At 65.2% G+C, this 54,550-nt stretch carries 63 protein-coding genes (1 of these 63 running past the window's edge); 47 read left to right on the top strand and 16 right to left on the bottom strand.

The features are described 5' to 3' along the window. Positions 1–594: the 3' portion of a mycofactocin-coupled SDR family oxidoreductase gene (locus GGC64_RS09345; RefSeq protein WP_192722092.1), read on the top strand. It extends 261 nt beyond the left edge of the window; 594 of the gene's 855 nt are visible here — the last part of the coding sequence; its start codon lies off the left edge, out of view; its stop codon occupies positions 592–594. Here the strand turns inward: GGC64_RS09345 and GGC64_RS09340 are convergent. The 4 genes from GGC64_RS09340 to ddaH are packed head-to-tail and all read right to left on the bottom strand — an operon-like array spanning position 591 to position 5,093. Continuing rightward, on the bottom strand, positions 591–1,472 hold the full coding sequence (locus GGC64_RS09340; protein ID WP_192722091.1) for a universal stress protein: 882 nt from the start codon (positions 1,470–1,472) through the stop codon (positions 591–593). The two genes, GGC64_RS09345 and GGC64_RS09340, sit on opposite strands and share 4 nt — an antisense overlap. Then, positions 1,469–3,004 carry an amino acid permease gene (locus tag GGC64_RS09335; RefSeq protein WP_192722090.1) on the bottom strand — a complete coding sequence of 512 codons (1,536 nt, stop codon included), beginning with the start codon at positions 3,002–3,004 and terminating at the stop codon, positions 1,469–1,471. The genes GGC64_RS09340 and GGC64_RS09335 overlap by 4 nt, the downstream gene beginning before the upstream one ends. 17 nt (positions 3,005–3,021) lie before the next feature. Beyond that, positions 3,022–4,266 carry an ornithine--oxo-acid transaminase gene (gene rocD / locus GGC64_RS09330; RefSeq protein WP_192722089.1) on the bottom strand — a complete coding sequence of 415 codons (1,245 nt, stop codon included), beginning with the start codon at positions 4,264–4,266 and terminating at the stop codon, positions 3,022–3,024. Between the two features lie 14 nt (positions 4,267–4,280). Continuing rightward, complete coding sequence (gene ddaH / locus GGC64_RS09325; RefSeq protein WP_192722088.1) at positions 4,281–5,093, bottom strand: dimethylargininase; 813 nt, start codon at positions 5,091–5,093, stop codon at positions 4,281–4,283. 113 nt (positions 5,094–5,206) lie between these two features. Here ddaH and GGC64_RS09320 point away from each other — a divergent pair, with 113 nt between their 5' ends. Both GGC64_RS09320 and GGC64_RS09315 read left to right on the top strand, forming a co-directional pair. Next, positions 5,207–5,653: an Lrp/AsnC family transcriptional regulator gene (locus tag GGC64_RS09320; RefSeq protein WP_192722087.1), complete on the top strand. Its 447-nt coding sequence runs from the start codon at positions 5,207–5,209 to the stop codon at positions 5,651–5,653. A 56-nt stretch (positions 5,654–5,709) separates the two neighbouring features. Further along, entirely contained in the window at positions 5,710–6,885 is a 1,176-nt protein-coding gene (locus GGC64_RS09315) for an NAD(P)/FAD-dependent oxidoreductase (protein ID WP_192722086.1), read from the top strand. 7 nt (positions 6,886–6,892) lie between these two features. Here GGC64_RS09315 and GGC64_RS09310 read toward each other — a convergent pair whose 3' ends face one another. From GGC64_RS09310 to mftR, 3 genes are read right to left on the bottom strand one after another with little or no spacing between them, the layout of a single operon-like run. Further along, positions 6,893–8,182, bottom strand: coding sequence for a VOC family protein (locus GGC64_RS09310; RefSeq protein WP_192722085.1), 1,290 nt, complete (start codon positions 8,180–8,182; stop codon positions 6,893–6,895). Beyond that, positions 8,179–8,703 (bottom strand): sigma-70 family RNA polymerase sigma factor, encoded by a 525-nt coding sequence (locus GGC64_RS09305; protein ID WP_192722084.1) that lies wholly within the window; start codon positions 8,701–8,703, stop codon positions 8,179–8,181. The genes GGC64_RS09310 and GGC64_RS09305 overlap by 4 nt, the downstream gene beginning before the upstream one ends. A gap of 42 nt (positions 8,704–8,745) precedes the next feature. Continuing rightward, positions 8,746–9,369: a mycofactocin system transcriptional regulator gene (mftR, locus tag GGC64_RS09300; protein WP_192722476.1), complete on the bottom strand. Its 624-nt coding sequence runs from the start codon at positions 9,367–9,369 to the stop codon at positions 8,746–8,748. A gap of 88 nt (positions 9,370–9,457) precedes the next feature. Between mftR and mftA the strand changes: the two genes are divergently transcribed. From mftA to mftG, 7 genes are all read left to right on the top strand, one after another. Then, on the top strand, positions 9,458–9,550 hold the full coding sequence (mftA, locus tag GGC64_RS09295; protein WP_192722083.1) for a mycofactocin precursor MftA: 93 nt from the start codon (positions 9,458–9,460) through the stop codon (positions 9,548–9,550). Continuing rightward, complete coding sequence (gene mftB / locus GGC64_RS09290) at positions 9,535–9,840, top strand: mycofactocin biosynthesis chaperone MftB (protein ID WP_370582034.1); 306 nt, start codon at positions 9,535–9,537, stop codon at positions 9,838–9,840. The genes mftA and mftB overlap by 16 nt, the downstream gene beginning before the upstream one ends. Then, complete coding sequence (gene mftC, locus GGC64_RS09285) at positions 9,837–11,006, top strand: mycofactocin radical SAM maturase (RefSeq protein ID WP_192722081.1); 1,170 nt, start codon at positions 9,837–9,839, stop codon at positions 11,004–11,006. The genes mftB and mftC overlap by 4 nt, the downstream gene beginning before the upstream one ends. Positions 11,007–11,009: 3 nt before the next feature. Continuing rightward, complete coding sequence (gene mftD, locus GGC64_RS09280) at positions 11,010–12,203, top strand: pre-mycofactocin synthase MftD (RefSeq protein WP_192722080.1); 1,194 nt, start codon at positions 11,010–11,012, stop codon at positions 12,201–12,203. Positions 12,204–12,336: 133 nt separating this feature from the next. Continuing rightward, on the top strand, positions 12,337–13,080 hold the full coding sequence (mftE, locus tag GGC64_RS09275) for a mycofactocin biosynthesis peptidyl-dipeptidase MftE (RefSeq protein ID WP_192722079.1): 744 nt from the start codon (positions 12,337–12,339) through the stop codon (positions 13,078–13,080). Beyond that, complete coding sequence (gene mftF, locus GGC64_RS09270; RefSeq protein WP_192722078.1) at positions 13,077–14,489, top strand: mycofactocin biosynthesis glycosyltransferase MftF; 1,413 nt, start codon at positions 13,077–13,079, stop codon at positions 14,487–14,489. The genes mftE and mftF overlap by 4 nt, the downstream gene beginning before the upstream one ends. Positions 14,490–14,496: 7 nt before the next feature. Beyond that, positions 14,497–15,924: a mycofactocin system GMC family oxidoreductase MftG gene (mftG, locus tag GGC64_RS09265; RefSeq protein WP_192722077.1), complete on the top strand. Its 1,428-nt coding sequence runs from the start codon at positions 14,497–14,499 to the stop codon at positions 15,922–15,924. Here mftG and GGC64_RS09260 read toward each other — a convergent pair. Then, positions 15,817–17,475, bottom strand: coding sequence for an MFS transporter (locus GGC64_RS09260; RefSeq protein ID WP_192722076.1), 1,659 nt, complete (start codon positions 17,473–17,475; stop codon positions 15,817–15,819). The genes mftG and GGC64_RS09260 overlap by 108 nt on opposite strands. Positions 17,476–17,568: 93 nt before the next feature. On the opposite strand from GGC64_RS09260, the gene GGC64_RS09255 reads away from it, so the two are divergent. Then, on the top strand, positions 17,569–18,195 hold the full coding sequence (locus tag GGC64_RS09255) for a TetR/AcrR family transcriptional regulator (protein ID WP_192722075.1): 627 nt from the start codon (positions 17,569–17,571) through the stop codon (positions 18,193–18,195). On the opposite strand, the gene GGC64_RS09250 is transcribed toward GGC64_RS09255, so the two are convergent. Beyond that, positions 18,188–19,423, bottom strand: a complete 1,236-nt coding sequence (locus tag GGC64_RS09250; RefSeq protein WP_192722475.1) for a cytochrome P450 — start codon at positions 19,421–19,423, stop codon at positions 18,188–18,190. The two genes, GGC64_RS09255 and GGC64_RS09250, sit on opposite strands and share 8 nt — an antisense overlap. Before the next feature lie 145 nt (positions 19,424–19,568). On the opposite strand from GGC64_RS09250, the gene GGC64_RS09245 reads away from it, so the two are divergent. The 15 genes from GGC64_RS09245 (at position 19,569) to rpsQ (ending at position 29,783) form a co-directional block, all read left to right on the top strand. Next, the gene (locus GGC64_RS09245) at positions 19,569–21,146 is read left to right on the top strand and encodes a carboxylesterase/lipase family protein (RefSeq protein WP_192722474.1); all 1,578 of its coding nucleotides are present in this window, start codon (positions 19,569–19,571) and stop codon (positions 21,144–21,146) included. A gap of 5 nt (positions 21,147–21,151) precedes the next feature. After that, positions 21,152–21,511: a nuclear transport factor 2 family protein gene (locus GGC64_RS09240; protein ID WP_192722074.1), complete on the top strand. Its 360-nt coding sequence runs from the start codon at positions 21,152–21,154 to the stop codon at positions 21,509–21,511. A 27-nt stretch (positions 21,512–21,538) separates the two neighbouring features. Then, the gene (locus GGC64_RS09235) at positions 21,539–23,452 is read left to right on the top strand and encodes a M48 family metalloprotease (protein WP_192722073.1); all 1,914 of its coding nucleotides are present in this window, start codon (positions 21,539–21,541) and stop codon (positions 23,450–23,452) included. A gap of 57 nt (positions 23,453–23,509) precedes the next feature. Continuing rightward, entirely contained in the window at positions 23,510–23,863 is a 354-nt protein-coding gene (locus GGC64_RS09230; RefSeq protein WP_192722072.1) for a limonene-1,2-epoxide hydrolase family protein, read from the top strand. A gap of 388 nt (positions 23,864–24,251) precedes the next feature. Then, entirely contained in the window at positions 24,252–24,557 is a 306-nt protein-coding gene (gene rpsJ, locus GGC64_RS09225; RefSeq protein ID WP_003883485.1) for a 30S ribosomal protein S10, read from the top strand. A 28-nt stretch (positions 24,558–24,585) separates the two neighbouring features. After that, positions 24,586–25,239 carry a 50S ribosomal protein L3 gene (gene rplC / locus GGC64_RS09220; RefSeq protein ID WP_192722071.1) on the top strand — a complete coding sequence of 218 codons (654 nt, stop codon included), beginning with the start codon at positions 24,586–24,588 and terminating at the stop codon, positions 25,237–25,239. Continuing rightward, positions 25,239–25,925, top strand: a complete 687-nt coding sequence (gene rplD, locus GGC64_RS09215; RefSeq protein WP_192722070.1) for a 50S ribosomal protein L4 — start codon at positions 25,239–25,241, stop codon at positions 25,923–25,925. The genes rplC and rplD overlap by 1 nt, the downstream gene beginning before the upstream one ends. Then, a complete protein-coding gene (gene rplW / locus GGC64_RS09210; protein ID WP_192722069.1) occupies positions 25,926–26,228 on the top strand; it encodes a 50S ribosomal protein L23 in 303 nt (100 codons plus the stop codon). Between the two features lie 32 nt (positions 26,229–26,260). Then, positions 26,261–27,103, top strand: a complete 843-nt coding sequence (gene rplB, locus GGC64_RS09205; protein WP_192722068.1) for a 50S ribosomal protein L2 — start codon at positions 26,261–26,263, stop codon at positions 27,101–27,103. Positions 27,104–27,124: 21 nt separating this feature from the next. Next, entirely contained in the window at positions 27,125–27,406 is a 282-nt protein-coding gene (gene rpsS / locus GGC64_RS09200; RefSeq protein ID WP_010908582.1) for a 30S ribosomal protein S19, read from the top strand. Beyond that, positions 27,403–27,975 carry a 50S ribosomal protein L22 gene (gene rplV, locus GGC64_RS09195; protein WP_192722067.1) on the top strand — a complete coding sequence of 191 codons (573 nt, stop codon included), beginning with the start codon at positions 27,403–27,405 and terminating at the stop codon, positions 27,973–27,975. The genes rpsS and rplV overlap by 4 nt, the downstream gene beginning before the upstream one ends. Continuing rightward, the gene (gene rpsC / locus GGC64_RS09190) at positions 27,975–28,832 is read left to right on the top strand and encodes a 30S ribosomal protein S3 (protein WP_192722066.1); all 858 of its coding nucleotides are present in this window, start codon (positions 27,975–27,977) and stop codon (positions 28,830–28,832) included. The genes rplV and rpsC overlap by 1 nt, the downstream gene beginning before the upstream one ends. Before the next feature lie 2 nt (positions 28,833–28,834). After that, the gene (rplP, locus tag GGC64_RS09185) at positions 28,835–29,251 is read left to right on the top strand and encodes a 50S ribosomal protein L16 (protein ID WP_067804081.1); all 417 of its coding nucleotides are present in this window, start codon (positions 28,835–28,837) and stop codon (positions 29,249–29,251) included. Then, on the top strand, positions 29,251–29,484 hold the full coding sequence (gene rpmC / locus GGC64_RS09180; protein WP_192722065.1) for a 50S ribosomal protein L29: 234 nt from the start codon (positions 29,251–29,253) through the stop codon (positions 29,482–29,484). Before rplP ends, rpmC begins: the two co-directional genes overlap by 1 nt. 2 nt (positions 29,485–29,486) lie before the next feature. Then, positions 29,487–29,783 carry a 30S ribosomal protein S17 gene (gene rpsQ / locus GGC64_RS09175; RefSeq protein WP_192722064.1) on the top strand — a complete coding sequence of 99 codons (297 nt, stop codon included), beginning with the start codon at positions 29,487–29,489 and terminating at the stop codon, positions 29,781–29,783. Between the two features lie 48 nt (positions 29,784–29,831). Here the strand turns inward: rpsQ and GGC64_RS09170 are convergent, their stop codons facing one another. Continuing rightward, entirely contained in the window at positions 29,832–29,978 is a 147-nt protein-coding gene (locus tag GGC64_RS09170; protein WP_192722063.1) for a hypothetical protein, read from the bottom strand. 243 nt (positions 29,979–30,221) lie between these two features. Here GGC64_RS09170 and GGC64_RS09165 point away from each other — a divergent pair, with 243 nt between their 5' ends. The 4 genes from GGC64_RS09165 to GGC64_RS09150 all read left to right on the top strand — a co-directional run bounded on the left by GGC64_RS09165 (position 30,222) and on the right by GGC64_RS09150 (position 36,785). Further along, entirely contained in the window at positions 30,222–32,114 is a 1,893-nt protein-coding gene (locus tag GGC64_RS09165) for a cellulose biosynthesis cyclic di-GMP-binding regulatory protein BcsB (protein WP_225951222.1), read from the top strand. Continuing rightward, positions 32,111–33,634, top strand: a complete 1,524-nt coding sequence (locus tag GGC64_RS09160; protein ID WP_225951221.1) for a hypothetical protein — start codon at positions 32,111–32,113, stop codon at positions 33,632–33,634. The genes GGC64_RS09165 and GGC64_RS09160 overlap by 4 nt, the downstream gene beginning before the upstream one ends. Then, positions 33,631–35,106, top strand: a complete 1,476-nt coding sequence (locus GGC64_RS09155) for a glycosyltransferase (RefSeq protein WP_192722062.1) — start codon at positions 33,631–33,633, stop codon at positions 35,104–35,106. Before GGC64_RS09160 ends, GGC64_RS09155 begins: the two co-directional genes overlap by 4 nt. Positions 35,107–35,174: 68 nt before the next feature. Beyond that, a complete protein-coding gene (locus GGC64_RS09150) occupies positions 35,175–36,785 on the top strand; it encodes an ABC transporter (protein ID WP_225951635.1) in 1,611 nt (536 codons plus the stop codon). Here the strand turns inward: GGC64_RS09150 and zwf are convergent. Next, positions 36,782–38,293, bottom strand: coding sequence for a glucose-6-phosphate dehydrogenase (zwf, locus tag GGC64_RS09145; RefSeq protein WP_192722060.1), 1,512 nt, complete (start codon positions 38,291–38,293; stop codon positions 36,782–36,784). The genes GGC64_RS09150 and zwf overlap by 4 nt on opposite strands. Positions 38,294–38,498: 205 nt before the next feature. On the opposite strand from zwf, the gene GGC64_RS09140 reads away from it, so the two are divergent. Continuing rightward, positions 38,499–39,245 carry a bifunctional 2-polyprenyl-6-hydroxyphenol methylase/3-demethylubiquinol 3-O-methyltransferase UbiG gene (locus GGC64_RS09140; RefSeq protein WP_192722059.1) on the top strand — a complete coding sequence of 249 codons (747 nt, stop codon included), beginning with the start codon at positions 38,499–38,501 and terminating at the stop codon, positions 39,243–39,245. 96 nt (positions 39,246–39,341) lie between these two features. Here the strand turns inward: GGC64_RS09140 and GGC64_RS09135 are convergent, their stop codons facing one another. After that, a complete protein-coding gene (locus tag GGC64_RS09135; protein ID WP_192722058.1) occupies positions 39,342–40,043 on the bottom strand; it encodes a TetR/AcrR family transcriptional regulator in 702 nt (233 codons plus the stop codon). A 50-nt stretch (positions 40,044–40,093) separates the two neighbouring features. On the opposite strand from GGC64_RS09135, the gene GGC64_RS09130 reads away from it, so the two are divergent. The 4 genes from GGC64_RS09130 to GGC64_RS09115 are packed head-to-tail and all read left to right on the top strand — an operon-like array spanning position 40,094 to position 44,758. Continuing rightward, entirely contained in the window at positions 40,094–40,786 is a 693-nt protein-coding gene (locus GGC64_RS09130; protein WP_370582033.1) for a DUF2306 domain-containing protein, read from the top strand. Positions 40,787–40,839: 53 nt separating this feature from the next. Next, positions 40,840–43,185 (top strand): arylsulfatase, encoded by a 2,346-nt coding sequence (locus GGC64_RS09125; RefSeq protein WP_192722056.1) that lies wholly within the window; start codon positions 40,840–40,842, stop codon positions 43,183–43,185. Beyond that, on the top strand, positions 43,185–43,874 hold the full coding sequence (locus GGC64_RS09120; RefSeq protein ID WP_192722055.1) for a hypothetical protein: 690 nt from the start codon (positions 43,185–43,187) through the stop codon (positions 43,872–43,874). Before GGC64_RS09125 ends, GGC64_RS09120 begins: the two co-directional genes overlap by 1 nt. 5 nt (positions 43,875–43,879) lie before the next feature. Beyond that, on the top strand, positions 43,880–44,758 hold the full coding sequence (locus GGC64_RS09115; RefSeq protein ID WP_192722054.1) for a formylglycine-generating enzyme family protein: 879 nt from the start codon (positions 43,880–43,882) through the stop codon (positions 44,756–44,758). Here GGC64_RS09115 and GGC64_RS09110 read toward each other — a convergent pair. After that, entirely contained in the window at positions 44,755–45,525 is a 771-nt protein-coding gene (locus GGC64_RS09110; protein ID WP_225951219.1) for an SDR family oxidoreductase, read from the bottom strand. The two genes, GGC64_RS09115 and GGC64_RS09110, sit on opposite strands and share 4 nt — an antisense overlap. Before the next feature lies 1 nt (position 45,526). After that, positions 45,527–46,435, bottom strand: a complete 909-nt coding sequence (locus GGC64_RS09105) for a DMT family transporter (protein WP_192722052.1) — start codon at positions 46,433–46,435, stop codon at positions 45,527–45,529. A 337-nt stretch (positions 46,436–46,772) separates the two neighbouring features. Here GGC64_RS09105 and rplN point away from each other — a divergent pair, with 337 nt between their 5' ends. The 10 genes from rplN (at position 46,773) to rplO (ending at position 50,972) form a co-directional block, all read left to right on the top strand. Continuing rightward, the gene (rplN, locus tag GGC64_RS09100) at positions 46,773–47,141 is read left to right on the top strand and encodes a 50S ribosomal protein L14 (protein ID WP_015305035.1); all 369 of its coding nucleotides are present in this window, start codon (positions 46,773–46,775) and stop codon (positions 47,139–47,141) included. After that, positions 47,142–47,459: a 50S ribosomal protein L24 gene (rplX, locus tag GGC64_RS09095; RefSeq protein WP_192722051.1), complete on the top strand. Its 318-nt coding sequence runs from the start codon at positions 47,142–47,144 to the stop codon at positions 47,457–47,459. 1 nt (position 47,460) lies between these two features. Next, on the top strand, positions 47,461–48,024 hold the full coding sequence (rplE, locus tag GGC64_RS09090; protein WP_192722050.1) for a 50S ribosomal protein L5: 564 nt from the start codon (positions 47,461–47,463) through the stop codon (positions 48,022–48,024). A 4-nt stretch (positions 48,025–48,028) separates the two neighbouring features. Then, on the top strand, positions 48,029–48,214 hold the full coding sequence (locus GGC64_RS09085) for a type Z 30S ribosomal protein S14 (RefSeq protein WP_006245130.1): 186 nt from the start codon (positions 48,029–48,031) through the stop codon (positions 48,212–48,214). Positions 48,215–48,296: 82 nt separating this feature from the next. Beyond that, entirely contained in the window at positions 48,297–48,695 is a 399-nt protein-coding gene (rpsH, locus tag GGC64_RS09080; RefSeq protein WP_192722049.1) for a 30S ribosomal protein S8, read from the top strand. A gap of 13 nt (positions 48,696–48,708) precedes the next feature. Beyond that, positions 48,709–49,248, top strand: a complete 540-nt coding sequence (gene rplF, locus GGC64_RS09075) for a 50S ribosomal protein L6 (RefSeq protein WP_192722048.1) — start codon at positions 48,709–48,711, stop codon at positions 49,246–49,248. 39 nt (positions 49,249–49,287) lie between these two features. Then, positions 49,288–49,656: a 50S ribosomal protein L18 gene (rplR, locus tag GGC64_RS09070; RefSeq protein ID WP_192722471.1), complete on the top strand. Its 369-nt coding sequence runs from the start codon at positions 49,288–49,290 to the stop codon at positions 49,654–49,656. A 25-nt stretch (positions 49,657–49,681) separates the two neighbouring features. Further along, entirely contained in the window at positions 49,682–50,347 is a 666-nt protein-coding gene (gene rpsE, locus GGC64_RS09065; protein ID WP_192722047.1) for a 30S ribosomal protein S5, read from the top strand. Positions 50,348–50,349: 2 nt separating this feature from the next. Further along, positions 50,350–50,529 (top strand): 50S ribosomal protein L30, encoded by a 180-nt coding sequence (rpmD, locus tag GGC64_RS09060; protein WP_192722046.1) that lies wholly within the window; start codon positions 50,350–50,352, stop codon positions 50,527–50,529. 2 nt (positions 50,530–50,531) lie between these two features. Beyond that, positions 50,532–50,972, top strand: a complete 441-nt coding sequence (gene rplO / locus GGC64_RS09055; protein WP_192722045.1) for a 50S ribosomal protein L15 — start codon at positions 50,532–50,534, stop codon at positions 50,970–50,972. A 48-nt stretch (positions 50,973–51,020) separates the two neighbouring features. Here rplO and GGC64_RS09050 read toward each other — a convergent pair whose 3' ends face one another. Further along, complete coding sequence (locus tag GGC64_RS09050; RefSeq protein ID WP_192722044.1) at positions 51,021–51,362, bottom strand: PE-PGRS family protein; 342 nt, start codon at positions 51,360–51,362, stop codon at positions 51,021–51,023. Between the two features lie 63 nt (positions 51,363–51,425). Continuing rightward, positions 51,426–52,358 carry an LLM class flavin-dependent oxidoreductase gene (locus tag GGC64_RS09045; protein ID WP_192722043.1) on the bottom strand — a complete coding sequence of 311 codons (933 nt, stop codon included), beginning with the start codon at positions 52,356–52,358 and terminating at the stop codon, positions 51,426–51,428. A gap of 17 nt (positions 52,359–52,375) precedes the next feature. On the opposite strand from GGC64_RS09045, the gene GGC64_RS09040 reads away from it, so the two are divergent. Next, positions 52,376–52,726, top strand: a complete 351-nt coding sequence (locus tag GGC64_RS09040) for a nuclear transport factor 2 family protein (RefSeq protein WP_192722042.1) — start codon at positions 52,376–52,378, stop codon at positions 52,724–52,726. 26 nt (positions 52,727–52,752) lie between these two features. After that, on the top strand, positions 52,753–54,549 hold the full coding sequence (gene sppA, locus GGC64_RS09035; protein ID WP_192722041.1) for a signal peptide peptidase SppA: 1,797 nt from the start codon (positions 52,753–52,755) through the stop codon (positions 54,547–54,549). Position 54,550: the final 1 nt, after the last annotated feature.

The following is a 54,550-nucleotide window of genomic DNA, read 5'->3' as shown; positions in this document are numbered from 1 at the left end:
CAGCAGGTGGTGGCCGACGGTGTCGAGCAGTTCGGCCGTCTGGACATCGTCGTGGCCAACGCCGGCGTGCTGAGCTGGGGCCGGATGTTCGAGATGTCCGAGGCTCAGTGGGACACCGTCATCGACGTCAACCTCAACGGCACGTGGCGGACCATCCGCGCCGCGGTGCCCGCGATGATCGAAGCGGGCAACGGCGGGTCCATCATCATCGTCAGCTCGTCGGCCGGTCTGAAGGCCACGCCGGGCAATGGGCATTACTCCGCGTCCAAGCACGGTGTCGTGGCACTGACCAACGCGTTGGCGATCGAGGTGGGGGAGTATGGGATTCGGGTCAACTCGATCCACCCGTATTCGATCGACACGCCGATGGTGGAGAAGGAGGCGATGATGGCCATCTTCTCGAAATACCCGCAGTACCTGCCCAGCTTCTCGCCGATGCCGTATCACCCGGTCAACCACGAGGGCAAGAAGGGCCTGCAGGAATTCATGACGGCCGAAGAGGTTTCGGACGTGGTGGCTTGGCTGGCCGGTGACGGGTCGAGGACGATCTCGGGTAGCCAGATCGCCGTCGACCGCGGCACCATGAAGTACTAGCCCGGCAACACCAACACCGGAACGGGACTGTGCCGCAGGATCTTTGAGCCGCGCGAACCGAGGAACACCCGCGCGATGCCGCCAACCGGCGAGGTGCCGATGGCCAGCAGGTCACCGTCCTGCCAGTCGGCCGCGTCCAATGCCTCGTCCCAGCCGTTGCCGGTGACCACGGCCAACTCCACGTCCTTGCCAACCACGCCGTCGGTCTTCAACTGCGCCAGCGTTTCTCGCGCATGGGCTGCCAACTGGTCAAGGATGGAGTCCTCGGCACTCAGCCCCACCTCCGGCGGATACATGGTGCGGCCACGAACGGCGAACGTGACGACGCGCATCGGCACGCCGAGCCGCTCACCGAGCGCGGCAACCCGCTCAACCACGTGCAGAGTCTCCGGAGTGCCCGGGTATGCAGCGGTAATCCGGGTCAGCCCACCGGATTTCGATCCTCGATAGCCGCGTGGTGCGATCGCCATGGGCACCGGCGACGAGTGCAACAGCCGATCTGCCGTCGATCCGACCACCACCTGGCCGAGGCTGCCGCCGGATGCCGACCCCAGGATGAGCACGTCGGCTTCGAGTTTCGACGCCGCGTCCAACAGCCCGCCGGACGCCGACCGGTGGGCGACTTTGTGGTAATTCACCTCGAGTCCACTGGCGATCGAGTCGATGCACTCTTGTGCTTGCTTGGCCGAGTTCGCAGCCAATTGTTCTGCGTACTGGGCGTATTCGGCGTCGACCCGACCCAGTGACGGCGTCATCCACGGTCGCGGAACCACGGTGACGACCGTCAGCGACGTCTTCAGGGTCTTCGCCGCTTCCGCGGCAAGGTACAGCGGCGACGTGCCGCACTTGCCGGCCAGATAGCCGACTGCGACGGTCACGGCTCGTCCGTGTGCTTGGTGACGAAGTGATGGTCGGCAGGCTCTTCGACGAACATGACGTCGTCATCACCGGGAACCTGGCCCGGAATGTAGCCGTCGCCGCCGTCGTTGAGCGCGCTGTGGCGACGGCTCCACAGGAAGTAGAAGGTCAGTACCGCGGTGACCCAGATGGCGAACCAGAGCCAGGTGATTCGCGGCAGGCCCCACAGCACCCAGCCGCACACGATCACCGACAGTATCGGCGTCACCGGGTAGCCCGGGACCTTGAACGAGCGGGGCAGGTCGGGCTCGCGGACTCGCAGAATGATCACGCCTATCGAAACCGTGATGAAGGCGACCAGCGTCCCGATCGACACCAGGTCCCACAGGTAGTCGAGTGGCACGAAGCCGGCCAAAATCCCGGTGACCGCGGCCACGATGATCGTGTTGTTGACCGGAGTCATGGTGCGCGCATTGACCTTGGCGAACATCGCAGGCAGCAAACCGTCGCGACCCATCGCGAACAGGATGCGGGTCTGGCCGTACATCACAACGAGCGTCACCGAGAAGATCGAAATCACCGCGCCGGCAGACAGCACGGTGGCGGCCCACGTCTGGCCGTGGAGGATGTTCTGCAGGATCACCGCCAGCCCGGCTTCGGATTGCTCATCGGATCCGAATTCGTCAGCTGACTGTGTACCGAGGCCGGCGAAGGCCACCAGGATGTAGATGCTCGTGACGACGACCAGAGCACCAATGATCGCCCGCGGCATCGTCTTCTGTGGATTCTTGACCTCGTCGCCGGCGGTGGACACCGCGTCGAGTCCGATGAACGTGAAGAAAATCGTGCTCGCCCCGGCGGTGATCCCGGCGAAACCCTTGTCCCAGAAGCCAGCGAAGTGATCGGTTGTGAATGCCGTGAACGCGATTGCGACGAACAAGGCAAGCACGCCCAGCTTGATGATCACCATGATGCTGTTGACCATCGCCGACTCGCTGGCACCCCGGATCAGCAGCAACGCGCACATGAGTATGAGAATCATCGCCGGCAGATTCATGATCCCGGGATCTTCTCCCAAAGGTGCTGCGGTCAACGCGTGTGGTATTTGGAACCCAAACAGATTGTTCAGGAGTTCGTTCAGGTAGCCGCTCCAACCGATCGACGTAGCCGACATCGAAACGCCGTACTCGAGCAGCAGGCAGGCGGCCACGCCCATCGCCACGACTTCCCCCATGGTCGAGTAGGCGTACGAGTAGGTCGACCCCGACACCGGTACCGACGACGCCATTTCCGCGTAACAGATCGCGGACAGTCCAGCGGCGATACCTGCGATCACAAATGAGACCAGCACGGCGGGGCCAGCTTTCGGCACGGCTTGCTGGAGCACGATGAAGATGCCCGTGCCGACGGTGGCGCCAACCCCGAACATCGTGAGCTGGAATGTGCCGATACTTCGTTTGAGGTGATCCGAGGCACCGTGCGCGACCGGCGCGCCGATCACGGGCCTGCGACGGAACAATTGCTTGGAGAGGCTTAACGGTGGAGCGGTCATGGCGCCTCCTGTGGTGCCTAGATTGAACTGCGAGTCAAGTGTGAACCTGACTCGGCCAAAACGTCGGCGAACTGATCAATCGCCCAGTCAATTTCCTCAGCCGTAATGACCAGCGGAGGTGCGAAGCGCAGCGTTGAGCCATGCGTGTCCTTAACCAGCACACCGCGTTCGGCCAACCTCAGGCTGATCTGTTTGCCGGTGGCCAACGACGGCTCGATGTCGACACCGGCCCACAGGCCCATGCCGCGCACCGCGACCACACCCTGCCCGATCAGTGCACGCAACCGAGCATGCAGGCGATCGCCCAATTCTGCTGAGCGAGACTGGAATTCGCCGCGCTGCAACATGGCTACCACCGTCGTGCCGATCGCTGCGGCCAACGGATTTCCACCAAACGTCGAGCCGTGCTCACCCGGATGCAGCACCGAAAGGATTTCGCTGTTGGCCACCACTGCCGACACCGGAACCACGCCGCCGCCAAGGGCTTTGCCGAGCAGATAGATGTCGGGCACGACGCCGAAGTGGTCGCAAGCGAAAGTGCGACCGGTGCGGGCGAGGCCCGATTGAATCTCGTCGGCGATCATCAGCACGTTGCGCTCGGTGCACAGTGCGCGCACCCGCTGCAGGTAGTCGGCGGGCGGGACGATGATGCCGGCCTCGCCCTGGATCGGCTCGATCAGCACTGCGACGGTCTCATCGTCGATGGCGGCTGCCATCGCATCGGCTTGCGTATCGTCGGGACCGAAGGGCACGGCCAGGAAGCCGGGGGTGTACGGACCGAAGCCGCGGCGGGCGGTCTCGTCGTCGGAGAAACTGATGATCGTGGTGGTGCGGCCGTGAAAGTTGTTGTGCGCCACCACTATGTTGCCCTTATCGGCTGGGACGCCCTTGATGTCGTGACCCCACTTGCGAGCCACCTTGATGCCGCTTTCGACAGCCTCGGCGCCGCTGTTCATCGGCAGAACCATGTCTTTGCCACACAAGTCGGCCAGCGCCTCGCAGAACGGGCCGAGGCGGTCGGAGTGGAAGGCGCGGCTGACCAAGGTCACCGCGTCGAGTTGTGCGTGCGCGGTGGCCAGGATCTCCTGGTTGCGATGCCCGAAGTTGACCGCCGAGTAGGCGGCCAGGCAATCCAGGTAGCGGCGCCCCTGAACGTCCGTGATCCACGCGCCGTCAGCGCTGGCCGCCACCACCGGCAGCGGGGAGTAGTTGTGGGCGACGTAGCGGCCGTCGAGGGCGATCGCATTGTCGGTAGCGCTCATGGATTCGAGGATGGTCACGGATGTACCTCCAGCGTGCAGCATTTGACGGATCCGCCGCCCTTGAGTAGTTCGGACAGGTCGACCCCGATCGGCCGGAATCCGGCCATCCGCAACTGTTCGGCAAAACCAGTTGCCGCCGCGGGCATCACCACGTTGAGCCCATCGGAGACGACGTTGAGGCCGAGCACGTTCGCGTCGGCGTCGGCTACCTCGATCGCATCCGGGAACAGTTCGCGCAGCCTCACCCGTGCCTCGGCGCTGAACGCCGGCGGGTAGTACGCGACCGTGGTGTCGTCGAGCACAGCGAGCGCGGTGTCGAGATGGTAGAACCGCGGATCGACCAACTCGAGGCTCACCACCGGCATCCGGACGTGCGCGGCGATTTCTGCGTGCGCAGCAAGCTCGGTGCGAAATCCATAGCCCGCCAAGATGATTGAGCCGACGACGAGCAGATCGCCCTGGCCCTCGTTGACGTGGCGCGTCTGCGTTGGCCCGAAACCGTGGCGTGTCATCCATTCGGCGTACGCGACCGACTCGCCCGCACGCTGCGGATAGGCGAACCGGGCCACCACCGCCGCGCCACCGACCACCAGGCCGCCGTTGGCGGCGTACACCATGTCGGGCAGGCCGGCGAGGGGTTCGATCAACTCCACGGTGTGGCCGAGTTCCTTGTACGTCTGCCGCAGGCTCTCCCACTGATTCATCGCGACGTGGGTGTCGACGGTCGTCGACGTATCCATCCACGGGTTGATGGCGTACTCGACGGCGAAGAAGGTCGGTGCCGTCATGGCGTAGTGGCGGGGGCGCGCCGTGCGCGTAAACGTCATGATTAGACGGTATAAGGTGGAGATTTTGCAATCAATCGCCGTCTGTTGCGTATAACCCAGCGATCTATTGTGTCAAACTGAAAAATACGGCAGTTTGTTGCGTGGAGGTGGTCATGGAGCGTCTGGACGACACCGACGAGCGCATTCTCGCCGAATTGGCCGAGGATGCGCGGGCGACATACGCCGAGATCGGAGGACGGGTGAACCTGTCCGCGCCCGCCGTGAAACGGCGGGTCGACCGCATGCTCGACACCGGCGTCATCCGCGGGTTCACCACGGTCGTCGACCGCAATGCCCTCGGCTGGAACACCGAGGCTTACGTGCAGGTGTTCCGGCACGGCACCATCGCCCCGGATGAGTTGCGCAAGGCGTGGATCGACATACCCGAAGTCGTGAGCGCCGCGACAGTCACCGGTACCGCCGACGCGATCCTGCACGTGCTCGCCCGCGACATGCGCCACCTCGAGGAGGCGCTGGAACGGATCCGCTCGGCCGCCGACGTCGAGCGCAGCGAGAGCATCGTCGTACTCACCAACATCATCGATCGAATGCGGGGCTAAGACCTCAACCGCAGGGTGGCAGTCACAACCATCAAGTGATCGTGTAAGAACTGCGCATGGCTATCAGTGGGGGCGTCGTCATCGTCGGAGGAGGCCTGGCGGCCGCGCGCACCGCCGAGCAACTGCGTCGCTCGGAGTACACCGGTGCGATCACCATCGTCAGCGACGAAGACCATCTGCCGTACGACCGGCCGCCGCTGTCGAAGGAGGTGCTGCGCGCCGAGACCGACGATGTCACCCTCAAACCCGCCGAGTTCTACGCCGAGCACGACATCACCATGTTGCTCGGTAAGGCCGCTCGATCGGTGGACACCGAGGCGAAGACGGTGACACTGGCCGACGGCAGCTCGATCGGCTATGACGAACTGATCATCGCGACAGGCCTGGTGCCCAAGCGGATTCCGTCGTTCCCCGATCTCCCCGGCATCCACGTGCTGCGGTCGTTCGATGAAAGCCTGAAGCTGCGCAGCGAGGCGGACTCGGCGACCAAGGCCGTCGTCGTCGGCGCCGGGTTCATCGGCTGCGAGGTGGCGGCCAGTCTGCGCAAGCTCGGCGTGGACGTGGTCTTGGTGGAACCGCAACCGACTCCACTCGCCTCGGTGCTCGGCGAGCAGATCGGCGCGTTGGTCACCCGCTTGCACCAGGCCGAGGGCGTCGACGTGCGCTGCGGCATCGGAGTCGCCGAAGTACACGGCACCGACAAGGTCGAGAACGTCAAGCTGAGCGACGGCACCGAACTCGATGCGGACATCGTCGTGGTCGGGATCGGCTCGACACCAGCCACCGGCTGGCTCGAGGGCAGCGGCATCGAGGTCGACAACGGCGTGGTCTGCGACGAAGTCGGCCGTACCGCTACCCCGCACGTGTGGGCGATCGGGGACGTGGCATCGTGGCGCCATCCGGTGGGACACCAAGTGCGCGTGGAACATTGGAGCAATGTCGCTGACCAGGCGCGTGCGCTGGTGCCCGCGATGCTCGGCCAGGACGCACCGGCCACGGTCACCGTGCCGTACTTCTGGAGCGATCAGTACGACGTCAAGATCCAGTGCCTCGGTGAGCCCGAGGCCACCGACACGGTGCACATCGTCGAGGACGACGGCCGCAAGTTCCTGGCGTTCTACGAGCGCGACGGTGTGGTCGCCGGTGTCGTCGGTGGCGGGATGCCGGGCAAGGTGATGAAGGCCCGCAACAAGATCGCCGCGGGCGCACCCATCGCCGACGTCCTCGGCTGAGCAATCACTAGAACTCGCCGAGGTAGAAGCGCGTGCCCTGGTCGTCGGTGCACTGCGCCATCTTCCCGTAAGGCTGCTGTGAGGGCTCTTCGATGATCGTGCCGCCGGCCTGGCGTACCCGGGCCACCGCGGCGTCGATGTCTTCGACCGTCCACATCGGCACGGTCACCGCTGTCGCGCCGCCACCCGCGACACCGGCCATCGGATGGGTCTGCTGCACGCCCCAACCGTCGTCGATGCGGCCCGGTTCGAAGGTCCAGAACAGCACGCCGCTGTAGAACGACCTGAATGCCGCCGAGTCGGGCACTTCGTAAGTGATGTACGAAAGTTCGCCCGGCCCAGCGCCGTTGAGCGCAGGTCGCGGTTCGCCGGCCCTTGGCTGGAACACCGCGAATGCAATACCCTGCGGGTCGGTGGCGTCGAGCACGGTGCCGAAGTCGAACTGTTGCTCCTCACCTACGGCGCCGCCGCCGTCGAGGATCGCCCGGCGCGCGCCCTGCAGATCGGCAACGGCATAGCAGCAGAGCATGCCCTGAGGACTGGCGACGCTGTAGATGCCGATGTGTTGCGTGGTGTTGGTGACCTCGTGGGTCTGCGGGTCGTATATCCACCCGAGCACGTGGCCGTAGAACGCCGCCGCCCGGTCGGCGTCCGGCGTCCAGACCGAGACATAGCCGACGTCGCCGTGCTGGATCGGAATGGCCGCGCCGGTCACCGGTCCGCTGAGCATCCAGCGATGACCAAACGGGTCGATGATCGTGGCATTGCGGCCGCCGTAGTTCTCGTACGCTTCCCGTTGCACCTGCGCACCCCGCTCCCTGGCGCGTTCCAGCGTGGCATCGGTATCGGATACGTGGAGCATCAAGCTGACCGAAGTCGCTTGTGGTGCAGGTGCTTTCACCCCGAGGGCCGGATACTCGTCGGACAGGTACAGCACGCCTCCGCCAATTGCGAGTTCGGCGTGGCCGATGCGACCGTCGTCCATCTCGTACGGCTCGCCCACCACTGCGGCGCCGAATGTGTCGACGTACCAGGCAATGGCATCGCGCGCGTTGGCAACGGCCAGGTACGGCAGCGCCGCCGCACGTGGGGGTGGCGCAACGGTTGGCTCGTTGAGCTCGGCAAGGGCGGTGTCGGTGCCACTCATGAGGACTCCTTGGGTTCTGTTGGGTTGGGACCCGAAAAAGGTCACAGCGGATTCCAGGCGGGCACGAAGGCGGGCCGCGAACTCCGGATCGGGTTGGACGGGAAGCTCGTCGCCATGAAGCACGGTCAGCGGATCTGTGTTGTTGTTCATGGCTTCCCTCCTTCCGGCTCCGGATAGTGAGATCGGAAGGCGCGCCTGGCCCGCACCAAGAGCGCCTCCGTCGCGTGGACGGTGCGGCCGATCAACTCGGCGCACTCCGGCACCGAGCAGTCGTCCATGTAGCGCAGCGCCAGCACCGTGCGATGCTGCTCAGGCAGTCTGGCGAGCACGCTTTCGGCGACTATGCGATCCAGCGCCGCATCCCAACCGTCGGCGGGATCCACCGCTTCTGGAAGTTCGGCCACCGGCACGCTGAACCGGTCGTGCCGACGCCGGTAGTGGTCGGCGAGTTTGTGGCGCGCCACCCCCAGCAGCCACGGGATCGTCATCGGGGGAGGCGTTTCCTTGCGGGCAGCATCCATCGCCGCCAGAAAGGTGTCCGAGGTCAGATCCTCGGCGGTTCCGCGGTCGCCGCAGCGCCGGACGAAGTACCCGTATACGACCGGGAGGGCATCGTCGTACAGCGCCAGCAGGGTCTGCGGAGCGTCGTTGCCGTTCGGTTCGGCGCTCACACCCTTATCGTCGCCGCCGCGGCGCCAACTCCGACGCCTCAATCACGAATTTTTCGGGCGCCGTTTCACATCCAGTGCGGCTAGCCCATCGCTGACGGTGTCGAACGCGGCGCCAAGCGCCTGAGCGAGGGACACCGACTCGTCGGCCAGCCAGTTCTCGTAGGCCGACAGCGCGACGCCGAGCATGGTCCACGCGACCGTCTGCGGCACGATGTCTTCGACCTTCACCCCGAGCCGTTGCGCCACGAAAGCGGCGACGACCGCGCGCCAGCCGGCGTACATGGTCATCGAATAAGCCTGCAGTGCAGCGGTTTCCAGGATCACCCGCATGCGTTGCCGGTGCCGTGCGGTCTCCTGGTCGTCGAAGCTGTTGAACGCCAACAACGCTGTGCGCAGCGCCTCTTTGACGGGTACGTCGGGTTCCAGCTCATTGAGCAGATCGCGCATGTGGTCGAGGTGTGCGTCGAAATCGCCCCACGGCAGCGCGTTCTTGGACGGGTAGTAGCGAAACAGCGTGCGACGGGCGATGCCAACGGCTTCGGCGACGTCATCGACGCTGACCTCGTCGAAGCCGCGCGCCGCGAACAGGTCGATCGCGACGTTGGAGATGTGGTCGGTGGTCGTGGAGCGTCGCCGGCCCACCCGGTGCTGGGATACCGGCCGCATCACCACCCCTTCCATTTCGGCACTGGATGCCATATTATTGCGACCTCGGTCACACTGTCGAGACCCAACCATACGAAAGGTGCTGCTCATGGAGCCGAACCAGCAGGTCGAAGCCGAAGAACTCGTCACCGAGACGCTGGTCGAAGAGGTGTCGATCGACGGGATGTGCGGGGTCTACTGACCGTGTCGTCGCCTGTCGTGGCGTTCGATCCGGATGTCAGCTGGCGGCTGCATCGCCAAGTGGCGGTGCGGCCGGAGCCGTTCGGTGCGCTGCTCTATCACTTCGGCACCCGCAAGCTGTCGTTCCTGAAAAACCGGACGATCGTCGAGGTGGTCAACTCGATTGGCGACCACCCCGACGCTCGCTCGGCTTGCCGAGCCGCGGGGATCGACGACGCGCAACAGGCGCCGTATCTGCACGCACTCGGCGTGCTCGCCCAGTCCAACATGCTCGTGACGGGAGAAGCATGACGTCTTTGGCTCCGGTACCTCGGCTCGTCGAACAGTTCGAGCACGGACTCGACGCGCCGATCTGCCTGACGTGGGAGCTCACCTACGCCTGCAACCTGTCATGTGTGCACTGCCTGTCGTCGTCGGGCAAGCGCGACCCTCGCGAGCTGACGACGCAGCAGTGCAAGGACATCATCGACGAGCTCGAGCGCATGCAGGTGTTCTATGTGAACATCGGCGGCGGCGAACCGACTGTGCGGCCTGATTTTTGGGAACTCGTCGACTACGCGACGGCACATCACGTCGGGGTGAAGTTCTCCACGAACGGTGTGCGCATCACCCCTGAGGTCGCAAACCGGCTGGCGGCAAGCGATTACGTCGATGTGCAGATCTCGCTCGATGGTGCGACCGCCGAGGTCAACGACGCCGTACGCGGGGCAGGCTCGTTCGCGATGGCGACGCGGGCGTTGGAGAACCTGGCTGCGGCCGGCTTCAAGGATGCCAAGATCTCGGTCGTGGTGACGCGCCACAACGTCGACCAGCTGGACGAATTCGCCGCTCTCGCAGCGCGTTACGGTGCGACCCTGCGGATCACCCGGCTGCGTCCGTCCGGCCGCGGCGCTGACGTATGGGACGAACTGCATCCGACTGCCGAACAGCAGGTCCAGCTCTACGACTGGCTGGTGGCCAAGGGCGACCGGGTGCTCACCGGCGACTCCTTCTTCCACCTGTCGGGCCTTGGCGAGCCGGGCGCGCTGGCCGGGCTCAACCTGTGCGGCGCCGGCCGCGTGGTGTGCCTGATCGACCCGGTCGGTGACGTCTACGCCTGCCCGTTCGCCATCCACGACCGCTTCCTTGCCGGAAACATCTTGTCCGATGGCGGTTTTGACAACGTGTGGAAGAACGCGCCGCTGTTTCGGGAGCTGCGGGAACCGCAGTCGGCCGGGGCGTGCGGCAGCTGCGGGCACTACGACAGCTGCCGCGGCGGCTGCATGGCCGCGAAGTTCTTCACGGGCCTGCCGCTCGACGGGCCCGACCCCGAATGCGTTGAGGGCTACGGCGCTCCGGCGCTGGCGCGGGACCGGGTGAAGCCGAAGTCGAGCGTCGACCATTCCCGCGCTGCTCCCGTGATGCTGAAACTGCTCACCAAACCGCCCGCGAGGCCCTGCAATGAAAGTCCGGTATAGGTCATGGCTCGCGACAAATGGTTCGAAACCGTCGCCATCGCGCAGGAGCGCGCGAAGAAGCGGCTGCCCAAGTCCGTCTATGGTGCGTTGGTTGCGGGCAGCGAGAAGGGGATGACGGTCAGCGGCAACGTCGAGGCTTTTGGCGAGCTCGGCTTCGCCCCGCACGTCATCGGCGCAATCGAGAAGCGTGATCTCGCGACGACCGTTATGGGACAAGAGATCTCGTTGCCAGTCCTGATTTCACCTACCGGTGTGCAGACCGTACATCCCGACGGTGAGGTCGCGGTTGCGAGGGCGGCAGCCGCCCGCGGCACCGCGATGGGCCTTTCGTCGTTTGCGAGCAAGCCGATCGAAGAGGTCATTGCCGCCAACCCCAAGTTGTTCTTTCAGGTGTACTGGCTCGGCGGACGTGACGCGATCGCTGCGCGGGTGCAACGGGCACGGGAGGCGGGGGCCGTCGGGCTCATCGTCACCACCGATTGGAGCTTCTCGCACGGTCGCGACTGGGGCAGCCCGAAGATCCCCGAGAAGATGAGCCTTGGCACGATCGTCTCGATGCTGCCAGAGCTCGTGAGACGGCCGCGCTATTCGATGCAATGGGCCAGGAACGTCCGGCCGCCCGACCTTTGTGTGCCGAACCAGGCGGCGCGCGGTGAAACTGGCCCGCCGTTCTTCCAGGCATACGGCGAATGGATGGGCACGCCTCCACCCACGTGGGAGGACATCGCCTGGCTGCGCGAGCTGTGGGGCGGGCCGTTCATGCTCAAGGGCGTTATGCGCGTCGATGACGCGAAACGTGCTGTGGATGCCGGTGTTTCGGCAATCTCGGTATCCAACCACGGCGGCAACAACCTGGACGGCACACCGGCGTCAATAAGGGCGCTGCCCGTGATCGCCGATGCCGTCGGCGACCAGGTCGAGGTGTTGTTGGACGGCGGCATCCGGCGCGGCAGCGACGTGGTGAAGGCGCTCGCGCTCGGCGCGCGCGCGGTGATGATCGGCCGGGCCTACCTCTGGGGCCTGGCGGCCAACGGTCAAGCTGGGGTCGAGAACGTACTCGACGTCCTGCGCGGCGGCATCGACTCGGCATTGATGGGCCTCGGCCGCGCGTCGGTCCATGATCTTGTTGCCGGCGACGTGCTCGTCCCACCGGGCTTCACCCGCGCGCTCGGGGTGCCCCCAGGCGCCGATTCCTGACGGGCAAACCGGGCGGGGCCGAAGATCCTGGTACAGACGTGGCGGAGGGGGCTGGCGTGGCTGCGCTGAGGCGGCCGAGGAAAATTCAGGGAAATCAATTGCTGCGCATGCGCCAACAATTGGCGCACGCCAGGTGAATTCGGCCTACCATCGGCGGGTGGCTTTCCCTGCCGACCTCGCGAACTCAACGTCGAGACAGCTTCAGAGCACGTCGCCAGCGTTGATTATCCCGGTAGGGTCGGTCGAACAGCACGGACCGCATCTGCCGCTGGATACCGATACCCGGATCGCCACCGCCGTCGCTTCATCGGTTGCTGAGCGGCTGGCAGAGGCAAATGAATCCAACTGGGCCCTGGCGCCCGCGATCGGTTACGGCGCCAGCGGCGAGCACGAGGGCTTCCCCGGCACGGTGTCGATCGGCACGTCAGCGCTGCGGCTGTTGCTCGTGGAGTTCGGCCGGTCAGCCTCGCGATGGGCATCGCGATTGGTATTCGTCAATGGACACGGCGGAAACGTCGAGGCGCTCGCGGCCGCGGTGGCTTTGCTTCGCTACGAGGGCCGCGACGCGGGTTGGGTTTCGTGCACGGCGAATGACGCCGACGCCCACGCCGGCCACACCGAAACGTCTGTATTGCTACATATTTCGCCGAAAGACGTCTGGACCGATGAACTGCTCCCCGGCAACAGTGCGCCGCTGTCCCAGTTGATGCCACAGTTGCGTCAGGGCGGCGTGGCCGCCGTCAGCGAACTCGGCGTACTCGGCGATCCGACGACGGCAACGGCCCAAGACGGGGAGCGGATCTACCTGGCGATGATCGAGGATTGTTTGCGGCGTATCGTCGCCTGGACGCCCAACCGCGACGGGATGCTGACATGACGGGACCGCGGCTGCCCGACGGCTTCGCCGTTCAGGTCGATCGCCGGGTGAAGGTGCTCGGAGAGGGGTCCGCCCTGCTCGGCGGTTCGCCGACCCGGCTGCTGCGGCTGGCGCCCGCCGCGCAGACCATGCTCAACGGCGGCAGGCTCGAGGTGCACGACGCGGTCAGCGCACAGCTCGCGCGCACCCTGCTTGACGCGACGGTAGCCCATCCGCGACCCGCCAGTGGACCGTCCCATCGCGATGTCACGGTCGTTATTCCGGTGCGGGACAACTTCTCTGGCCTTCTTCGTCTGATCGGCACACTGCGCGGCATGCGCGTCGTGGTAGTCGACGACGGGTCGGCCACACCCGTGCAGCAGAGCGACTTCGCCGACATGCACTGCGACATTCAAGTGCTGCGCCACCCGCGCAGCAAGGGGCCTGCCGCTGCGCGCAACACCGGGCTGGCGGCGTGCAACACCGACTTCGTGGCCTTTCTGGATTCCGACGTCGTGCCGAGGCGCGGGTGGCTCGAGGCGCTGCTCGGACACTTCTGCGATCCTGCCGTCGCGTTGGTCGCCCCGCGCATCGTCGGGTTGCGCCAGGCCGACAACCTGGTGGCGCGCTACGAGGCGGTGCGTTCGTCTCTGGACCTCGGGCTACGCGAGGCCCCGGTCGTGCCGTACGGCACGGTGTCTTACGTCCCCAGCGCGGCCATCATCTGCCGCCGTGCCGTGATCAAGGACCTGGGCGGCTTCGACGAGACGCTGAAGTCCGGTGAGGACGTCGACCTGTGTTGGCGCTTCATCGAGGCGGGTGCGCGACTGCGGTACGAACCCATCGCGCTTGTCGCCCACGACCATCGCACCCAAATGCGAGAGTGGTTCGCGCGCAAGTCTTTTTACGGTGAATCGGCCGCTCCCTTGTCGATCCGGCATCCCGGCAAGACCGCGCCTCTGGTGATCTCCGGATGGACGTTGGTGGTGTGGATCCTGCTCGCAATGGGTTCGGGAATCGGCTACCTGGCGTCGATGATCGTCGCGGCCATCACCGGCCGGCGCATCGCCAATTCGCTGAGCACGGTCGAGACCGAACCCAAGGAGGTGGCGGTCGTCGCCGCGCACGGCCTGTGGTCGGCGGCCCTGCAACTGGCCTCCGCGATCTGTCGGCACTACTGGCCCGTCGCCCTGATCGCCGCCCTGTTGTCCAGGCGCTGTCGCCAGGTGGTGCTCGTGGCAGCCGTGGTCGACGGGGTGGTGGACTGGATCACCCGCAACGGCAACGTCGACGACGACACCAAGCGAGTCGGGTTGCTGACCTACATACTGCTGAAGCGGCTCGACGACATCGCGTACGGTGCCGGCCTATGGACCGGGGTGGTGCGCGAACGGCACGCCGGCGCGCTCAAACCCCAGATCCGGACCTGATACGACCTTGCATAGCGACGTGCTGATCGTCGGTGCGGGCAGCGCTGGGTCCGTTCTGGCCGAACGCCTTTCCGCCGATCCGCAGTGCCAAGTGACGGTGGTGGAGGCCGGGCCAACCCCGTCGGATCCTCGGGTGCTCGCGCAAATCACCGACGGGCTGAGGTTGCCGATCGGGACCGCAAGCTCGGTGGTGCGGCGCTACCCGACGACGCTGACCGACGAGCCCAAACGGCACGCACAGATAATGCGTGGCGCCGTGGTCGGCGGGTCGGGCGCCGTGAACGGCGGCTACTTCTGTCGCGGGCTGCCAACGGATTTCAACGGCTGGGGTCTGCCGGGCTGGAAATGGGAAGATGTCCTGCCGCATTTTCGGGCGATCGAAACCGATCTCGACTTCGATACCCCCGTGCACGGATCAGACGGGCCTATTCTGGTTCGCCGGGTGTCCGAATTCGACGGCTGCACAGCGTCTTTCGTGCAGGCCTCAGGGCAGGCCGGCTACCGGTGGATCGATGACCTCAACGGCGCCACCTCAGATGGAGCGTTACCGCCGGGAGTCGGCGCGGTGCCACTGAACATCAACGGCGGAACAAGGGTGGGGCCCGGCGGGGCGTATCTGAAGCCCGCAGTCGGCCGGACCAACCTCACGCTGCTGACGAACACCAGGGTCACCCGAGTGCGGTTTGCCGGTGACACGGCCATCGGTGTCGAATGCGTCGGGCCGGACGGTGTTTCGGTTCTCAGTGCGGATCGAATCGTGTTGTCTGCCGGCGCAATAGGATCGGCGCATCTGATGATGCTGTCCGGCATCGGCCCGCAGGGTGCACTACGGGCGGCAGGCGTACCGGTGCTCGCTGACCTGCCTGTCGGCGCGGCCTGTGTTGACCATCCCGAATGGGTGTTGCCGGTCAACTGGACGGAAACCCACGGACTGCCTCCGCTCGAGGCGGTGCTGACGACCGACGAGCTCGAGATCCGGCCGTACACAGCAGGATTCGGTGCAATGGTCAGCGGCCGGCGCGACGATCCCGGCGACCATCCCCACATCGGGGTCGCGCTGATGCGGCCCGAGTCCCGCGGCAGCGTGACGCTCGCGTCTGCTGACCCTGACGTCGGTCCGATCATCGAACACCACTACGACGCTTCGCCGGCCGATGTCGCCAAGCTGACCGATGGCGCCGAGTTGGCGCGCGAATTGGTCGGCGAGACAGCGCAAGTGGGTCCCGTTTCGTGGTCAACCTCGCAGCACCTTGCGAGGACGGCCCCGATGGGCGTCAACTCCGACGCGGTCGTCGACACTCAGTGTCGAGTCCACGGGGTCGAGCAGCTATGGGTCGTCGACGGCTCGGTGCTTCCCGCCATCACCAGCAGGGGACCGCACGCCACCATCGTGATGATCGGTCACCGGGCCGCTGACTTCGTCGTCGTTGCGTAGGAATCCGAACTGTTTTCCGTTGCGGCCGGGCGCCCACACCGCGACGAATGCCGACGCAACCATCACGGTGGCGGCGATGACCAACAGCGATAAGTCCATCGACTGGATGAACGCAGACTCGGCGAGGTCGGCCAGTCTCGTTCCCTGCGGCCCCATCTGGTCGGCGACCGCCAGCGCATGGGCGAGCGAATCGAGGGCCGATTCGCGGACCTGGTCGGGCAAGCCGGCCAGGGCTGGTCGGAGCACATCGTTGTACTGGGCGGCGAGGACCGATCCGGCGACGGCGATCCCGACCGCGGCGCCGACTTCACGCGTGGTGTCGTTGACCGCAGAAGCGACGCCCTGCTTCTCGTCGGGAACCGCGTTCATGATCGCCGAAGTCGTTGGCGCGACGCATAAGCCGATGCCTGTGCTCACGATCAGGAACGGCCAGACCATGTCGATGTATGCCGACCCTGCGTCGAGGTAGCGCATGCAGAACAGGCCTGCGCCGATCAGAAACAGACCGAGCGCGACTGCTGTTCGCAGTCCGATCTTCGGTAGGTACAGATGCAGTGTCGCGCCGAGAACCATGATGGGTACCGCCAACGGGGTGAGCGCGAAGGCAGTCTGCAGCGGGCTGTAGCCGAGGATCAACTGCATGTATTGCATTGAGACGAAAAAGAATCCGAAATTCGCGAAGAACAGGCAGGTGATGCCTACCGCGCCGGTCGCGAAGTCGGGCCTACCGAAAAGGCGGATGTCGAGCAGAGGATGTTCACGCCTCAGTTCGACCACCGCGAACACCACAGCCAGCACGACGCCGAGCGACATGCAGCCCCACACGACGGGGTGCGTCCAGCCGCGTACCGGTGCCTCAACGACTCCGAACACGAACACCGCCACCGCGCCGCCGATCAGCACCGCCCCGAGCCAGTCCAGTGGGGTAGCGGTCTCGTCACGCGATGAGGAGATCGTGCAGGTGGCGATGAATAGTACGAGGGCCGAGGCGGCGAACCCGTAGAAGATGGACGGCCAGGAGAAGTACTTGAGTAGAAGGCCGGCGCCCATGAACCCGACTACCGCTCCTGAGCTTGCGACGCCTGCCCAGATGCCAACGGCCTTGTTGCGCTCGGAGCGCGGGAACGCAGCGGTCAGCAGCGACAGTGTCGCGGGCATGATGAACGCGGCGCCCAGCCCTGCGGCCGCGCGCGCGACGATGATCTGAACCGGGCTGTCGAAGACGGTCGGTGAAACGGAAGCGACGGCGAAGATCGCGAGTCCGACGAGCAGTGCGCCGCGGCGGCCGTACCGATCGCCGATCGCTCCTGCAGGCAGCAACAGGCACGCCAGCACCAGGGTGTAACCGTCGACGATCCATGTCAGCTGTGTCTGTGTCGCGGCGGTTTGTACCGCCATGTCGGGCAGCGCCGCATTCAGCGCCACCATGGACGAGATCACCAGCAGCACGTCGAGCGCGGCGACCGTCAACAACCAGAACCGGGCGCGGTTCGAGAGGGAGGCGACGCCACCGTCGATATCCTGATCGGATCGAGCGAGGGTGTCGACCATCAGCGGCGTTCTCCTTAAGTGGATAGTTTCGAGACTAACAGTCTCGTAGCGAGACCGATAGTCTTGTTCCCACGTGGGAGGTGGTGTAAACGGATGGCGGCCATCGGGAGTGATCCCCGACCGGCCCGGTCGCGGGCGCGATTGCTCGATGCCGCGACCGCGCTGTTGCGGTCGGGCGGCCCCAGCGCGGTCACGATCGACGCAGTCACCCGCAGCGCCAACGTCGCACGGGCCACGCTGTATCGCCACTTTCCGAGCGCCAACGACCTACTAGCCGCGGCATTCGCGAGCCTGTTGCAACCCGCGCCGATGCCGCCAGTAGAAGGCACGACGCGCGATCAGTTGATCGCTGTGGTGGTGGGGTGGGCCGAGGCGATCGCCGAGGCGCCAACCACGCTCGCCGCGATGACCTGGTTGGCGTCAGGGCCGGCAGCGGGGAATTATTCCGATGTGCGCCAACCGGATTCGGATGCGGTCGGCACTTTGCGGACCAAGATCATCCAGTTCTACTCGGCGCCGTTCGACGCCATCTTCGACAGCCCGCGGGCTGTGGCGGAGCTCGGCGAGGTCGACCGCGTCCAGGCAATCGCATTGCTGATCGGACCGTTGATCCTCGGAAGGCTCTCCACCGTAGCCGATTTCGACTACCGCGGATGCGCCGAGATCGCCGTCGACGGGTTCTTGGCCACCCACGCCAAGAAGCGGCGCAAGATCACCTGAGCGAGTAGCGGATCGGCAGGTGCTTGAGACCGCCGACGAATGTGGTGGCCGTCAGCTCCGGCTCACCAGCCAGTTCGATCGATTCCAGCCGTGGGATCAGTTCGGTGAAGAGGCTGTTCATCTCCATCCGGGCCAGCGCGGCGCCGAGGCAGAAGTGCACACCGTATCCGAACGCGACGTGGCGGTTCGGATCGCGGCCGACGTCGAAGCGGAACGGTTCGTCGAACACCTCTTCATCCCGGTTACCTGAAACGTATGCGAGGTAGACGGATTTGCCCTTGGCGATCGGCACGCCGCGAACGACGGTGTCCTCGGCAGCGGTGCGCATGAACTCCTTGACCGGTGTGGCCCACCGGATCATCTCCTCGACCGCCGTCGGCATCAGATCCATGTTCTGGCGCAGTCGATCCAGTTCGCCCGGGTTCTCGATCAATGCCAGCAGGCCACCGGAGATCGCGTCCTTGGTCGTGTCGTGGCCGGCACTGGCAATGATCACGTAGTAGGACAGGGTGTCCATGTCCGACATGTATTCACCGTCGATGCGGCCGTTGGCAATTGCCGATGCCAGGTCCTCGGTCGGGGTGGCGCGACGGGAGGCCGTCAACGCCGAGAAGTAGTTGAAGAAGTCGGCCAGCACCGCCAGCAGATCCTCGGTCGAATCCCCGCGCCGGTGTTCCTCGTCCTCGCCGCCGAACATCTCCTGCGTCAGCTTCATCATGCGAGGGAAGTCCTCCTCGGGCAGGCCGAGGAGCGAAAGGATCACGTAGAGAGGAAAGTTCACCGCCACTGCTTCGACGAAGTCGCACTCGGGGCCGATGTCGCGCATCATATCGACGTAGCGCTTCGCCAGTTCGTCGACGCGCACCTTGAGATCGCGCATGGCCTTCGGTCGGAACCAATCCGCGCCGATCGCCCGTACTTTGCGGTGGTGGGGATCGTCCATGTGGATCAGCGTGCGGATGCCCAACCCGGCCTCCTGCTGAGCCTTCAACACGTCGTCGACCTCGGCGGTGGCCAGCAGGGGTCGCGGCTCGGACAGGAACAGGTTGTTGTCCCGTTCGATGGCCATGATGTCGGCGTGCTTGGTGATCGCCCAGAACGGCCGGTAGGGCGGGTTGTCCACCCAGGCGACGGGGTTGTTCGCCCGCAGATGGGTCAGCGCCGCGTGCAGTCGTTCGTCGTCGGCATAGGCGGTGGGATCGGCCAGGACTTTGGCGGCGTCGTCCATCGTCGGCGTGCTCAATTCGGGCTCCTCACCTCCGGTATTCCCGGACTTGACGGGTGTCAAGTTTGGAGTCTATGTGATGCGGGCCACCTGTGGGAAGGGGCGGGTGAGTCAGACGCCGCTAGGCTCTAAGGGCGTGCCGTCCCAAATGCTTCGCCGCCTGCTGACGCTCGCCTTGAGTGTGGTGCTGGCTGTGGGGTGCGCCCGCGGTGACGGTGAACCGCCGAAGACCGCCGTTCCGCCGCATCCCTCAGATCCCGCCGTGGTTCACACTAGCGCAGGGGCGCTGCGCGGCGTCGTCGCCTCCGATCACCGGCTGTTCGCCGGAATCCCTTATGCCGCACCGCCACTCGGGCCGCTGAGGTGGCAGCCCCCGGCACCGGCTGCCGCATGGCAAGGGGTGCGCGACGCGACCCGCCCCGGACCGCGGTGCCTTCAGGATCCCGGTGGCGACCCGGAATTCGGGCGGCAAACCGACGAGGACTGCCTGACACTGAACGTCTGGACACCGCCCGTCGGCCGGGGTGGCGGGCCCTTGCCGGTGATGGTGTGGATTCACGGTGGCGCGTTCATCAACGGCAGCGGAGGAATCTACGACGCGCGGTGGCTCGCCGAGCGGGGCGACATGATCGTCGTCACCATCAATTACCGGCTGGGCGCGATGGGGTTCCTCGCGCATCCGGCGCTGGGGTCGCCGGGCGATGTCGGTAATTACGGCCTCGCCGATCAGCAGGCTGCGCTGCGCTGGGTGCGCGACAACATCGCCGACTTCGGCGGCGATCCGGGCAAGGTGACACTGGCTGGTGAGTCTGCCGGTGGCATGTCGGTATGTGACCACCTGGTTGCGCCGGAATCGGCTGGGCTGTTCCGGGCGGCGATCATTCAGAGCGGACCGTGCCAGGCGCAGCTGCCGCTCGCGCAGGCGCAGCAGGCCAGCCTCGACTACGCGGCCGAACTTGGCTGTGGCGAACCGCAATCCGCGGCCCAGTGCCTGCGCGCTCTGCCGCCCGGCAAGCTACGCGAGCCGGTTTGGTACTACCGCATCGGCGCCGACAAGCTCAGCGGTCCCGTCACCGGTACAAAGCGACTGCCGGTCGATCCGGTCGCCGGATCCGTCGAAGGCCGCACGGCGCGCGTGCCGGTGCTGATCGGCACCAACCGCGACGAATTCACGTTATTCGTCGCCCTGCAGTACCTGCGGCACGCCGAGTACAGCACCGAGGGGTACCCACAACTGCTGGCCGAGACGTTCGGCGCCAACGCGGCTGCCGTCGAGGCCCATTACCCATTGCAGCGTTACGGTGGTGCGCCCCTTGCATATTCGGCGGCGGTCACCGATGGGGTGTTCGCGTGCCCGTCGGATCGGATGGCCGAGGCAATGCAGCGCAAAGGGTCCGTCTACGCCTACGAGTTCAATGACCGCGATGCGCCGGCACCCGATCCGCTGCGCACAGTGCCGTTCCCAGTCGGCGCAAGCCATTCCCTGGAACTGCGCTACCTGTTCGACATGGGCGGTGCGCCGCCGCTCAACCCTGCCCAGCAGGTCTTGTCTGACCAAATGATCGACTACTGGGCGCATTTCGTGCGAACGACCGAACCGGGTGGGCAGTGGCCTGCATTCGGCGCCGACAAAAATCGGTTGTCGTTTCAGCCGGGTGGGAGCACAGTGATCACCGACTACGACGAATCCCACCAGTGCGCGTTCTGGGCTAGCGTGAAAGGCTGACGGCGATGCCGACTCCCGACCCCAACGGTTATGCGGACCAGTGGGTGCGGGCATGGAATGCGCACGATGTCGAGGCGGTGCTCGCGCACTTCCGCGACGATGTGCTGTTCACGTCGCCGGTGGCGGCACGCGTCGTCCCCGGAAGCGGGGGAGTGGTGCGAGGCAAGGCAGCGCTGCGCGACTACTGGACGGTTGCGCTGAAGGCCTTTCCGGAGCTGCACTTTGACATCGTCGGCGTGTACCGCGGTGAGTCGACGCTGGTGATCAACTACCGCAACCACCGCGGCGAACTGGTCAACGAGGTGCTGACCTTCGACGCCGACGGCCTGGTGCGCGAGGGCCACGGGACGTATCTGCACGGTTGATTCGGCACCGATTTTCCTGGGGGGGAAATGAAGTACAGAGTTCAAGCTCTGCTCGCAGTCGGTCTGCTCGTCGGCTTCTATGTGGTCGCTCTGGGCATCGTCATGACGCTGGTGTATGTGGGCAGCCTGCTGGTGTCCGCGTGGGGCATCGGCCTCGCGGCCGTGTGCTGGATCCTGGCTGGCGGTGTGGCGATCGCCGTCGGCCGAACAATGTTCTCACAACAGGACGCGAAGGCTCAGGATCAGATCGGCCTCGCCCTCGACGAGGCGCAACAGCCGAAGTTGTGGCGGGAGGTACGTGAACTCGCGGCATTCGCTGGTACGCGGCCTCCCGACGAGATCCAGCTTGTCACCGGCGCGAACGCCGCTGTCGCAGAAGAGACCTCACTGCTGGGACTCGTCGGCGGACGGCGCAAGATGTACATCGGCGCACCGCTGCTCGTCGGTCTCAGTCGCGAGCAGCTGCGCTCCGTGCTGGCGCACGAACTCGGCCACTACAGCGCCCGTCACACGGCGCTGGCAGCACTCACGTACCGCGGCATGGAAGCCATCGCGAAGGTCCTCACCGAACTCGACGACAGTGTCGTACGTATCCCGCTGTGGCTGTACGCGCGCCTCTACATCGCTGTCGCACAGACGGTCAACCGCCGCCAGGAGTTCGAGGCCGATCAACTCAGCGCCGAAGTTGTCGGCGCCGACACTGCGGCCGAGGCGCTTCGTCAGGGCACAGCCCTCGATCCGGCGTGGGAGTACTTCCTCATGCTGTACGTGAACACCGGCATGGCTGAAGGCAGCAGACCGCACGACTTGTTCGACGGGTTCCGGTGCTTCCTGGCGGCCCCGGAGCGACAGCGCCAGCTGGCCAAGGTGAAGGCGAACCCGGAAGATCCACCGCAGTCGATCTACGACAGCCACCCGTCGATTAGCAAGCGATTGGCGGCCTTTGACCGCATTGGGACCAGTGGAGAGCAAGACACTTCCGGCCCCGCCACGACCTTGCTCAGCGACCCGCAAGCCGACCTCGCTCAGTTCGGCGAGGTGATCTACCGCCAGTCGGGGCTGGCGGCAACGACATTCGACGAGATAGCGGCACTGGCCGGTAGCGCCAAGTCCGAGCACAACGCCCGGGTTCTGTTGAATGCGGCTGCCAAGCATGGAGTTTCGATTCCGACCCTGGGTGGGGTAATCACTGCGATCAATGAGGGGCGGACGCAGGCGCTGCTGTGCGCGGTAACCGAAAGCGGCGGCGAGAGCGAGGCCGCGCGGACCACCGCCGCAACGGCGTTGGGGGATGTGATCGCGCACAGACTCCTCGAGCAGGGCTCCGCTCGCTATGTGCTGGACTGGAACGGCCCGCCGCGGCTTGTCGACGAAAGCGGCGAATCGCTCGATCCATGGACTCCCGCCTACGAGGCGCTCGGCGCGGACGACGATGCAGTAGCCGCGTTTGAAACCTGGCTCGACAACCATCAGGTTCGTCGCGACATCGAGTTTCCTCCCGTCGAGCAGGAAGACGAACAGCCGCCTGCCGAGCCGACTCAATGGTTCGGCGTACTCGCACCGGTCAAGATTTCCCGCTTCTCCCGGTGCCGCGTCCTCGGTATCGCCGACAGTGGCGTACTGATCTGCAAACCGCGCCTCGAGGATCGCTGGGCGGCGTCGTTTGCGGCGCAGAGTTTTCGCAACGAGGGGCGCGTTTACGCCAAGAGGCTGCTCAATCGGGAACCGGCTCAAGTGCTCGCCGAGGGAGCCCGGCACTTTCGGTGGGGCGAGATCACCTCGGCCGTGGCACGCGACGGCCGGTTCGCACGCCGCGTGCGAATCGAGGCCACCGACGGCTCGACCACAACCGTGCGTTGGTACTTCACCGCACACGGCCAGGGTCAGATATGGCTGGTGCTCACCCACTACCTGGGCGACCGGTACACGGTCGAACCCTGACCTCAATGAGCACGCGAGCTACGCTCCAGTGCGTCTGACTTCTCGATTGGGGGGATCGTGAGCGCCGAGGAAATTGTTCGCGCCGAGTTGGCCGCATGGGGCCGCAACGATGTCGACGAAGTGATGAGCCACTTCGCTGACGATCTGACGCTTTATGTCGGCCCGTATCCGCCGGTTTCCGGTCGCGACGCGATTCGCAAGACGATGGAGGCCTACTTCTCTCGCGGAACGTGCGTCGACCTGAAGATTCTCTACGTCGCAGTCGACGGCGATGTCGTGTTGATGGAGCGTGACGACCACTGGATCGTGGACGGGAAAGAGATGCATTGGCCGGTGATGGGTGCCTACGAGGTCAAGGATCAAAAGATCACCGCATGGCGCGAGTACTTCACACCCGTCAGTACCTCGTAGCGCAACGCCGATAAGTGGTGGTCGGAGCCGCCGCGAGTGGCTACCTTACTCTGGAGTAAGGTCGCCGACGGTTGCCCATGGCCAGAGATTTGGATGAGGCCGGCATCTAAGGCATACTGTTCGGGTTGCCTTGAGCCGGGTTCGCGCCTGGCCGGGGCATACGACCAGCGCCTGAACGGGCGCATCCGGTCCCCACCTCGATCGCGACGATTTCCGCCGCGGCTGAGTGTGCGTGAGGGCGACACGCCCGACCGCGGGGATCGGTGAACCACAGACAGATAAACAGCGGCGGCATACCAGCGCGAAGCTAAATCGCCGGCTCAGCCGGCGAGTGCGCCGGACGGAAGCGGCCCCGGAAGGGGCCCAGTAGTAGTGAGGTAGGAGAAGCGTGGCGGGACAGAAGATCCGCATCAGGCTCAAGGCCTACGACCACGAGGCAATTGACGCCTCGGCACGCAAGATCGTGGAGACGGTCACCCGTACCGGCGCCAGCGTGGTTGGCCCTGTGCCGCTGCCGACTGAGAAGAACGTGTACTGCGTCATCCGGTCCCCGCATAAGTACAAGGACTCGCGGGAGCACTTCGAGATGCGTACGCACAAGCGACTGATCGACATCCTCGACCCGACGCCGAAGACCGTTGACGCCCTGATGCGCATCGATCTGCCGGCCAGTGTCGACGTCAATATCCAATAAGTCATTCCAGTAGGAGATCCCAAGAGAAATGGCTAGAAAGAGCATTCTGGGCACCAAGCTGGGCATGACGCAGGTGTTCGACGAGAACAACAAGGTCGTGCCGGTGACGGTCGTCAAGGCCGGTCCCAATGTCGTGACGATGATCCGCACGCCGGAGCGCGACGGCTACAGCGCGGTGCAACTCGCCTACGGCGAGATCAGCCCCCGCAAGGTCAACAAGCCCCTGTCCGGTCAGTACGCCGCGGCGGGCGTCAACCCGCGCCGTCACATCGCCGAGTTTCGTCTCGACGACGAGGCTGCCGCAGCGGAGTACGAGGTCGGTCAGGAGCTGACCGCCGAGATCTTCACCGACGGCGCCTTTGTCGACGTAACCGGCACCTCCAAGGGCAAGGGTTTCGCGGGCACCATGAAGCGCCACGGCTTCAAGGGCCAGGGCGCCAGCCACGGCGCCCAGGCCGTGCACCGTCGTCCCGGATCCATCGGAGGCTGCGCCACCCCGGGCCGGGTGTTCAAGGGCACGCGCATGTCGGGCCGGATGGGCAACGACCGCGTGACGACGCAGAACCTGTTGGTACACAAGGTCGATGCCGAGAACGGCGTGCTGTTGATCAAGGGTGCGATTCCCGGACGCAACGGCGGACTCGTAGCGGTCCGCAGCGCAATCAAGCGAGGCGAGAAGTAATGGCTGCCAAGACTCTTAAGATCGACGTCCACACCCCGGCCGGCAAGAAGGACGGCTCTGTCGAGCTGCCCGCCGAGCTGTTCGACGTCGAGCCGAACATCGCGCTGATGCATCAGGTTGTCGAGGCGCAACTGGCCGCCAAGCGGCAGGGCACGCACGCGACCAAGACACGCGGCGAGGTCCGCGGCGGCGGCAAGAAGCCCTACCGCCAGAAGGGAACTGGTCGTGCCCGTCAGGGTTCGACGCGTGCTCCGCAGTTCACCGGCGGTGGCACCGTCCACGGCCCGCAGCCGCGCGACTACAGCCAGCGCACGCCCAAGAAGATGATCGCCGCCGCCCTGCGCGGGGCGCTGTCGGACCGGGCACGCAACGGCCGCATCCACGCCATCACCGAGTTGGTGGAGGGTCAGGCTCCGTCGACCAAGAGCGCCAAGGCGTTCCTGGCCACGCTGACGGGCGAGCGCACGGCCGAAAACAACAAGGTGTTGGTTGTGATCGGGCGTGCCGATGAGACCAGTGCACTGAGCGCGCGCAACCTGCCCGGTGTGCACATCCTCTCGCCGGACCAGCTCAACACCTACGACGTGCTGAAGGCCGACGACGTGGTGTTCAGCGTCGAGGCGCTGAACAACTACATCAGCGCCAGCACCAAGACCGAAGACAGCACTGTGGAGGTGTCGGCGTAGATGGCAACCGTGACTGATCCCCGCGACATCATCCTGTCCCCGGTCATCTCCGAGAAGTCCTACGGGCTGATCGAGGACAACGTGTACACGTTCGTCGTGCACCCCGACTCGAACAAGACGCAGATCAAGATCGCGATCGAGAAGATCTTCAAGGTCGAGGTCGCGTCGGTGAACACCCTCAACCGGCAGGGCAAGCGCAAGCGCACCCGCGCCGGCTTCGGTAAGCGCAAGAACACCAAGCGCGCCATCGTCACGCTGGCCGCGGGTAGCAAGCCGATCGATTTGTTCGGAGCTCCGGCCTAGCCGGCGGATAACGCAGAGAGACCTAACCAATCATGGGAATTCGCAAGTACAAGCCGACGACCCCGGGTCGTCGCGGTGCCAGCGTCTCCGATTTCGCCGAGATCACTCGCGATCACCCGGAGAAGTCGCTGGTTCGTCCGCTGCACGGCAAGGGCGGTCGCAACGCGCACGGTCGGATCACCACCCGGCACAAGGGCGGCGGCCACAAGCGTGCGTACCGCGTGATCGACTTCCGTCGCCACGACAAGGACGGCGTCAACGCCAAGGTCGCGCACATCGAGTACGACCCCAACCGCACTGCGAACATCGCGCTGCTGCACTACCTCGACGGCGAGAAGCGCTACATCATTGCGCCGCAGGGACTTTCGCAGGGTGACATCGTTGAGTCGGGTGCCAACGCCGACATCAAGCCCGGCAACAACCTGCCGCTGCGCAACATCCCGTCGGGCACCGTGATCCACGCTGTGGAGCTGCGGCCCGGCGGCGGCGCGAAGATGGCGCGCTCCGCCGGCGCGAGCATCCAGCTGCTGGGTAAGGAAGGCACCTACGCCTCGCTGCGTATGCCGTCCGGTGAGATCCGTCGCGTCGACGTGCGCTGCCGCGCCACCGTCGGCGAGGTCGGCAATGCCGAGCAGGCCAACATCAACTGGGGCAAGGCCGGCCGTATGCGGTGGAAGGGCAAGCGCCCCACCGTCCGTGGTGTCGTGATGAACCCGGTCGACCACCCGCACGGCGGTGGCGAGGGTAAGACCTCCGGCGGCCGTCACCCGGTCAGCCCGTGGGGCAAGCCAGAGGGCCGTACCCGCAAGGCGAACAAGCCGAGCGACAAGCTCATCGTCCGACGCCGGCGCACCGGCAAGAAGCACCACCGGTAAGAGTTAGCCAGGGACAGGAATATGCCACGCAGCCTTAAGAAGGGTCCGTTCGTCGACGACCATCTGCTCAAGAAGGTCGACGTCCAGAACGAGAAGAACACCAAGCAGGTCATCAAGACCTGGTCGCGGCGTTCGACCATCATCCCCGACTTCATCGGGCACACCTTCGCGGTCCACGACGGCCGCAAGCATGTCCCGGTGTTCGTCACCGAGGCGATGGTCGGGCACAAGCTCGGCGAGTTCGCGCCGACGCGCACATTCAAGGGTCATATCAAGGATGACCGGAAGGCCAAACGGCGATGACCACTGTTACTGAATATCCGTCCGCGACCGCGGTGGCGCGCTTCGTGCGTATGTCGCCGACGAAGGCACGCCGCGTCATCGATCTGGTGCGCGGCAAGTCGGTGACCGAGGCGCTCGACATTCTGCGGTGGGCACCGCAGGAGGCCAGCGAGCCGGTCGCCAAGGTGATTGCCAGTGCCGCGGCCAACGCGCAGAACAACGAGGGCCTGGATCCGTCCACCCTCGTGGTTGCGACGATCTACGCCGACGGTGGCCCCACCGCCAAGCGCATCCGGCCGCGCGCCCAGGGGCGTGCGTTCCGAATCCGCAAGCGCACCAGTCACATCACGGTGATCGTGGAAAGCCGCCCGTCACGCGACGAGCGCAGCGCCGGTCGGTCGGCCAGCGCAGCGCGCGCCCGCCGTGCCCAGGGCAGCAAGGCCGCCGCGGCCAAGAAGGCGCCGGCGTCCAAGGCTGCTGCCGGGGCTCCGGCCAAGAAGGCTTCCGGAGCCGCGAAGAAGGCGCCCGCCAAGAAGGCGGCCGCGAAGAAGACTGCCGAAGCGTCTGACGCGAAGGAGGGCTCAGAGTAGTGGGCCAGAAAATCAATCCCCACGGCTTCCGGCTCGGTATCACTACCGACTGGAAGTCCCGGTGGTACGCCGACAAGCAGTACAAGGACTACGTCAAGGAAGACGTGGCGATCCGTCGGCTGCTGGCCACCGGTCTGGAGCGCGCCGGCATCGCCGACGTGGAGATCGAGCGCACCCGTGACCGGGTTCGAGTTGACATCCACACCGCGCGTCCCGGCATCGTCATCGGCCGCCGTGGCACCGAGGCTGACCGTATCCGCGCCGACCTGGAGAAGCTGACCGGCAAGCAGGTCCAGCTGAACATCCTCGAGGTGAAGAACCCCGAGTCGCAGGCGCAGCTGGTGGCTCAGGGTGTGGCAGAACAGCTTTCGAATCGCGTGGCGTTCCGTCGCGCGATGCGCAAGGCGATTCAGTCGGCCATGCGTCAGCCCAACGTGAAGGGCATTCGGGTGCAGTGCTCGGGCCGCCTCGGCGGCGCCGAGATGAGCCGCTCGGAGTTCTACCGCGAGGGCCGGGTGCCGCTGCACACGCTGCGCGCCGACATCGACTACGGCCTGTACGAGGCCAAGACGACCTTCGGCCGCATCGGCGTGAAGGTGTGGATCTACAAGGGCGACATCGTCGGTGGCAAGCGCGAGGCGACCGCGACGGTTCCTTCGGGTGCCGATCGTCCCCGCCGCGAGCGTCCGTCGGGCACCCGCCCGCGTCGTAGCGGCGCGTCGGGCACCACCGCGACGAGCACCGAGGCCGGCCGCGCCGCCACCGGCACCGAAGACGCGCCTGCAGTCGCCGAGGCGACGGGCGCAACCGAGGCCGCTGCTGCACAAGCACCGGCCACGGAGAATACGGAGAGCTGATCATGTTGATTCCCCGTAAGGTCAAGCACCGGAAGCAACACCACCCACGGCAGCGTGGCATCGCCAGCGGCGGTACGTCGGTGAGCTTCGGTGACTATGGCATCCAGGCGCTGGAGCATGCGTACATCACCAACCGGCAGATCGAGTCCGCTCGTATCGCCATCAACCGGCACATCAAGCGTGGCGGCAAGGTGTGGATCAACATCTTCCCGGACCGTCCGCTGACCAAGAAGCCTGCCGAAACCCGCATGGGTTCCGGTAAGGGTTCGCCGGAGTGGTGGGTCGCCAACGTGAAGCCCGGCCGTGTGCTGTTCGAGCTGAGCTACCCCGATGAGAAGACCGCGCGCGACGCACTGACGCGCGCGATCCACAAGTTGCCGATCAAGGCACGCATCGTGACTCGAGAGGATCATTTCTGATGGCAGTGGGAGTGACTCCTGGCGACCTTCGCGAGCTGACCGACGACGAATTGAAGGACAAGCTGCGCGAGTCGAAGGAAGAGCTGTTCAATCTGCGCTTCCAGATGGCGACCGGACAGCTCGCCAACAACCGTCGGCTTCGTACGGTGCGACAGGAAATTGCGCGTGTGTACACAGTGCTGCGCGAACGTGAATTGGGCCTGGCTTCCGGGCCCGCTGGTGAGGAATCGTAAAAATGGCAGAAACCAAGGGCCCCAAGCACACTCCGCGCCAGGACAAGCCGCGCGGTCGTCGCAAGACGGCCATCGGCTACGTGGTGTCGGACAAGATGCAGAAGACCATCGTGGTCGAGCTGGAAGACCGTAAGAGCCATCCGCTCTACGGCAAGATCATCCGCACCACCTCGAAGGTCAAGGCGCACGACGAGAACGGCGACGCCGGTGTCGGCGACCGCGTTTCGCTGATGGAGACCCGACCGCTGTCGGCGACCAAGCGCTGGCGCCTCGTCGAGGTGCTCGAGAAGGCCAAGTAGTTTTTCAGCGCGACACCAGCCCCCGGTTTCAACCGGGGGCTTTTGTCGTCAGGCGTCGTGCGATTCGTCGCTGTGTTGTCGGGGACGGGGGACGTGCGGCCGCTCATAGGTGTCCTGCCCCATGGCGAGCGCGATGAAAATGAGTGCGGCCAAACCGCCGAGCAAAACCACGCGCATGGTCATGTCGATACTCATTGCGCACCTCCACATTTGTTGCAGTGGAAATTAGGAAGGCGCTGCCAGGCGATCCAGGGTCGATGGTCACTTGCATTAGGGCCAAAAGTCCCTAGCGGAGTGCTTTTGGCATAGTCAGCAAAATTTGCTAATTGACGCGCCTGTTGATTGCTATACGATCGCAGAATGCGAAATATTGCGCTGTCGTCAATTTATACTGCGACAATTTTCGCGACGGCGCTCTCTTTCGCTGCGCTGGGAATATTGACATCGGTTGCCGCCGCGGCTCCGGGCGAAGACTTGTCGCCCCCGGCTCCGACCGTGATGGCACTGAAGTCCATGGGCTTGGACAACGGCCTCGCCCTCTACGGGCTGCAAGGTACGCAAACGCTGACCATGCCGGTACCTCCTGGGCTTGCCCCATCGACGTTGGACGCGCTCGTCGAATTGCCGGTGGGGGTGCGTGCCGGAACAGTCACCGTCACACAGGACGAACGCACCCTCGCGCGGGTGCCGTTGCCGACCGATTTCGGCGCGCCGGTCTCGATTCCTTTGGCCGGCGCCGCTGTCGTCGACAACGCGGTGACGTTCACCCTGCACAGCTATCTCGACCCATTCGAGGGCTATTGCCTTTACGACCCGACGGTGCCCCTTCGCCTCGACGACGCATCCGCCTCCTTCGCGGGCGCCGAGACCGTGCCCACAACCATCGCCGACTTCCTGCCGCCGGTCCTGAAAGAACTCCAGTTGTTCGTTCCGGCATCGCCGACGCGGGCGGAGTCCGATGCTGCGATACGGGTCGCCACGACCGTTGTGGCGCACTACGGCAAGCAGAACACCGTCGTCTCGTTGACGCCGCTGCAGGACGGACAGGTCGCCCCTGCGGAACCGGCACTCCCGCTGCAGCGTCAAATCGTCATCCGGCAGGGGCCGGGTAGTGGCCTCGAACTCGAGGGCCGTGATGATGGAAGCCCTTGGCTGCTGATCGGCGGGCCACCCGATGAACTGATCAATCAAACGCGGGTGTTGTCAGGGGACATCGGCAGACTCGCATTGAGCTCGAAAGCCGTTGCGGGGCCGCTGAAGCCGGTTCCGCAGCTGGCGCCGAACGTGACCACGATACGACAGCTCGGCCAACCCGGTGTCAACGCGACGGCGTTGTCGCCGCAGGTGTCGATCCCCTTGGATCAGACGCGGCTCGGGCGACCCTCACATGACATCCGGGTTCATTTGCGCGGATCGTATACACCGCTCCCGTCATCGGTTGGTGGCCAAGTCGTGGCTTCGATCGGCGGTGAGACCATCGACCGCTGGCCGGTCGACGGCACGGGGGTCATCGACCGGTGGATCGACGTCCCGGACCGACTCCTGCAGCGCTACACCAGCCTTGGCGTCGCCGTGAACATCACCGGGAACACCGGACGATGTGGCGAATTCCAGCCGATCACATTGACAATCGACGGCGACAGCCCGGTGGAGAGTGTCGCCGCCAAACCGCCTGTGCCTGGCGGTTTTCAGTCGCTACCCCAGGCGCTCATGCCGCGGGTGCAGATCGGCATGGGGAACACGTTCGACGACACCCGACGGGCACTGACCATCGTCGTCGGACTGCAGCGCCTGAGCGCGCTGCCCATCGATACCGCGGTGACGAGCCTCGATGAGGCGATGACCTCGCCGCTTCCCGCCATCCTGATCAGCGCCGAGCAACCGACGGACCAGCGAATCAGCCTGCCGGTCGCCGCGCATTCGGACAGTGAAATCACCGTTACCGACGCAGACGGAACAGGCCAAGAAGGCAAGCTCAAGCTCGACCCGTCATTGCGCTTCGGTTCATTGCAAACGACTTTCGACGGCAACAGGACGGTCGTCATCGCAACCTCCAACAAGGCCCCAGATCAGCTGGATGACCTTCTGCGATGGCTCGATTCGGACGTCGAGCACTGGTCACGATTGACTGGCGATGCGCTCATCGCCACACCGGGACATGCGCCGGTGATGGTCGGGACCGCACACTCGGCGCCGCAGCAGGTCGTGGAGTCCAAGAGTCTTTCCGTGCCGTGGTGGAGTGTCGGCGCCGGCGCAGGCATCGCCGTGGTGATTGTGTTGGCCGCCGGGCTCATCATGCTGCGCGGCAGGCGGTCTCGAGCGCAATCGTGACGGTGCCCACCGCGGTACCGGTTGCAGACGCCGCATCGCACTCGCCGCCGCGGGAACGGGTTCATCCGACCCTTCGCCTGATCCTGCGGTGGGCGTTGATATCGGCATTGACCGGTATCGCCTTCCACGAGAGTCTGTACAGCATCGGTTTGACCGCACACGTGGGCGGCCTCGGTGGCTTCGCCTGGACCGTACCGACGGTGGCCGTGCTGGTGGCGGTAGGGGTGGCCCGCCGTCACCGTACGGAGCTTCCGATACATGACCGACAAGTCGACATCATCGTAGGAACGATGGGCTTGGTGCTGGCCCTGCTCATGAACAATGTTCTGCTGCACCGATACTCGCTGTACTTCCATCTGCTCCGGCTGGATCTGCTCGCCATGTGGCTCTTTGTGTTCAGCAGCTGCATCGTGTTGTTCGGATTGCGGCCGGTCAGCAGATTCGCCTGGGTTTGGGCCATGATGTTCCTGATCTTCCCGTTGCCCTACTTCCTTCTTGTGATCTCTCTCGGCGGCAGCTCCTACGCCGCAGGCGCCGCGACGTTGCTCAACGCGGGAGTCGGCAGCGGAATCGCGGTGGGCCGCACGATGCGGCGCGGAATCGTGGGATCGTTGCTTGCCTGGGCGTTCGGTTTCGCGGTGCTGACAGCGATCTGGGTATTTCTGCCCGACACGCCGCTCTGGATGTATCAATACGTGCCGACGGTCGGCGCCGTCGCTGTCGTGGGTATCGTCATGTACTTGGCGGCCCGTCGCGGCCAGCCCAAGCGCCTGCTTGATCGCAAGGTGGAACCGCTTGCGGCCAGGCAGGTTTGGTCGAGTGTGCCGCTCGTCGTTGCCGTCGGCGTCGCGCTGGCCCTGGTTCATATTCCGACAGATCCCACCACCGCACCGGTCGACAGGCCGAGTCCTGGTGTGCTCGTTGCCGGGGAACCGCTCATCGCTCCACCAGGTTGGGCGACCGTTCAGCTTCAGGACTATCGCGACGTCAAACGGTTGTACGGCGACTCCGTGTTGGTACGGCAGTGGATGACCGCAACGGCTCCGGATCCTCGGTTCGACAAACTCTCTCGCCCGCGAACGCTGGTGGTGGACAGCCTCGTCAGCCGTCGGCCGTTCTCGTTCGGTGTATACCCGGCGCGGGTGTTGTATGGGCTGACCGGTGCGAGGTTCAGCGCACCACGGCGGATCGATCTCGGCATGGGCGTGACCGCAAGCATGATGTCGGTCGTCGACGACGATCTGCTCGTCACGTGGAACTCGATTCAATTCGCCTGGGGTGATAGGAAAGTCGCTCAGCGGATCACGATCTTCGCCGTCGACAACCACGATCCCAACGCGCCGTTTCCTGAACCAAGCGGCGACATGATCGGAACGGTTCGATCGCTGATCACATTGTTGTTTCGGGGCAACTCCGTGCTCGAGTCGCGCCGGGCGGCATTCAAGGATGCCGACCTGCTCACCGAATTCGGTCGCGGCTTGGTCAGCGCGCAATTCCGGCGGCCGGGGGACCGCGGATGAGCACCGAGATCAAGCAGTGGGACCCCGACACGATCAGTGAGGAGGAACGGCAGTTCGCTCTGTGGCGGGCGATCGAGGGCTTGCGAGAGGACGATCCCGTCAGCTCCGCATCGGTGCCGGTTGTCAGGTGGCAGCGATGGACGTTGTGGTCATTGCTGGCCCTTGTGGTGGGATGCGCGATCTGGCAGCCGGGGAGTACCGCGGTCGTCCTTGTCGGCATCAGTACGGTCGGCTACCTGCTGACCATGGCCGATCGGCTGCTGATCTTTCGCGACGGTCTGGCCGCGCGGGCCATCGTCATCCCCGACGAGAAAGCCCTTGGTATCTGCGATGCCGACCTCCCGCCGTACACGATCCTGGTTCCTGCGTATAACGAACCTGAGGTGGTCGGGGAGCTCATCGGCGCAATGGCTGCGCTGCAATACCCGGCAGACAAGCTTCAGGTGTTGCTGTTGCTCGAAGCCGACGACGACATAACCATTGCCGCGGCACGCAATTCCGCGGAATCAGACGCGATCACCATCCTGCTCGTCCCGCCGGCCGAGCCTCGCACCAAGCCAAAGGCCTGCAACTACGGTTTATCCTTCGCAACAGGCGACATCGTCACCATCTACGACGCCGAGGATCTGCCTGAACCGCTGCAACTACGCCGAGTGGTGGCAGCGTTCCGGCAGCTTCCCGACACCGTCGCATGCGTGCAGGCCAAGCTGGTCTACCACAACGGGCATCAGAACATGCTGACGGCGTGGTTCACCGCGGAGTACCGGCTGTGGTTCGGATATCTGCTGCCGGGGATGATGCGAAGCAGCTCGCCTATTCCGTTGGGCGGCACGTCGAATCACCTCCGCCGTGCAGTTCTCGACGAGATCGGGGCGTGGGACCCATTCAACGTCACAGAAGACGCCGACCTGGGGCTGCGCATAGCTTCGCGCGGTTACCACACCGCCGTCATCGACTCCAGCACTCTGGAGGAAGCCAATAGCGACGCGATCAACTGGATTCGGCAACGCTCTCGTTGGTACAAGGGCTACCTGCAGACCTGGCTGGTACAGATCCGGCGTCCCGTCCGACTGCTGCGGACGATCGGCTGGCGCAGCTTCATCCGGTTCAACCTCGTCCTTGGTGGTACTCCGATCATCGCGCTACTCAACCTCGCGTTCTGGTTGATCACGCTGGTGTGGTTTCTCGGTCAGCCTGCCGCGATCGAAGCCGTATTCCCCTGGTACATATACTTTCCCGCGCTGATTGCGCTCGTGTTGGGCAATGCTGCGACGCTGTACATGAATCTGATCACGTTGCGCGAAGACGACCGGGCCGATCTGCTCACAGCGGCGCTGACCGTGCCCGTCTTCTGGCTGATGATGAGCGTGGCCGCCGCCAAGGGTTGCTATCAGTTGGTCCGCAATCCCTCATACTGGGAGAAGACCTTCCACGGGTTGGCCGAACGACCAGACAACGCGGATACCTCGTGACCGCGCGGGCATCTTCGAATCGCAGCCTGAAGGTGACCGCATACTTCATTTCGCTCGCGGTCTACTTGATGGTCGGATATTGGCTGCAGGTGCAACACGGGTTCATCCTCGGTGACACGCTGTCGAGAGTTGCTGCGGCACAGTCGGTGTTGTTCAGCCGCGACCCGCACCTGGCCGCCATTGGATTCATCTTCACGCCCCTTGCGTCGATGGTTCAGATCCCCGCCGTCGCCCTCAGCGCCGTGTGGCCCGACATGGCTGCCCGCGCGTTTTCCGGAACGATCATGTCGGCCGTTTTCATGGCAGGCGCGGTGGTGCAGATTCTCAACATGGGAACCGACCGCGGGTTGCCGCGGGGGTATTCGATCGCGATCACGGCACTGTTTGCGCTCAACCCGATGATCGTCTTCTACGGCGCCAACGGAATGAGTGAGGCGCCCTTCGTCTTCTTCATGTCATGGGCTGTCCGCAGGCTCATCCTGTGGATGACCGACGACGATGTGCATCACCTGATCGTCGCCGGTGGCATAGCGATGGGAATGGCCTATCTGACCCGCTACGACGCTGTGGCATGTATTGCGGCGGCAGGCTTACTGGTCGGCGCAACCACCTACCTACGGGCCAGGGCCGCCCCACGAATTCGCCGGGCGGTGCTGGACATGATCATGGTCAGCGGTCCCGGGGTGGCCACCTTCGTCGGCTGGGCGGTGATCAGCTGGCTGATCACCGGAGAAGGGTTCGCGCAATTCACGTCGCAGTACGGGAACTCGGCGATCCTTGCGCAGTCCGGCCAGACGAAACCGGGATTCGGCGACGGCGTGTCGTTCGCCGCGGTGTGCGTTTCGCTGCTCGCACCGACCCTGGTCCCCATCGCCGCATGGGCGGCCGCGCAGCGGTGGCGACGACAGCGCTGGCACGTGCTGCTGGTGCCGACTGTGATATACGGTGCGGCGCTGGCGTTTCAGACGTTGAGCTATGCGATGGGATCGACCTTCCCGTTCTTGCGTTTCTACATGGTGGCCATTCCACTCACAGCATGCCTGGCCATGCTCGCTGTGCCCGACGGCCGATTGGTGGTTGCCAAACGGCGCGGAAAATATGCCCCGACATCGCCGCCACCGACACACCGGCGAAACTCGCTTCCCGCCTACCTCCCCGTTGCGGCAGCGATGGCGATCGCCCTGCCGATCACGGCGTGGGGGATGGGTCAGCCGAAGTATGCGCCGCAGGAGTACGCCCTTGGCGCTGTGCTCGCACCGGATCCCGGCAGCACCAGCGAACGGAAGGCCACCGAGCAGCGGATCGCGGCCAGCTTCTCCACCGAACGCCACATCGCGCGCTACCTCGAGAAGCTCGACCTGCCGGAGAGCTCTGTGCTCACCGACACGGTGTACGGATTCGCTGTGCTTGCCGCGTCGCGGCGTCCGAAAGTCTTTGTGGTGCCGTCGGATCCGGACTTCACCGACTTGCTCAACGCGCCGATAGAGAACGGGATCAAGTACATGCTCGCGGTGCCGCCGGTCGGCCGCGGGGCTTCTGATGCACTGAATCTGAGGTATCCCACGTTATTTGAGACCGGCGCCGATATCGCGACGCTCGAACTGGAAATCGCCAATGACGGTGACAGCCAGCCGGTGTGGCGGCTGTATCGGGTCAACGAGCCGGTGAAGCAGAGCTAGTCGTTGTTGTCGTTCTTGGCTTCTCGCCACGCGCGCTCGAACGGCAGCCGCCATGCATGCGGTGCGATCAGCTGATGAATCGCGTTGGGTCCCCACGTGCCCTGCGGGTAGGACTTGGCCGACGGGGGATCGGAGAGCAAGCCCTCCGATCGCTCCCACAGCGACTCGATGCCCTCGGCCGTCGTGAACAGCGTGTGGTCGCCGCGCATCGCGTCGAGCATCAACCGTTCGTAGGCCTCCAGCACGTCGGTGCCGGAGTCGACCTCCTGGGTGGAGAACTGCATCGACAGCTTGTCCAGCTTCATGCCAGGACCCGGCCGCTTTCCGTAGAACGACAGCGACACCTTGGAATTGTCGGCGAGGTCGAACGTCAAGTGGTCCGGCCCCTGGGCGCCGACACCGGAGCCGTGCTGAAACATCGTGCGCGGCGCCTCCTTGAACGCGATCGAGATGATGCGCATGCCCTCGGCCATCCGCTTGCCCGTGCGCAAGTAGATCGGCACGCCCGCCCATCGCCAGTTGTCGATGCCGACCTTGAGCGCGACGAATGTCTCGGTGTCGGAATCCTTTGCCACGCCGTCTAATTCGCGATAGCCGGCGAACTGGCCGCGGACCACGTGAGCCGGGTCGACGGGCAGCATCGATCTGAATACCTTGTTCTTCTCCTCGCTGATGGCACGCGGCTCCAGCGCAGTGGGAGGCTCCATCACGACGAAAGCCATCACCTGGAACAGATGGGTGACCACCATGTCCTTGTACGCGCCGGTGCTCTCGTAGAAGTTGGCGCGCTCGTCGAGACCGAGGGTTTCGGGGATGTCGATCTGGATGTGGTCGATGAAGTTGCGATTCCAAATCGGCTCGAACAGCCCGTTCGCAAAGCGGAACGCCAGGATGTTCAGCGCCGCCTCTTTGCCGAGGAAGTGGTCGATGCGAAAGATCTGCTCTTCGCTGAAGGTCTCGTGCACGAAGTCGTTGAGCGCTACGGCACTGGCCAGATCGGTGCCGAACGGCTTCTCCATCACAACGCGGGACCGGTCCACCAGGTTGGCCTCTCGCAGCGTGTCGATCACAGCTCGCGCGGCCTTCGGCGGTACCGAAAGATAGTGCAGACGGCGGACTCCCTTACTGAGTTTCTCCTCGGCGGTGGCGACGGCGGCGGCCAGCGCTTCGGGTCCTGCGCTCTGCGGCACGTAGCTCACCGATTTGGCGAAGCGGCCCCACTGGTCCGTGTTGAGCTTGTGCGTCCCGAAGTCCTCGATCGCTTCCTTGGCCACCTTCAGGAACTCGTCGGTGGAGATGTCCTCCAGCGAGGTGGCGACAATCTCGATGTGGGGAGCCAGTTCGGACTGGTCGAGGTAGGCGAGGCCAGGAATCAACTTGCGACGAGCCAGGTCTCCCGTAGCGCCGAAGAGCACGACAACGTGAGGGTCGACCGCGACTTCGTCCTGTCGGTACGGGCGCGAGCCCACTGCCGGATACGAAATCGTCTGCGGGTTGCTGGTCGTCACTCTCGGCATACTTCCACCGCCCCACGGTTTTTGCAGGCTGCCAAACCATTGGCCACCGCCGCATCACGCACCCGACGGCCCTTCTTAACTTTGCACGAAAGGCCGCAACCTAAACACCGAGTGGTGGCGGGCCGATCTCGACAATTGACACTTTTGATAATTTGTCACTAGAGTCCCCCGCAACCCGCGGAGGTGCGACTAACCCATGGCCGTCAGCCCGACTGAAACGATCAGCTACACCGGCGCATCCGAGCTATGGGAGAACTACGACGAGTTGCTGCTCAAGCTCGCGGCCGAAGCGCAGTCCGTAGCGGAGTTGGGAGGCGGCGCCAACCCGATCCTGGCGGCCGAACAGTGGCGATCCGTTCCCGAGCGGGTGGTGATCGACGTCTCGGCGCACGAACTCGCGCTGGGCGTAGGTGATTTCGACACCCGCGTCGCTGATCTCTGCCAGCCCATCCACGACGGCCTGGAGCGCTACGACCTCGTCTTCTCCAAGATGTTGTGCGAGCACCTGCCCGACGCGCGGACATTCCACGAGAACTGCCTGCGGCTGCTGAAACCCGGCGGGCGCGCAGTGCATTTCTTCCCAACGCTTTTCACGTTGCCGTTCGTTGCTAACCGGCTCATCCCGGAGGAGTTCGCCCGCGCGGTGCTGCGCAGAATCCAACCGGGCCGCATCGACGACCCCAAACACGAGAAGTTCCCTGCTTACTACCGCTGGTGCACTGGTCCAACGCGGCGGACACTCGCGCGCTACCAGAGCGTCGGCTTCACCGTGGAGTCGTTCACCGCGGCATTCGGGCATCGTTACTACGCGATGCTGCCGCCGCTTGAAGCCGCTGAGCAGGCGAAGACGCGATGGCTGCTGCGACACCCTGTGCCCTGGTGGACAAGCTTCGCCACTGTGGTGCTGAGGAAACCGCTCAGCGCGGGTCAACCGAGCTGGTAGGCGTCCCGCGACACCTGGAAGAAATCACCGGTGCCCGAGTCGGTGCATGTCACACCTGACGGCGCACTCGCGCACGTGATCGTGCCGACCGTGTATTCAGCGAGGCTCGACCTTTGCGGCGATGCCGTCGAGCAGCTGACCCAGACCGGAACGGAATTCGGCGAGGTGATCGTTGTCGGCGTCGTCGAAGACCCCGGCCTGCAGCGCGGCCGCCAGTGCCGGAAACCGGCCGCCGTCCAACAGTCGCCGAAGCAGGGCCGGATAGTCAGGACCTTGGCTGGCGGCCTCGATGCTCAATGCCGCAGCGCCGCGGACGTAATGCAGCACCGCCATGACGGCAGCCAGCTTGTCGCGCTCTGGCAACGTCGTTTCGGCCAGCGCGGCAAGGCCGGCGTCCAGCCACGCCAACTGCCCTGGATCCAGCGGCGGACCCGCCGCAGCGGTCTGCAGCACCCATGGATGGCTGTGATAGACCTCCCACAGCCCGCAAGCCCAATCACTCAGCGCACCACGCCAATTCGATGGATCGGCCGGTGTGGGCGGCGGGTCGGGTGCCGTCGACAACATGAATGTCAACAACTCGTCCTTGTTGGCGACGTGGCGGTACAGCGACATGGTGCCGCAGCCCAGCCGATCGGCCAACCGCGCCATGGACAGCGCGGCCAACCCTTCCGTCTCGACCAAATCGATCGCGGACGCGACGATGCGCTCGCGGCTCAGGCCGCGCGTACGCCGCCCCGGCGGCTCGTCCCGCCAGAGGATCTCCAGTGCTCTGGGCAGCGGTTCGTCAGAGGTCATCACACACCAGCCTAATCGGTAGACCTAGGGAAAGCGTATGTCGTACGCTCATGCGTATGTCATACGCAAAACCCGGCCAGCGGCGGAATTGGCCCGCTTTCGTCCTCGCTGTTGTCGTCGTCGCGTTTCTGGTCTATTCGTTGCCGCCCTACTTCACCGGAGGCACCCGGGTGCCCGCGACGTTCGCACTGCACTACCCGCTGCTGGTCGGTCACGTGATGCTCGCGAGCATCGCGATGGTGGCGGCAGTCGCGCAGATCTGGCCGGGACTGCGGAAGCGGCGACCTGTTCTGCACCGCAGGGTGGGGCGGGTCTACGTGTTCGCCGCGATCCCCGCCGCGGTGTGCGCCATGGTGATCGGCGCGATGACGCCGTTCGGCCCGTTCCTGGCCGTCAGTAACGTTCTGCTCGCCACGCTGTGGCTGTGGTTCACGATCAATGGCTACCTCGCCGCACGGCAGCGGCAATTCGTGACGCATCGGCGACACATGGTCCTCAGTGCGACGCTTGCATTGTCGATCATCGCGAACCGGATTTGGACGCCGTTGTTGATAGTCGTGTTCCTGCCGTTGCAGGACAGCATGTTTGGGGGAAATCAGGAGTATTTCGTCTGGTTGGTGGCCGGCATCGGCGCGTGGCTGGGCTGGTCGATTCCGTTCTTCTCGGTGCGGCGTTGGTTGAACCGAAAAACTGTAATGCCGCGGTCGTCAATTTCTCAGCTAAGCGATACGCAGCCGGTGTAGGTTCGGTGCGATCGTCGAAGACACGGCGATAACAAACCCGGGACGAGGCTGTCATGGCGAGGGAATTCAACGGCAAGATCGAGCTGGACATCCGGGATTCCGAGCCCGACTGGGGACCGTACGCCGCACCGACCGCGCAACAGGATGCGCCCAACGTCTTGTATCTCGTGTGGGACGACACCGGCATCGCGACGTGGGACTGCTTCGGCGGCTTGGTCGAAATGCCGACCATGAGTCGTATCGCCGAACGCGGTGTGCGGCTGTCGCAGTTCCACACGACCGCGCTGTGCTCGCCAACGCGGGCCTCGTTGCTGACGGGCCGCAACCCGACCACAGTCGGGATGGCCACGATCGAAGAGTTCACCGACGGCTTTCCCGGCTGCAACGGCCGGATCCCCGACGACACCGCGCTGCTGTCGGAGGTCCTGGTCGAGAACGGCTACAACACCTATTGCGTCGGCAAGTGGCACCTCACGCCGCTGGAAGAGTCGAATCTTGCTGCCACCAAACGGCATTGGCCACTGGCGCGCGGGTTCGAGCGGTTCTACGGTTTCATGGGCGGTGAGACCGACCAGTGGTATCCCGAACTCGTTTACGACAACCACCCGATCGCGCCGCCGGGAACACCGGAGGACGGCTACCACCTGTCGAAGGACATCGCCGACAGGACAATCGAATTCATCCGCGACGCCAAGGTGATCGCGCCCGACAAGCCGTGGTTCTCCTACGTTTGCCCTGGCGCCGGCCATGCGCCACATCACGTATTCAAGGAATGGGCCGACAAGTACGCGGGCCGCTTCGACATGGGCTACGAACGGTACCGCGAAATCGTGCTGGAGAACCAGAAGCAGCTCGGCATCGTCCCGCCGGACACCGAACTGTCGCCGATCAACCCATACCTGGAGGTCAAGGGGCCCAACGGTGAGCCATGGCCGCCGCAGGACACCGTGCGACCGTGGGAATCCCTTGGCGACGACGAGAAGCGACTGTTCGCAAGGATGGCCGAGGTGTTCGCAGGCTTCCTGTCCTACACCGACGCCCAAATCGGCCGCATCCTGGACTATTTGGATGAGTCCGGTCAGCTCGACAACACCATCATCGTGGTCATCTCCGACAATGGTGCCAGTGGCGAAGGCGGTCCGAACGGGTCGGTGAACGAGGTCAAATTCTTCAACGGGTACATCGACAGCGTCGAGGAAAGCCTGAAGGTGATGGACAACCTCGGCGGCCCCGAGACGTACAACCACTATCCAATCGGATGGGCGATGGCGTTCAACACGCCCTACAAGCTGTTCAAGCGCTACGCCTCACACGAAGGCGGCATCGCGGACACCGCAATCATCAGCTGGCCCAAGGGAATCAAAGCCCACGGGGAGGTGCGCGACAACTACGTCAACGTCTGCGACATCACCCCGACGGTGTATGACCTGCTCGACATCACCCCGCCCGCGACGGTTCGCGGCGTTCCGCAGAAGCCTCTCGACGGTGTGAGCATCAAAGTGGCCCTTGACAATCCGCATGCGCCGACCGGCAAGGAGACGCAGTTCTACGCGATGCTCGGCACCCGCGGCATCTGGGACAAGGGCTGGTTCGCCAACACCGTGCACGCCGCGTCGCCCGCAGGCTGGTCCCACTTCGACAAGGACCGCTGGGAGCTGTTCCACATCCAGGCCGACCGCAGCCAATGCCACGATCTGGCCGCCGAGAATCCCGACAAACTCGAAGAACTCAAGAAGTTGTGGTTCAGAGAAGCCGACAAATACAACGGCTTGCCGCTGGCCGACTTGAACATCCTCGAGACGATGACGCGGTATCGGCCGTACCTCACCGGCACCCGCGAGTCCTACACCTATTACCCCGGCACCGCCGACGTCGGCATGGGTGCCGCCGTTGAGATCCAGGGCCGGTCGTTCGCGATGATCGCCGAAGTGACGATCGACAGCGGCGCCGAGGGTGTGATCATCAAACACGGTGGCGCACACGGCGGGCACGTGCTGTTCGTCCAGGACGGCCGGTTGCACTACATCTACAACTTCCTCGGCGAGCAGGAGCAGAAGCTGTCGTCGGATGCCGTTCCGTTGGGCAAGCACACTTTCGGCGTCGCCTTTGTGCGCACCGGGACGGTGGAGGGCAGCCACACCCCCGTCGGCGATACGGCGCTCTACATCGACGACGCCGAGGTGGCATCGCTGTCCGGCATGAAGATCCATCCCGGCACGTTCGGGCTCGCGGGAGCCAGCCTCAGTGTGGGGCAGAACACCGGATCGCCGGTTTCGCGGACGTACAAGGCGCCGTTCCCGTTCACAGGTGGCACCATCGCAATGGTGAACGTCGACGTGTCAGGCAAGCCGTACGTGGATTTGGAACGAGAGTTCGCGCGGGCGTTCGCGAAAGACTGATGAAGCGGGTCGGTTTGGCGACGCTCGTGCTGGCCTGTCTGCTGGCCGCGTGCGTGCGAACCAGCGAAGGCCTGCCAGTTGCAGGCAAGGCTCCTACCGTCGCGGCCCCCCAGTCGTCCTCGGCGACAACCGCGCTACCACAGCAGCCGGAGCCCTCCACGTTCGGTGTCCTTCCGACGACGCGCGCGCCCGTGCCTGCGAACAGCGTCGTGTGCTCGCAGACGATCACGCCGAGTGTGCGGCTGGCGGCCGAGGTCGCTGACCCGCAGGCACCGAGGATCACGGTCGGCGTTCCCGACAAGTGGTCGATGACTGCGGGCACCGGCGACGTGGGCGGCAAGCTGGACGGACCCGACGGCATGGCGGCCACCGTCACGATCGCAGCGACGAAATTGGATCCCGCGGCCGCGTTTCGCAAGTACTCCGATGACCTGATGGCGAAATCGCCAGTCAGCTCCGTCAGCGTGCTGCCTGGCGAGCTGTGCGGCTACAGCGGGCAGAAGCTGATGGGTGCGTGGTCGGACACACCGCAGAACGCCGTGCAATACGAGGACCGCATCGTTCACATCTGGACCGACCACGGTCCCGACTATCTCGTCGCAGTCCACGTGCAGGCTCCCACGGGAACCCCGGGTTTCGACTCCGCGGCGGCGCTGCTGACCCAAGACTTCGAGATCGTTCTACCTTGACTGGCATGCTGACCGAGCTCGTCGAGGTGCCGGGCGGGTCGTTTCGGATGGGCTCAACGCAGTTCTATCCGGAAGAGGCGCCGGTGCACACGGCGACCGTCGGCGCTCTGGCCGTCGAGCGTCACCCGGTGACCAACGCCCAGTTCGCGGAGTTCGTCGCCGACACGGGATTTGTCACCGTCGCCGAGCAGGCCCCGGATCCTGCGCTGTACCCGGGAGCCGCCGAGCAGGATCTGGTTCCCGGCTCGCTGGTGTTCCAGCCAAGCAGCGGCCCCGTCGATCTGCGTGATTGGCGGCAGTGGTGGGCGTGGGTCCCCGGCGCCGATTGGCGACATCCGTTCGGCCCCGGCAGCGGAATCGACGACCGGCCTGACCATCCGGTGGTGCAGGTGGCCTATCCGGACGCCGTTGCCTACGCGCGCTGGGCAGGTCGTCGCCTGCCCACCGAGGCCGAGTGGGAGTACGCCGCTCGCGGCGGGGCGACCACGGTGTACGCCTGGGGAGAGGACGTGACGCCGGGCGGTCAGTTGATGGCCAACACGTGGCAGGGGCGATTTCCCTTCCGCAACGATGGCGCACTCGGCTGGGTGGGCACGTCGCCGGTCGGCACCTTCCCGCCGAACGGATTCGGCCTCTTAGACATGATCGGCAACGTGTGGGAGTGGACGACGACACAATTCTCCGCTCACCACCGGCTCGACGGTCCCATCGAATCCTGTTGCGGGCCATCAAGTCCTGACCCGTCGGTGAACCAGACGCTCAAGGGCGGGTCGCACCTGTGCGCCCCAGAATACTGCCAGCGGTATCGTCCGGCGGCCCGCTCGCCGCAGTCACAGGACAGCGCGACCACGCATATCGGATTCCGTTGCGTGGCTGACCTTTAGTCCGCGCCGGCCTGACGGCCGAAGCGCACCGCAAGCCGCCGAAACGCACCTGGCGCCACCGCGCGCACGGTCGGCGCGATTCGAAGCCAGCGTGGCCGCCACTCTTCGGCACGGTCGCGCTCGACCGCTCGGACGACAGCGTCGGCAACCGTCCGCGCCGGAATCGGCCGGGGCCGCGAGCGCGCATACGGAGCGCCGCGGGTTTCGAAGAAGCCTGTGTCGACGACGCCCGGAACGACGACGCTGACGTTGACGCCAGATCCGGCGGTCTCGACCCGCAGGCTGTCGGCGAACGTGTCGAGGCCCGCCTTGGTCGCCGAGTAGACGGCTTCACCTGCGACACCGGTGCGTCCGGCGATCGACGTGACGAAACAGATTGCGCCGCGGCGCCGTTCGATCATTCCTGGCAGAAGCGAGCGGGTGAGCTCGATCGCGGCGAGCAGATCGACCTCGACCAACCGCCGAATCACGGCCACGGACATCTCGGATACGGGTCCGAGATAGCCGAACCCGGCGTTGTTCACCAGGACATCGACGCGTCCATATGCGGCTAGCGCGGCGGCGGCAAGCCGTTCGCGGTCCCCGGCTGAGGCCAAGTCGGCGATCACGGCCCGGCCGCCGATCTCGTCGGCGATCTGAGGGGTCCGTCGCGGGTCGCGGCCGTGCACCAACACGTGTGCGCCCTTCGCCGCGAATTTGGCCGCCGCGACCTGGCCGATGCCCGCCGACGCACCAGTGACCAGCACCACCGCGCCGGTTAGTTGCATGTCAACCATGATCAACCGGGAGAAGCGGAATCGTCGACGAATCGGCGCGGTACAGCAGGCGGGTGTTCGATGCGTTGGCCAGGCCGACGATCCCGAGCGTTGTCAACAGTCCGGACACTGCGATCGTCGACAGCACGGCCGGATCGCGCGGAGCGGGGGCATCGAAAGCGAGGATGCCCAACACGAAGCTGGCGACGGGATTGGTGACGCTCATGGCCGCGACGGCGGGTGGCAGCGGACCGCTGGCAAAAGCTATCTGTACCAACAACATTCCACTCAGCGCGGTGGCGGCCAACCCGTACACGGGCCAGTCGAAAACCACGGCCGCTGCCCCGCCGCGGTACAGGTCTTCGACCGTCAGCTTCAGGTACACGGCGTTGAGCGCGTGGCACAGGCCCGCCGCGACTCCGACGAGCAGCGACGGGAAAACGTGTCGGCTCAGCTGCCGAAGTACGACGACGCCGCTGACGACACAGACCGTCGCCATGAACACGCGGTTGCGGTGTGGCTGGGCCGTCAGCGACGACGCATCGGCCACAACCAGCAGCACCAGGCCTGCGCACACGGCTAGCGCCGACACCCAGTCACGCCGCGACGGCCACCGGCGCTGCTCGCCCGAGGCCAGCGACAGCACGAACACCAGTTGGGCGGCCATCAGCGGTTGAACCGCGGCCACCGACCCGAGCTTCAGCGCCACCGCCTGGGTGCCGACGCCGCTCAGGTTCGTCAGCCAGCCTGCCAGCCAGACCCTGCTTCGTAGCAGCCGGGAAAACAGCCGGGTGACCCCGGATGCGTCGCGCAGTGATGCGGCGTCGGTGCCGACGACCGTGCGCGCCGCCCGCTGCTGCATGAACGCCGACAGGGCGAACAGGAACGCGGCCGCCAGCGCCAGCGCGGCGACTGCGAGCATGGTGCCCAGTCTGACCGGATGTAATACGCCCAGGTGAACGCCTGAAAGACGGCAGGTGTTGACGATATTTCGGGGTGTGCCGCCCCCCGCTCACCGCGAACGTGGGTTACCCGCACGCTTCAGGGCCAGAATGTGTGCGGGTAACCCACGTTCGCGGCACAGATGAGGTGACCAGCGGCGATTTGGTTCCTCGCAGGTCCTCACCTAGAATCAACGGGTTGCCTTGGGCAGACCTCGGTCGTCGTAAGAAGACCCTGCGTGCCCTTCGGAAACAGCAAGACCGCGCATGTCAGGTCGGAATCTGCCATGCACACATTAACCAGGTCGAGGAGATCGAGTGATTCAGCAGGAATCGCGGCTGAAGGTCGCCGACAACACGGGCGCCAAGGAGATCTTGTGCATCCGTGTGCTCGGCGGCTCGTCGCGGCGCTACGCCGGCATCGGCGACATCATCGTGGCAACCGTCAAGGACGCCATCCCCGGTGGCAACGTCAAGCGGGGTGAGGTGGTCAAGGCCGTCGTCGTGCGCACCGTCAAGGAGCGCCGCCGCGCCGACGGCAGCTACATCAAGTTCGACGAGAACGCCGCCGTCATCATCAAGGCGGACAACGACCCGCGTGGCACGCGCATCTTCGGCCCGGTCGGCCGGGAACTGCGCGAGAAGCGCTTCATGAAGATCGTCTCGCTCGCCCCGGAGGTGTTGTAGATGAACGTCCACAAGGGCGACACCGTGCTCGTCATCTCGGGCAAGGACAAGGGCGCCAAGGGCAAGGTCCTGGTGGCCTACCCCGACCGCAACAAGATCCTCGTCGAGGGCGTGAACCGGATCAAGAAGCACACCCCCGTTTCGCGCACTGAGCGCGGGGCGTCCTCCGGCGGCATCGTCACCCAGGAAGCGCCGATCCACGTCAGCAACGTGATGTTGCTCGACTCCGACGGCAAGCCAACCCGCGTCGCCTTCCGCCGCGACGACGAGACCGGCAAGAAGGTCCGCGTCGCCAAGACCAATGGCAAGGACATCTGAGATGACTACCGCTGAGAAGACTCTGCCGCGGCTCAAGCAGCGCTACCGCGACGAGATCCGCGACTCGCTGCAAAAAGAGTTCAACTTCGCCAACGTCATGCAGATCCCCGGCGTGGTAAAGGTCGTCGTCAACATGGGTGTCGGCGACGCCGCCCGGGACGCCAAGCTGATCAACGGCGCGGTCAACGACCTCGCGCTGATCACCGGCCAGAAGCCGGAGATCCGCAAGGCGCGCAAGTCCATCGCGCAGTTCAAGCTGCGCGAGGGCATGCCGATCGGCGCGCGCGTCACGCTGCGTGGCGACCGGATGTGGGAGTTCCTCGACCGGCTGATCTCGATCGCACTGCCGCGTATCCGCGACTTCCGCGGCCTGTCGCCCAAGCAGTTCGACGGCACCGGCAACTACACCTTCGGCCTGACCGAGCAGTCGATGTTCCACGAGATCGACGTCGACTCGATCGACCGGACGCGTGGCATGGACATCACCGTCGTCACCTCGGCGACGAACGACGACGAAGGACGAGCGCTGCTGCGCGCCCTCGGCTTCCCCTTCAAGGAGAACTGAACAGATGGCAAAGAAGGCTCTGGTCAACAAGGCCAACAAGAAGCCCAAGTTCAAGGTGCGCGGCTACACGCGTTGCAATAGGTGCGGTCGCCCGCACGCGGTATACCGCAAGTTCGGGCTGTGCCGCATCTGCCTGCGCGAGATGGCGCATGCCGGCGAACTGCCCGGCGTCCAGAAGTCCAGCTGGTAAGCGAACCAGACCACAACATTCGAAACAGGTTGCGGTAGGCCCCAACTGAGGGAACCGCCGCGAGGAAGGTGAACCGGCTGTCATGACCATGACGGACCCGATCGCAGACTTCTTGACACGTCTGCGCAACGCCAATTCGGCGTACCACGACGAGGTGACCCTGCCGCACAGCAAGATCAAGGCGAACATCGCCGAGATCCTCAAGGCGGAGGGCTACATCACCGACTACCACACCGAGGATGCCCGCGTGGGCAAGGCGCTGGTAGTGCAATTGAAGTACGGCCCGAGCCGTGAACGAAGCATTGCGGGGCTGCGCCGGGTGTCGAAGCCAGGCCTGCGCGTCTATGCGAAATCCACCAATCTGCCCCGCGTTCTGGGCGGCCTCGGCGTGGCGATCATCTCCACGTCATCGGGTCTGCTCACCGACCGCCAGGCAGCACGACAGGGCGTGGGCGGCGAAGTCCTCGCTTACGTCTGGTGAGGGGGAAGTAGACATGTCGCGTATTGGTAAGCAACCGGTCCTGGTGCCGTCCGGGGTCGACGTAACGATCGACGGCCAGAACGTGTCGGTCAAGGGACCGAAGGGCACGCTGGAACTTGCGGTCGCCGAGCCGATTTCGGTTTCGCGCAACGACGAGGGCGCCATCGTGGTGACCCGGCCCGACGACGAGCGGCGCAACCGCTCGCTGCACGGGTTGTCGCGCACGCTGGTGGCCAACCTCGTCACGGGCGTGACCGAGGGCTACACCATCAAGATGGAGATCTTCGGCGTCGGCTACCGCGTGGTGGCCAAGGGCAGTGACCTCGAGTTCGCCCTCGGCTACAGCCACCCGGTACTGATCAACGCACCGGAAGGTGTCACCTTCGCGGTGGAGACGCCGACGAAGTTCTCGATCACGGGTATCGACAAGCAGAAGGTCGGCCAGATCGCGGCCAATATCCGCCGCCTGCGGAAGAGCGACCCCTACAAGGGCAAGGGCATCCGCTACGAGGGTGAGCAGATCCGCCGCAAGGTCGGAAAGACGGGCAAATAGGTCATGGCAACTAAGACAACTGAGTCCGCGCGTAAGCCGGTGGGCCAGAACATTTCTGCGACCAGGCGGGTCGCGCGACTGCGTCGGCACGCCCGGCTCCGCAAGAAGATCGAGGGCACGGCCACCACGCCGCGTCTGGTGGTCAACCGCTCGTCGCGGCACATCCACGTGCAACTGGTGGACGACCTCACCGGCACCACGCTGGCAGCCGCGTCGTCGATCGAGGCCGACGTGCGCGCCGTCGACGGTGACAAGAAGGCCCACAGCGTGCGGGTCGGACAGCTGATCGCCGAGCGCGCCAAGGCCGCAGGCATCGAGCAGGTCGTGTTCGACCGCGGCGGCTACACCTACGGTGGCCGCATCGCGGCGCTGGCCGACGCGGCTCGCGAAGGCGGGCTGAAGTTCTAATGACTGTTAACGAGAGGACTGCATGATGGCCGAGCAGGCTGGCGCCGCTCCGGCGCAGGACAATCGCGGCGGTCGCGGTGACCGCGACGGCCGGGGTCGACGTGACGACCGTGGTGGCCGTGGCGGCCGCGACGGTGGCGAGAAGAGCAATTACCTTGAGCGCGTCGTCGCGATCAATCGCGTGTCCAAGGTCGTCAAGGGTGGCCGGCGGTTCAGCTTCACCGCCCTGGTGATCGTCGGCGACGGCAACGGCATGGTCGGCGTCGGCTACGGCAAGGCCAAGGAAGTTCCCGCCGCGATCGCCAAGGGTGTCGAGGAGGCCCGCAAGGGCTTCTTCCGTGTCCCGCTGATCGGCGGGACCATCGTCCATCCGGTCCAGGGTGAGGCCGCAGCTGGTGTGGTAATGCTGCGCCCGGCGAGCCCGGGTACCGGTGTGATCGCCGGTGGCGCGGCCCGCGCAGTGCTGGAATGCGCTGGCGTGCACGACATCCTGGCCAAGTCGCTGGGTAGCGACAACGCGATCAACGTGGTGCATGCCACCGTCGCCGCACTGAAGATGTTGCAGCGCCCGGAAGAGGTCGCGGCACGCCGCGGGCTGCCCATCGAGGATGTGGCGCCGCCCAGCATGCTGCGGCAGCGCCGGGAGGCCGACGCGCTGGCCGCGGCGGCCGCACGTGAAGGGTCCGCATAACCATGGCAGAGCTCAAGATCACCCAGGTGCGCAGCACCATCGGTGCGCGCTGGAACCAGCGCGAAAGCCTGCGGACGTTGGGGCTGCGGAAGATCCGCCAGTCCGTCGTCCGTGAGGACAACGCGCAGACGCGCGGTCTGATCAAGGCCGTGCATCACCTCGTCGAGGTTGAAGAGGTATAGCAATGACCATCAAACTGCATGACCTGAAGCCCGCCCCGGGCTCGAAGACCGCCAAGACCCGCGTGGGTCGCGGCGAGGGCTCCAAGGGCAAGACCGCCGGCCGCGGTACCAAGGGCACCAAGGCCCGCAAGAACGTCCCCGCGACGTTCGAGGGCGGCCAGATGCCGATCCACATGCGGCTGCCGAAGCTCAAGGGCTTCCGTAACCGGTTCCGCACCGAATACGAGGTCGTCAACGTCGGCGACATCAACAAGCTGTTCCCCAAGGGCGGCGACATCGGTGTCGACGAGCTGGTGGCCGCCGGTGCGGTGCGCAAGAACTCGTTGATCAAAGTGCTCGGTGACGGCAAGTTGACCGTGAAGGTCAACGTCACCGCACACAAGTTCAGCGGCAGTGCCCGCGACAAGATCACATCCGCGGGCGGTTCCGCGACCGAGCTTTAGTTCGCGCACTGGGCCCCGCACGCTTAGGCGTGGCGGGGCCCTTTTGCGTTACTGGCCCCAGTTGAAGCAGCCGACGCCGGGCACGCAGCCGCCGCCGCCCCATGGGCCGCCGTGGCCGCACACGCCCTCAGCGGTACAGCCGCCGCCGCCCAACGGGCCGCCGTTGCCGCACGTGCCGTCTGGCGTACAGCCGCTGCCGCCCTGCGGACCGCCGTTGCCGCAGGTGCCCTGATAGCAGCCGTCACCGCCGGGGTCGAGCGGAATCGTGATGCCGGAGATGCCCGCCGCCGCCGCATAGGACTCCGCGGCAGCCACCGGCGCCGCGAAGATTGCCGTCGCGGCCGCACCCGCCATGACCAGCGGTGCAACAAATTTCAGTCTCGCGATCATGATTCCGGTTTTACCACCAAGATCACAAACTTAAAACAGCTAATTTTCAGCAACAGCTGTGAGTCAGCTGAGCTGCGGGATCACTTCCGCAGCAAGCCGTTCCATCTGCTCACGGTCCTCGGCGACGGTCGCACCAACCGGGTTGAGCAGGATCATCTCGGCCCCGGCGTCGATCACCTCGCGAAGCCCGCGGACCACGTCGGCGACACCGCCGTACACCGGAACCGCCGAAAAGTCGATGCCCGGCAAGTCGCCATAGATGCGGTCCAACCCGGCGAGTACCCGCTCACGGGCGCGCGCAGTGTCGTCGTCAATGGTCAGGTAGACGCGCTTGGCGATTCTGAATTGCGTTGCGTCCTTACCTTGTTCGTCGAGTTCGCGATGGACGACCTTCACCGCTTCCGCGAAGTTGGCCGTGGTCGACGAGCCTGCGCCCATGAAGGCGTCGCCCAGACGCACCGCGCGGGCAACGGCCTTCGGTGCACTTCCGCCGAACCACAGGGGCGGGTGCGGGCGTTGTACCGGCTTCGGCTGAATCTGCAGACCTTCGACATCGCGGAAGCGGCCGTGAAATGTCACCGTCGGACCGTCGGACCAGGCCGCCTCCATCAACTCCAGGCCCTCGGTGAAATACCTGACGAACGTGGCCTTCTCGACGCCGAACGCCGAAAACGGCCGGAAGTTGCCGCCATGACCGATGCCGACGTCGAGTCGGCCGTGGCTGAGCTGGTCCACCGCGGTGATCGCGGATGCCAGCTGAAGCGGGTCGTGCATAGAGGTGATGAGCACCGCGACTCCCAGCCGCAACCGGGTGGTGTGCGCAGCGGCCCATGAGAGCAATTGCAGGGGCGCGAGAGATGGTGCGGGACCGACGATTTGCTCCAGCGTCCAGCCGCCTTCGAACCCGAGCTCTTCAGCCCGCTCGAGATAACTGCTCGTGCCCTCGGCGTCGAAACCGTCCGCTGCGCGCTGGGGGATCGAAATGGAAAAGTCCATCCATCTACCGTAAGCGTGTGCCCGACATCGTCGAGAGGTATCTGAACGCGATCGCGTCGCACCATTGGGACGTAGTCGACGAGTGCATAGCCGGCGACATCGTTCGCGTCGGGCCCTATGGGGACCGCTATGCCGGACGTGACGAGTATCTCGCCTTCATTGCCGACCTGATGCCGAGGCTCGAGGGCTATGAGATGAAACTCGAGCGGGTGACCTATGCGAGCGATGCGCTGGCATTCGTCGAGCTCAGGGAAACAGTCGAGGTCGACGGCAAGCCGATGGTCACCCCGGAAGTGCTCGTCTTCGGGCTCGACGGCGACGGGCGCATCGCGCGCGTCGACATCTACATCCAGACGCAGGCGGGCTAGCACCCGCGCATCGGTACGCTCAAATCATGTTTGCTTTCCTGTCCGGCATCCCTGGCGCCGACGAGCTCCGCAATCTGGCCCAGCGGGTAGACACCGCTCGGCATCACGGCGTTCCGAGCGGGTGCGTGCTCGAACTGGATCTCCAGGCGATGCCGCACGAGACCGGTGGGTTCGATCCGCTCGCGATGATCGTCAGTGGCGGCAAACCGCTGCTGTTGCGCGAAGCCGTCGCAGCCATTCATCGCGCCGCCGAAGACCCACGGGTGGCCGGGCTCATTGCACGCGTGCAGATTCCCGCCGCGGCTGCCGGCCCGGTGCAGGAACTGCGCGACGCGATCACCGCCTTCAGCGATGTCAAGCCGTCGCTGGCGTGGGCCGAGACATATCCCGGCACGCTGTCGTACTACCTGGCTTCGGCGTTCCGTGAGGTGTGGATGCAGCCGTCGGGGACCGTCGGACTCATCGGTTTCGCCACCAACGCGCTGTTTCTGCGCGACGCGCTCGACAAGGCCGGCGTCGAGGCTCAGTTCATCGCACGTGGCGAATACAAGTCCGCGGCAAACCTTTTCACCCAAGACCGATATACCGACGCGCATCGCGAGGCTGACAGCCGATTGATCGAGAGCCTGCGCTCCCAGGTGTGGCAGGCCGTCGCGGCGTCACGTCATCTGGACGCCGCAGAGGTTGACGCGCTCGCCGACAAGGCACCACTGCTGCGCGACGACGCCGTCACCGGACGGCTGGTCGACCGCATCGGCTTCCGTGACGAGGCCTACGCGCGTATCGCTGAACTCGTTGGCGCACCGGGCATTTCGCCCGAGACCGGGGATGCCGACTCCGACGACGCACCGCCGCGGCTGTTTCTGTCGCGGTATGCACGCGCCTCCGCGTCTCGGCCGATGCCACCAACGCCGCCGATGCCGGGACGCAAGGCGAAGCCGAAGATCGCCGTGGTCACGCTGCACGGCCCGATCGTCAGCGGCAGGGGTGGACCTCAGCTGTTGCCGCTGGGCGGCTCGAACGCAGGCGGTGACACGATCGCGGCGGCCCTGCGTGAGGCCGCCGCCGACGACTCGGTGTCGGCGATCGTGTTGCGGGTGGACAGCCCGGGCGGCTCGGTCACCGGCTCGGAAACCGTATGGCGCGAAGTGAATCGGGTGCGCGACGGCGGTAAACCCGTCGTCGCATCCATGGGTGCGGTTGCGGCGTCCGGCGGGTACTACGTGTCGATGTCGGCCGACGCCATCGTCGCGAATCCGGGAACGATCACCGGTTCGATCGGTGTGGTCACCGGCAAGCTGGTGGCGCGCGAGCTCAAGGACCGCCTCGGTGTCGGATCGGATTCGGTGCGCACCAACCCCAACGCCGATGCGTGGTCGATGAACCAGCCGTTCACCGACGAGCAGCACGCTCACGTCGAGGCAGAGGCCGACCTGTTCTACACCGACTTCGTCGAGCGGGTGGCCAAGGGCCGCAAGATGACCGTCGAGGCGGTCGACGCGATCGCGCGCGGCCGGGTCTGGACCGGTGCCGATGCGTTGGAGCGGGGACTGGTGGACGAACTCGGCGGGTTGCGTGCGGCTATCACCCGCGCGAAGGTGCTGGCCGGACTGGAACCTGACGCCGATGTCCGCGTGGTCGGTTACCCCGGTTCGTCGCTGATGGACATGCTGCGGCCCAAGGCGTCATCGCAGCCCGCTGCCGCGTCGTTGCCGGACGCGGTCGGCGCGCTTGTCGGCCGCTCGGTGGCCGGCGTGCTGAGCCAAGCCGAACAATCGTTGACCGGCGTCAGCGCCCTCTGGCTCGGCGATTACCGCTTCTAAC

It is taken from the genome of Mycobacterium sp. OAS707 (assembly GCF_014873705.1).
Lineage (GTDB): Bacteria > Actinomycetota > Actinomycetes > Mycobacteriales > Mycobacteriaceae > Mycobacterium.
The sequence above is the reverse complement of the archived record's forward strand: the minus strand, read 5'-3'. Positions and strand labels throughout refer to the sequence as shown.

What these genes read in the sequence shown, in the direction of transcription:
- rplO (WP_192722045.1), top strand. Translation starts at nt 50,532, where the DNA reads ATGACCATCAAACTGCATGACCTGAAGCCCGCCCCGGGCTCGAAGACC.
- mftA (WP_192722083.1), top strand. Translation starts at nt 9,458, where the DNA reads ATGGAGCCGAACCAGCAGGTCGAAGCCGAAGAACTCGTCACCGAGACG.
- mftC (WP_192722081.1), top strand. Translation starts at nt 9,837, where the DNA reads ATGACGTCTTTGGCTCCGGTACCTCGGCTCGTCGAACAGTTCGAGCAC.
- GGC64_RS09320 (WP_192722087.1), top strand. Translation starts at nt 5,207, where the DNA reads ATGGAGCGTCTGGACGACACCGACGAGCGCATTCTCGCCGAATTGGCC.
- sppA (WP_192722041.1), top strand. Translation starts at nt 52,753, where the DNA reads ATGTTTGCTTTCCTGTCCGGCATCCCTGGCGCCGACGAGCTCCGCAAT.
- GGC64_RS09150 (WP_225951635.1), top strand. Translation starts at nt 35,175, where the DNA reads ATGGTCGGATATTGGCTGCAGGTGCAACACGGGTTCATCCTCGGTGAC.
- rplV (WP_192722067.1), top strand. Translation starts at nt 27,403, where the DNA reads ATGACCACTGTTACTGAATATCCGTCCGCGACCGCGGTGGCGCGCTTC.
- GGC64_RS09335 (WP_192722090.1), bottom strand. Translation starts at nt 3,004, where the DNA reads ATGACCGCTCCACCGTTAAGCCTCTCCAAGCAATTGTTCCGTCGCAGG.
- rpsE (WP_192722047.1), top strand. Translation starts at nt 49,682, where the DNA reads ATGGCCGAGCAGGCTGGCGCCGCTCCGGCGCAGGACAATCGCGGCGGT.
- GGC64_RS09045 (WP_192722043.1), bottom strand. Translation starts at nt 52,358, where the DNA reads ATGGACTTTTCCATTTCGATCCCCCAGCGCGCAGCGGACGGTTTCGAC.
- rpsQ (WP_192722064.1), top strand. Translation starts at nt 29,487, where the DNA reads ATGGCAGAAACCAAGGGCCCCAAGCACACTCCGCGCCAGGACAAGCCG.
- GGC64_RS09315 (WP_192722086.1), top strand. Translation starts at nt 5,710, where the DNA reads ATGGCTATCAGTGGGGGCGTCGTCATCGTCGGAGGAGGCCTGGCGGCC.
- GGC64_RS09155 (WP_192722062.1), top strand. Translation starts at nt 33,631, where the DNA reads ATGAGCACCGAGATCAAGCAGTGGGACCCCGACACGATCAGTGAGGAG.
- rplW (WP_192722069.1), top strand. Translation starts at nt 25,926, where the DNA reads ATGGCAACCGTGACTGATCCCCGCGACATCATCCTGTCCCCGGTCATC.
- rplB (WP_192722068.1), top strand. Translation starts at nt 26,261, where the DNA reads ATGGGAATTCGCAAGTACAAGCCGACGACCCCGGGTCGTCGCGGTGCC.
- GGC64_RS09235 (WP_192722073.1), top strand. Translation starts at nt 21,539, where the DNA reads ATGAAGTACAGAGTTCAAGCTCTGCTCGCAGTCGGTCTGCTCGTCGGC.
- GGC64_RS09130 (WP_370582033.1), top strand. Translation starts at nt 40,094, where the DNA reads ATGCGTATGTCATACGCAAAACCCGGCCAGCGGCGGAATTGGCCCGCT.
- rplP (WP_067804081.1), top strand. Translation starts at nt 28,835, where the DNA reads ATGTTGATTCCCCGTAAGGTCAAGCACCGGAAGCAACACCACCCACGG.
- GGC64_RS09115 (WP_192722054.1), top strand. Translation starts at nt 43,880, where the DNA reads ATGCTGACCGAGCTCGTCGAGGTGCCGGGCGGGTCGTTTCGGATGGGC.
- GGC64_RS09135 (WP_192722058.1), bottom strand. Translation starts at nt 40,043, where the DNA reads ATGACCTCTGACGAACCGCTGCCCAGAGCACTGGAGATCCTCTGGCGG.
- GGC64_RS09250 (WP_192722475.1), bottom strand. Translation starts at nt 19,423, where the DNA reads ATGGACGACGCCGCCAAAGTCCTGGCCGATCCCACCGCCTATGCCGAC.
- GGC64_RS09170 (WP_192722063.1), bottom strand. Translation starts at nt 29,978, where the DNA reads ATGAGTATCGACATGACCATGCGCGTGGTTTTGCTCGGCGGTTTGGCC.
- GGC64_RS09105 (WP_192722052.1), bottom strand. Translation starts at nt 46,435, where the DNA reads ATGCTCGCAGTCGCCGCGCTGGCGCTGGCGGCCGCGTTCCTGTTCGCC.
- rplE (WP_192722050.1), top strand. Translation starts at nt 47,461, where the DNA reads ATGACTACCGCTGAGAAGACTCTGCCGCGGCTCAAGCAGCGCTACCGC.
- rpmD (WP_192722046.1), top strand. Translation starts at nt 50,350, where the DNA reads ATGGCAGAGCTCAAGATCACCCAGGTGCGCAGCACCATCGGTGCGCGC.
- rocD (WP_192722089.1), bottom strand. Translation starts at nt 4,266, where the DNA reads ATGAGCGCTACCGACAATGCGATCGCCCTCGACGGCCGCTACGTCGCC.
- mftD (WP_192722080.1), top strand. Translation starts at nt 11,010, where the DNA reads ATGGCTCGCGACAAATGGTTCGAAACCGTCGCCATCGCGCAGGAGCGC.
- rpsH (WP_192722049.1), top strand. Translation starts at nt 48,297, where the DNA reads ATGACCATGACGGACCCGATCGCAGACTTCTTGACACGTCTGCGCAAC.
- rpsS (WP_010908582.1), top strand. Translation starts at nt 27,125, where the DNA reads ATGCCACGCAGCCTTAAGAAGGGTCCGTTCGTCGACGACCATCTGCTC.
- GGC64_RS09085 (WP_006245130.1), top strand. Translation starts at nt 48,029, where the DNA reads ATGGCAAAGAAGGCTCTGGTCAACAAGGCCAACAAGAAGCCCAAGTTC.
- mftR (WP_192722476.1), bottom strand. Translation starts at nt 9,369, where the DNA reads ATGCGGCCGGTATCCCAGCACCGGGTGGGCCGGCGACGCTCCACGACC.
- ddaH (WP_192722088.1), bottom strand. Translation starts at nt 5,093, where the DNA reads ATGACGTTTACGCGCACGGCGCGCCCCCGCCACTACGCCATGACGGCA.
- GGC64_RS09110 (WP_225951219.1), bottom strand. Translation starts at nt 45,525, where the DNA reads ATGCAACTAACCGGCGCGGTGGTGCTGGTCACTGGTGCGTCGGCGGGC.
- GGC64_RS09260 (WP_192722076.1), bottom strand. Translation starts at nt 17,475, where the DNA reads ATGGTCGACACCCTCGCTCGATCCGATCAGGATATCGACGGTGGCGTC.
- mftF (WP_192722078.1), top strand. Translation starts at nt 13,077, where the DNA reads ATGACGGGACCGCGGCTGCCCGACGGCTTCGCCGTTCAGGTCGATCGC.
- GGC64_RS09245 (WP_192722474.1), top strand. Translation starts at nt 19,569, where the DNA reads ATGCTTCGCCGCCTGCTGACGCTCGCCTTGAGTGTGGTGCTGGCTGTG.
- GGC64_RS09140 (WP_192722059.1), top strand. Translation starts at nt 38,499, where the DNA reads ATGGCCGTCAGCCCGACTGAAACGATCAGCTACACCGGCGCATCCGAG.
- GGC64_RS09310 (WP_192722085.1), bottom strand. Translation starts at nt 8,182, where the DNA reads ATGAACAACAACACAGATCCGCTGACCGTGCTTCATGGCGACGAGCTT.
- GGC64_RS09050 (WP_192722044.1), bottom strand. Translation starts at nt 51,362, where the DNA reads ATGATCGCGAGACTGAAATTTGTTGCACCGCTGGTCATGGCGGGTGCG.
- rpmC (WP_192722065.1), top strand. Translation starts at nt 29,251, where the DNA reads ATGGCAGTGGGAGTGACTCCTGGCGACCTTCGCGAGCTGACCGACGAC.
- rplD (WP_192722070.1), top strand. Translation starts at nt 25,239, where the DNA reads ATGGCTGCCAAGACTCTTAAGATCGACGTCCACACCCCGGCCGGCAAG.
- rplF (WP_192722048.1), top strand. Translation starts at nt 48,709, where the DNA reads ATGTCGCGTATTGGTAAGCAACCGGTCCTGGTGCCGTCCGGGGTCGAC.
- GGC64_RS09255 (WP_192722075.1), top strand. Translation starts at nt 17,569, where the DNA reads ATGGCGGCCATCGGGAGTGATCCCCGACCGGCCCGGTCGCGGGCGCGA.
- rplC (WP_192722071.1), top strand. Translation starts at nt 24,586, where the DNA reads ATGGCTAGAAAGAGCATTCTGGGCACCAAGCTGGGCATGACGCAGGTG.
- GGC64_RS09240 (WP_192722074.1), top strand. Translation starts at nt 21,152, where the DNA reads ATGCCGACTCCCGACCCCAACGGTTATGCGGACCAGTGGGTGCGGGCA.
- rplX (WP_192722051.1), top strand. Translation starts at nt 47,142, where the DNA reads ATGAACGTCCACAAGGGCGACACCGTGCTCGTCATCTCGGGCAAGGAC.
- GGC64_RS09125 (WP_192722056.1), top strand. Translation starts at nt 40,840, where the DNA reads ATGGCGAGGGAATTCAACGGCAAGATCGAGCTGGACATCCGGGATTCC.
- GGC64_RS09120 (WP_192722055.1), top strand. Translation starts at nt 43,185, where the DNA reads ATGAAGCGGGTCGGTTTGGCGACGCTCGTGCTGGCCTGTCTGCTGGCC.